The organism is Amycolatopsis sp. NPDC102522 (genome assembly GCF_055584485.1).
Map to the genome: position 1 here is coordinate 1 of NZ_JBVJLY010000011.1, position 54,291 is coordinate 54,291.

Below are 54,291 nucleotides of genomic sequence, written 5' to 3' on the forward strand. Positions count from 1 at the left end.
ACCACAAAACCACACTGTCCTGTCGTGACCGGACCGGTCACGACAGTCGGACAGGGGGGTGTGTGGAAATAGGGACGTTGAGCGTCCCTATTTCCACACACCCCTCACCCTGAGTGACAACACGCGCCCTCGTCGACCCGACACCCTTGCCTTACCCCTCAATAACCCCACTTGCCACTCACGACCACCCGGACCGACGCGTCACCGCCGCGCCTCCTTCACGTACCCAGGCAAGGGCGAAGGGGGCCTTCACACGCGGCCGCTGTGACTGCTGATGCGTCCGTGACGAACGTGCCGATCGCCGAGTCCGTGAAGGCCTTGGCGGCAAAAGGGCAATAAAAAGGCTCCGCGCCATCAGTCCCGATCTGATGGCACGGAGCCGGGGGATGTCCGATTTGGGCCGCCTGGGGGCGCGACCCACACCGGACATCGGCGTCCACGTCCGTCCGGGGGGCTCACCCCGAGCGAAGAACCCGTGCGGTCGTCGACAACACCTACGTGAGCGAGCCCACTGGCCCGCTCACGTGGCGACAACGTAACAGGGCGCACACCGACGGCTACGGGCGCCCCATCATGGCCTTCGCCACCTGCGGTTTCGTCAGCGCGTCAGCGGGCTCGAGTCACGGCCGGCGATGAACGTCGGGCGTCGTTCGATGGCCGCGAACGGCTCCCGCAGCGCGTTCTCGACGCTGTTGAACACGATGAAGATGTTCGACCGCGGGTACGGCGTGATGTTGTTCGACGAACCGTGCATCACGTTCGAATCGAACCAGAGCGCCGAACCGGCTTGTCCGGTGAATTGATCGATTCCGCATTCGGCGGCGAGTTTGGTGATGTCATCCTCATGCGGGACACCGACCCGCTGCTCTTTCAGTGAGCTCTTGTAGTTGCCCTCCGGGGTTTCCCCGGCGCATTGGACGAAGGTCCGCTGCGACCCCGGCATCACCATCAGCCCGCCGTTGAACGGGTAGTTGTCGGTGAGCGCGATGGAGCAGCTGACCGCGCGCGGCGCCGGCATGCCGTCCTCAGCGTGCCAGGTCTCGAAGTCCGAATGCCAGTAGAACCCGGTGCCCTTGAAGCCGGGCATGTAGTTCACCCGGCTCTGGTGGATGTAGACCTCGGAGCCGAGGATCTGCCGGGCCCGGTCGAGCACGCGCGGGTCGCGGACGAGCTCCGCGATCAGCTCGCTGGTCTCGTGGACGTCGAAGATGGAGCGGACCTCACCGGTCCGGGACTCGGTGATGACGCGCTCGTCGTCGCGATGGTCCCCCGACGACATGCGGACGAGTTCCTGCCAGTAAGCCTGGATCTCACCTGGCGACAACAACTGGTCGACGACGGTGTAACCACGGGTGTCGTGGTTGGCGAGCGTGGCCGCGTCAAGGGGACCGTCGGCCTCGTTGCCCCAGACGGTGGGGTGCGTCCGGGGCAGGTGTTCGGGCTTACCCGCGATACGTGTCGGGTAACAGTCGTCGACTCGGGTGTCGGTCAGCGTCAATGCAGTCGCCTCCTCGAGCGAAACTCAGGGTTCGGTTACGAGCGGGTACACGCCGTTTTCGTCGTGGACCTCGCGGCCGGTGATGGGCGGGTTGAACACGCAGACGCACTTGATCTCGGTCTTGGGCCGGACCTGGTGCTTGTCGTGGTCGTTGAGCAGGTACAACGTGCCCGGCTTCAGCTGGAAGACCTCGCCGGTCGCGGTGTTTTCGAGCTCTCCTTCACCGGAGGTGATGAAGACCGCTTCGATGTGGTTCGCGTACCAGAAGTCGTTGACCGTCCCGGCGTACAGCGTGGTCTCGTGCACCGAGAAGCCGACGCCTTCCTTGGCCAGCACGATGCGCTTGCTGCGCCAGTTCGGGGTCTTGATGTCGGCGTCGGTGTCGGTGACCTCGTCGAGTGTTCTGACAAGCAACGGAAAACTCCTTCTCGTTCTTGGTAGTGGCGGTCGGTTCGGGGTCAGTTGAGGACGGCGGCGACGGCCTCGTCGATGATCGACAGGCCCTTCGTGAGCTCGTCCTCGGACAGGGTGAGCGGCGGGAGCACCTTCATGACCTCACCGTCGGGGCCGGAGGTCTCCATCAGCAGCCCGCGCTCGAACGCGGCGGCGCAGACCTTGCCCGCGAGGTCGCCGTTGGGGAACTCGATGCCGCGCGCCAGGCCGCGGCCCTTCGCGAACAGGTTCGCGTCCGGGTACGCCTCGACGATGCCCTGGAAGGCGGCGGCGATGCGCTCGCCCTTGGCCTTGGTCGACTTCTCCAGCTCGTCGTCGCTCCAGTAGACGCGCAGCGCCTCGGTCGCGGTGACGAACGCCGGGCTGATGCCGCGGAAGGTGCCGTTGTGCTCGCCGGGCTCCCAGACGTCGAGTTCCGGGCGGATCAGCGTCAGCGCCATCGGGATGCCGTAGCCGCCGATGGACTTCGAGAGGCAGACGATGTCGGGCTTGATGCCCGCGTCCTCGAAGCTGAAGAACGAGCCGGTGCGGCCGCAGCCCATCTGGACGTCGTCGAGGATCAGCAGGATGCCGTGCTTCTTGCACAGGTCGTCCAGCGCCTTGAGCCACTCGATGCGCGCGGCGTTGATGCCGCCCTCGCCCTGCACGCCTTCGACGATCACGGCGGCGGGCTCGTTCAGGCCGCTGCCGGAGTCTTCGAGCAGCTTCTCGAAGTAGAGGAAGTCCGGGATGGAGCCGTCGAAGTAGTTGTCGTACGGCATCGGGGTGGCGTGCACCAGCGGGACACCGGCGCCGCCGCGCTTCATCGAGTTGCCGGTCACCGAGAGGGCGCCCAGCGTCATCCCGTGGAAGGCGTTGGTGAAGTTGATGACGGACTCCTTGCCCGTCACCTTGCGCGCGAGCTTCAGCGCGGCCTCGACCGCGTTCGCGCCACCGGGGCCGGGGAAGACGACCTTGTAGTCGAGATCGCGCGGCTGGAGGATCTTCTCCTTGAACGTCTCGAGGAAGTCCCGCTTGGCCACGGTGTACATGTCGAGCGCGTGGGTGACGCCGTCACGGGCGATGTAGTCGATCAGGGCCCGCTTGAGCGCCGGGTTGTTGTGCCCGTAGTTGAGCGCGCCGGCGCCGGCGAAGAAGTCGAGATAGGCCTTGCCGTCTTCGTCGTACAGGTAGCTTCCCTGGGCCCTGTCGAACACCACGGGCCAGCCACGGCTGTAACTGCGTACTTCGGATTCGAGTTCCTCGAAAATGCTCATCACGTTTTCTTTCTCCCTGTGATCCCCGGATTTACGTTCTAGTCAATGCTGAGCGGACCGATTCGGTACAGGTCCTCCTGCTCATGCGTTCCTTCCTCGGCCGGGAAATCCGTCGCGGAGAACAGATCCTGGCGTTCCAAGGTGGCGTCCCATCGCTTGGCGAACGAGGCGAACAACCGGATCGAAGCCTCGTTGTCCGGGGTGATCGTCGTTTCGAGGTACCGCACCCCCTGGGCGGTGAGCTGGCTGAACAGCTCGTCGAGCAGTGCCCCGGCCAGGCCTTTTCCGCGCTGGGACGCGTCGACCGCGACCTGCCAGACGAAGCCGACGTCCTGCTTCCGGTACCCGAGCACGAAGCCGACCGGCGTGCCGTCGACTTTCGCGACGACCGAGGTGTCGGCGAAATCGTGGCACCACAGCAAATAGGCATAAGGCGTGTTGAGATCGAGCTTCTTCGAATCGCGGGCGATTCTCCAGAGCGCGGCACCGTCTGCCTTGGTCGGGTTTTCGATCAAGTGCTTTCCGGACATGTCCAAGAAACGTACCGGAGGATTCGGGCGCGGTCAGATCAGCGCGGCGGCGGCAACGCGACTACCTGCAACAACCTCGAAACACACGTGACAAAGGTAACGGTAACGTTTGAAACGCAGCACTTGTGGGCAAGGCCGCTTCGTCGCGGTCTCACAGCATGTGACGATACCAACCGTCACCACGTCGTCGCACGGTCAGGACGCGATTCGGGGCCCCGATCCGCGAGGAGGGGCCTACTTGCGGTGGGCTCGCCTCCGGAAGACGGAACCCAGCGGCGTCCAGATGGCGGGCATCAGGAGCAGCAGGCAGACGGCCAGCCACCAGACCGGCGCCTCGCCGCGCCGCCAGCCCGCGACGACGCCGCCGAGCCAGCCGAACAGCGGTTCCCGGACCGGTGGCAGGAACGCGGCGAACAGCAGGCCCGCCCCCACCAGCACGACGAGCACCGTCAGCACCATCCGCCACGTCTTGCGCAACGTCATCAGGCTGACCACCAGGAACACGATGGCGCCCGCGGCGACCGGGACGCCGACCCACTGCAGGACGGGGCCGCCCTGCCCGCCGATGACGAAGCCGGCCAGCACGGTGATCAGCGCGACGAGCACGTTCCACGGGGACGGCAGGGCGGCCGCGCCACGCGTGATCCACCAGGCGCTGCGCCCGGCGGCCTGCGCGAAGGTCGCGGCGGGCTGGACCGACTTCGGCACCCTCGTCGCCCCCGCGGCCGCGTTGAGCCCGGCGGCACCGGCCTTGACCAGCGTCTTCGTCAGCAGCATCGTCCCGCGTTCGTGTTCGAACCGCTCGCCGGAGACCTGGCACGCCTGGAACGCGCGCTGGGTCTGCTCGTCGCTTTCCGGCTCGTTCGCGATCAGCTGCCGGAACCGTTCCGACGGTTTCCCGTTGCCCTTGGCCGTTTTCGCGTCGTGTCCGCAGTGGAGGCCGACGCAGGGCAGTTCCTCGCGCGCGATCTCCAGCTGCCGGACCCGCGCGAGCACCATCGCCGTCACCGGCATGCTGATCGGGAGGGCGGCTTCGCCTTCCTTGTCGGCGAGTTCGCCGTCGAGACCGAGGAAAGCCAGTTCCCCGGCCAGTTGCACGCACAGGGCGTCCGCTTCCTCTTGGGACAGCCCGTCTTCCGTCCCTGGCCGCCGCCAGCCGATCTTCTTGAACGTCTCCCGCACCTGCTTCCGGAACGCGTCCCGGCCGACGACGTCGCGCAGCAGCCGCAGGCGTTTCGGGTCGAGCAGGCACTGGAAAAGCCAGCCGGCGCCGTCGACCCGGCCCCACATCCAGTCGTTCGCGCGCCAGGACGCCTTGTAGAACGCGCCGAAGTAGTCGGCCTGCATCCCGGTGAGCTTGGCCCACGAACGCCGTCGCTTCATGTCCAGCAACGTCCGCGAATCGGCGCTCACCTGGACGAGATCGACGCGCTGGTCGACCGACGGCGGCTGTGCGAGCAGCCCCCGGGTCGCGATGTGCAGGCGCACCAGGCGCGAGGTGACGACCGCGTCCCCGGCGCTCTCGTCGTCGGAGGTGAGCCCGGTCCACGCCAGCAGCGTGCTGACCGTGTCGGCGGCCTCGGTCTCGGGTTTCCCTTGTGCCAGCGGCAAAAGGATCGGCGTCGCCTGCCGGAGCGCGGCGACCACGAGCGGCCACGCCTCCTTCAGCGTGTCCGACCGGCCGAGTCCGGCCCACTTCTTGGCGAGCCCCTCGATCCAGGCCGCCAGCGTGTCTTCGGACTTCGGCGGATCCTGTTCGGTGACCCAGCCCGCGATCCGGTAGCCCCGCGCGGCCTTGTGCCTTGCCTCGTGCAGCAGCACACGGCAACGGTTGAGCCGCGTCGCCTGTTCCGGCGACGGATCGAGCCGGAAGCCCGCGTTCACCAGCTGCAGCCCGGTGGCGACCGAATCGTCGAGCGCCGTGGTGCGGAAGGCGATCAGGTCGTCGAGTTCGCAAGTGTCCTTCGGCGGCTTGGCGGGCAGGCCGTCGCGCAGTCCCGCCGCCGCGGCCGCGCGCAGCTGGGCCGCCGTGCCGGACGCCCACTGGCGGCCCTGATCCTCCACATCGGACAGTGAAAGTCTGCGGGTCGCCTCGCGGACCAGCGCGGTGGCGTCCTCCTGGACCCGCCTGTCGCGGTAGTCGTTCATCAGCCGTTGGTCGACCAGCGTGTCCGGGCCGCCGCGAACCCCCATCGCCGCAAGGGAAACGCGAGTCCCCCTGGTCCGGACGACGGCGTCGTTGTGCCGGGTCAGGTCTTCGAGTTCGGCGCTGATCGTCTGGCTCAGCACGGTACCGACGACCTTGCTCATCGCGCTGCCCAGCAGCGGCGGCCGATCCGGATCGACCACGACCCGCTCGGCTTCGCGCTCCGCCGTCGGCACCACGTACAGCAGCAGCCGCCGGACGTCCGAATGCGACTGCCGTTCGAAGATCTCCCGCAGCGCCGGACGCAACGGCTTGTTCAGCAGCACACCACCGTCGGTGAGCCAATGCGACCGCGAGACGTCGGTGTAGCGGGTCATGTCCGGATGCAACGGCCCGGTCTTCTCGCCGATCGGCATCCGGGAAAGTTCGAACGCGCCGGGGAACGACGCGGTGGAGCGGGCCGCGAGCGCGAGCGGGCCCACCACGTCATCCGTCCACAGAGGACCATCGAACCGGAAGAGCAGGCGATGTTCGGTGTCGCGCACCAGGTTTCCGAGCGCGTCGTCGAATCTGGTCGTCTCGCCGTCGATCATCGTGCCGGTGAGGAGCACGGTGATGTCGGGGCAGTCGGGTTTCACCGTCGCCTTGTCGGTGATCCGGTGCAGCGCGTCCTTCAGGTCCGCCAGCAGCACCTTGTCGCCGTCGAGCAGCGAGCGCGGTTCCTTCTCACCGGGGTCGCGGATCAGGTTGTCGAGCGATCCCGTGCTGATCCACGTGTCGCGCAGCACCTGCGGGCTCGACCGGAACGCCTCCGCCAGCCCCAGGCACGCCGCGTTGATGCCGCCCGCGCTCGTGCCGGTGAGCACGTCGAGCGAAACGGTGGCGTTGAGCAGGTCGAGCAGGGCGCGGTACGGCCCTTCGGCTTCCGGTGTTCTCGACGCCTGGAGCAGATGCGAGGTCTCGGTGGCGACCCCGCCCATCCAGACCGCGAGGCTCGCCCCGCCCACCATGGTCATCGCCAGCCGGATCTCCTGCGGCCACGGACTCCCCGCGTCGGCCATGTGCGCCCTCCCCAAGGCTCAGTGCACGAGCACTGTAGACCGGACGGCCGAACCGGCGTACCGCCGATGGTGCCGAAATTCGTTCACCCGTAAGGGCAATTTCACGCCCTCGCAATCAGGTGCCCGGTCGCGGCGGCTGGATACGCCGACCCCGCGTTTCGTCCATCCGGCGAGTCACGTCTCCGATCACGCGAGTGACCGAGGACGTGACTCGCGTGATTGGGGACGTGACTCGCGTGATCAGGCGGCGAAGTGCTCAAGCAGCAGGACTTGCGCCTCACCGACGGCGAAGCCGAGGACGGCGCCGGTCGCGATCAGGATCCATTCGTCCTGCTGGAAAGCCGGCCGCAGCAGGCCCTCGAACTCGCGCGGCGACAGCTCCTTCATCTTGGTCACCAGCACGTTCCGGATGTCCATCGCGTCGTTCGCGTAGTCCTCGATGTAGCGCATGGTCTCCGGCAGCTTGTCCATGATCTTCTCGGCGATGTTCAGCTTCATGTCCTGATACCGCCTGCTGCCGACGGCGAACACCACCAGCGGTTTCCCGACCCCGACGCGTCGGCCGAGCTGCTCGTCGAGCTGACGCTGGATGAGCCCGAGCACCCTGTCCGAAAGCGGGCCGTGCAGGACAGCCTCGATCACGTTGTGCGGGGTGATGATCTCCTTCGCGATCAGCGCGCCGTACGCCTCCGCGACCTCGCCGCGCCGCTTCAGGAACAGGCCCTGCCAGCGCACGCCGAAGTACCGGCGCTCTTCGAGCGGGTAGAAGATCATGCGCAGCGCCAGCCAGTCGGTGAACCAGCCGGTGAAAAGCCCGAACAGCGGCATGATCAGCGGGAACTTGAACAGCATCCAGGCGATCATCTGGATGACGCCGATCAGCCCGCCGAACACGATACCGGAGCGGGCGATGAACTTGAACTCCTTGTCGCCCGCCTCCTGGAAGATCCGGTTCAGCAGCCGTTTGTCCTTGACCAGGGCGGTGACCACCATGCCCTTGAGGTCGAACACACTGTCCACATCGGACTTGATCAGTTCCAGTACGGCCGCGACCATCTTCGGCGTCTCGGCCTGGACGCGCTGGATCACCAGCCGCTGCATCCCCACCGGCAGCGATTCCCACAGCCCCGGCTGGTAGTGGCCCGCGACGTCGCGCACGATGTCCTCGACGGCGGCCTGGAGCGGCTTTTCGATCTCTCGCGCGATTCTCTGCGGATCGAGCCGGGCGACGACCTCCGCCGGTTTGATCAGTTGCTCGGTCATCGTGTCGCAGGCGATGCTCGCCATCCGCGCGGCGCGTTTGGGCACGATGCCCTGCCAGCCGAGGAAGGGTTTGATGCCGACGAACTCGACCGGCTGGAACATCATCCGGATCGCGACGAGTTTGGTGGTGTAGCCGATCAGGGCGGCGACGATCGGGATGGAGACGTAGATCGGCCAGTGCCTGCCGAAATCGGCGAGGATCCCGTCGAGGAACGCACCCATGCCGGGGTCAGCCGGCGCTCGGGTCGCAGGCCTGCCAGAAGTGGGCGCCGAGCCGGGAAATGTGGACCGTGCGCTTGACGAATTTGGCCCGCTTGACCGACTTCTCCGCCTCGCGGACGGTCTCGTCGGTCAGCAGGATCTCGTACTGCGTCTCCAGCGACGGCACCTCTTCGTCCAGCTCGACCAGGCCGAGCCCGATCAGCCGGGTGAGGTAGCCGGGCACCTGGTCGGGCAGCGAAACCCCGGCGGCCTTGCCGACGGTGGAGGCGTTGCGCAGCACGAACCGCCCGGCACCGCCGAGGTTGGTCCGCTCGGCGACGTCGACGGCGGGGAACGGCGAGCCGTCGGAAAGCGCGGAAAGGATGCGGGCCTCGTCCGGCGTCAGCTGCCGCAGGATGATCGCGTAGAGGTACTCGCGCGCCCGCTCGCGGCCGAAGCCGATCGAGTGGTTGAGCAGTTCGGCCATCGCCGCGCGGAGCGGTTCGAGCCGGTCGCGCGTGTGCACGAGGGTGATGGTGGCCTCGACCGGGCGCGAGCCGTTGCTGTCGGGCCGGTTCATCGCGGACGCGGCGGTGAGCGCGGCGTGGTACGGGTCGTCGACCTCGTCGAGACGGCGGCGCAGCTCCGAAAGCAGCTGCCGCTCGCCCTGTTTGATGACCTGTTCCGCGATTTCGACACCGGGGAGCTTGCGGGTGAACTCGAAGCCCGTGCGGGCGGCCCAGCCCGCGAGCTGCCCCGCGCGTTTGGCGAAAGCGGCCAGGTCGTCACCGGCGGGTCGATCGTTGCTCACGGGCACTCCCCTCACGTTCGCGCTGATGCTACCTGCGAGTAGGCCGAATGGCCGAAATTGTGATCGACGAGGGTGTTTGGATGAATACATGAGCTTCACGCGCTGGGGTCCGCCGATCGACGTCCTCCCGCTGTTCGCGCGGGAGGAGCAGGCCCTGCTGGACGTCCTCACCGGATTGGACGCGGAACAATGGGCCGCGCCGACGGTCTGCCCGGGCTGGACGGTGCACGATCTCGCCGCCCACATCCTGGGCGACAAACTCGGCAGGCTGTCGCGCGATCGCGACGACTACCGGACGACGGCGCCGCGCGAAGGCGAGCGGTTCGGCGCTTTCCTCGACCGGATCAACGACGAATGGGTGGTCGCGTGCCGTCGGCTCTCGCCCGAAGTGCTGTTCGCGATGCTGGTGGACAGCACCTCGCAGATCGCCGAGATGTTCGGCCGCGCCGACCTCGAAGCCCTGGGAGATCCGGTGGGCTGGGCCGGTGACGAACCGGCGCCGGTCTGGCTCGACGTCGCCCGCGAGTACACCGAGTTCTGGGTGCACCAGCAGCAGATCCGCGAGGCAGTCTGTGTACATGGGCCGCTCGACGATTCAGAGTTCCGAGGACCGGTGATCGACACGTTCATGCGGGCGCTGCCACATACGCTGCGTGACGTCGAAGCGCGGACAGGCAGGCAGGTCGCCTACACCGTCACCGGCCAGGGCGGCGGGAAGTGGACGGCGCAGCGGGCCGCGGACGGCTGGTCGATCGACAGCGTCGCGCCGACGTCACGCGCGCCGCTGGCCTCGGTGACGACCGACGCGGACACCTTCTGGCGGCTGTGCACCCGGAACCCGGCGGACCGGGACCGGGTCACCGCCAAAGGCGACGAAAACGTTTGCGCGGCGCTGCTCGGGATGACGTCGATCATCACATCGAGTAGCGGCTGACCTTCTCCGGGCGGAGGACGAGCCGGACGAGGTCCAGGGTCTGGATCCCGGCGAGTTCGCCCGCGAGGGCCGGGTCTTCGAGGTCCCAATAACGCTCGGCGAGGCGGGCGGCCAGTTCGTGCGCCCCGGCGGGCTCCACCGTGGCGCGGCCGGCGACCGCTACCCAGCGTTCGCGTTCGCCCACCGGCGCGGCGACAACGATCGACGCGCGGGGGTCGCCGCTCAGCTTCCGCACCTTGGGCGAGTCCCGGGGCGTGAACAGCTGGATCGTGCCGTCGTCGGCGGCTTCGAACCACACCGGCCGGACCGGCCCGTCGGCGACGGTCAGGAACCCGTGCAGGGGACGGCGGAGGAATTCGAGGTCTTCGGCGGTCAGCATGAGCTCGATTCAACACGGCGGTCTTGGACGTGCCCATAGGCGAAAAGCCGGACCGCCTGTCTATTCGTCTACCCTCGGCCGCGTGGACGTGTTCAGTGACCTGATCCGCGGGGTGCGGTCCCACGGTTCGTTGTTCGGCAGCTCGACGCTGTCCCCGCCCTGGTCGCTGCATTTCGTCGACGGGGCGCCGCTGACCCTGTGCGCCGTGCTCACCGGGGCGGGCTGGATCGTGCCGGAGGACGGCCGGCCCGAGCCGGTTCGCGCGGGCGAGACGATCATCGTGCGCGGTCCCGCGACGTTCACCTTCGTCGACGAAGTCGGCACCACGGCCGAGCCGATCGCGTGCGGCGAGCACTGCGCGACACCCGAACAGGGCGGGACAAGGCACCGCCTCGGCTGGGTCGACGACCCCGGCGGCGAAACGACCTTGATCGTCGGCGCGTATCCGGTGCGCGGCGAGATCGGCCGCCCGCTGCTGGACGCGCTGCCCGTCGTGCTGCGGGTGGACGCCGGGGGCGCGGGCGACCCGGTGCTGGACCACCTCGCCGCCGAGGTCGCCATCGACGCGCCGGGGCAGCAGGTGGTCCTCGACAGGTTGCTGGACTGGATGCTGGTCTGCTCGCTGCGCGAATGGTTCGACCGCCCTGGCGGCGAACCCCCGGCGTGGTGGGCGGCCCAGCGGGACCCGGTGGTCGGCGACGCGCTGCGCCTGCTGCACGCGGAACCGGCGGCACCGTGGACCGTCGGTTCGCTGGCCGGGCGGGCCGGGGTCTCGCGGTCGACGCTGGCCAAGCGGTTCGCCGAGCTGGTCGGGGAACCGCCGCTGACCTATCTCACCCGCTGGCGCATGACCCTCGCGGCCGATCTCCTGACCGGCCAGGAGTCAGCGACCATTTCGGACATCGCCCGCACCGTGGGCTACTCGGACCCCTTCGGGTTCAGCGCGGCGTTCAAACGCGTGCGCGGCGTCAACCCGAGCGAGTTCCGGCGCGGAGCCCCTCAACGCAGCTGATGCCGGGACTTCTTGGCCTGCTTGCGCAACTGCAGGATCCGGGCGCCGCCGACGAGCGCGACCAGCGCGCCGCCGGCGATCACGGAGAACAGCATCGCGACGGCCAGCGGCATGCTGCCGGACATGCCCAGGAAGTGGACGTTGGCCGTGTCCAGGTTCTGCAGGATGAACACGAGCAGGAACACCAGCACGATCAGCGCCACGATGACGGCGATCCACGTACCGCTCACCCGCGTGCGTTTGAGCTTCGGACCGGCGTCGAATTTCCCGCTGTGGCGCGCGCCTCCGGCGGTCTCGGGCGGCGAAGCGGGCGCGACCGGAACCTCGGCGGCACCCTCCTGCGGCTGCGTCATGCAGGACAGTGTCCGCCGAAGTGGGCGTGATCGCGCTCTCAAGCGTCCGAACGGGTGACCTCGTCCGCCGCGCGCAGCACGCGCAAGGTGTTCTTCCCGGCCAGCTTCGCGCAGTCCTCTTCGCTCCAGCCGCGTTCCAGCAGCGCGGCGAACAGCACCGGGTACTTCGAAACGTCTTCGAGGCCTTCGGGCAGCGTCGCGACTCCGTCGTAGTCGCCGCCGAGGCCGATGTGGTCGACACCGGCCACTTCGCGCGCGTGCTCGATGTGCGCGACGACGTCGCCGATGCTCGCCTTCGGCTTCTCCGGGCCGCCTCGCTCGGCGGTGAACTTCGTGCGCTGGTCGAGGTTCCGGTAGTCCTTGCCCGCGGCGTCCATGTCCTGGCGCAGCCGGTCGTCCCACTCGGAGACCTTCGGCGAGATGAAGCCCGGCACGAACGTCACCATCGCGACGCCGTCCTTGGCGGCGAGGGTTTCGAGGACGTCGTCGGGGATGTTGCGGGCGTGGTCGTTGACGGCGACGCACGAGGAGTGGCTGAAGATCACCGGCGCGGAACTGACCGCCAGCGCGTCGCGCATCGTGCTCGGCGCGACATGCGAAAGGTCGACCAGCATGCCGATCTTGTTCATCTCGGCCACGACGTCGCGGCCGAAGTCGGTGAGCCCGTTGTGCGTGGGTTCGTCGGTGCCGGAGTCGGCCCAGGTGGTGTTGTAGTTGTGCGTCAACGTCATGTAGCGGACGCCGAGGCGGCGCAGGATCCTCAGCACACCAAGGGATTCGGCGATGCTGTGGCCACCTTCGGCGCCAAGCAGCGACGCGATCTTGCCGTCGCGGAAGGCGGCTTCGGCCTCGTCCGCGGTGTCCACGAGGGCCAGGCGATCGGGGTACCGCTCGATCATCTGGTGCACGATCTCGATCTGTTCGAGCACCGCCGTCACCGCGCTGTGCCCCTCGAACTGGCAGGGCACGTAGACGGACCAGAACTGCATCCCGAGCCTGCCTTCGGCGAGCTTCGGGAAGTCGGTGTGCAGATGCGGCTGGCGGACCGTGAGATCCGTACCGGCCACGGCCTGGACCGGATCGGGCCCGGTCGTGACCCGCAGCTCCCATGGCAGATCGTTGTGCCCGTCCGCGAGGAGCACCGTTTCGAGCAGGGCCTGGGCTCGGACGAGGTCACCGTTAGTCATCCGACGATGTTACGTTCGGCTACTTTGCTCTCCCCGCTACGGGTTCAGCCATCCCGCGGCCGCTACCAAACCGTTGCCCGTCACCTGGTGCCCGCCGGGATGCCGGTGGGCGACGACGTCCGCGTCGCGTTCGCGCAGGTCACGGACGAGCGTCTCCGCCGACGTCAGCGGCGCCATCGGATCGTGTTCGCCGTTCGACAGGAAGACCCGCGTGCCGGACAGATCGATCCGCGGCGGCTCGGGAAGGGGCGACATCGCCGCGAACAGCACGGCCTCCCGGACGACGTCCGGGCGGAGCAGGGTCACCGCGGCGGCGATGTTCGCGCCGTTGGAGAACCCGATGGCGACCAGGCGCCGGTCCCCGAGGCCGTATTCCTCGCGCGAGGAGATCACGAAGTCGGCCAGCTGGTTCGCGCGGACGACGACGTCCTCGTGATCGAAGACGCCTTCCGCCAGCCTTCGGAACCAGCGCGCCGCACCGTGTTCCGACACCGGCCCGGCCGGCGCGAGCAGCGCCGAGGCCGGGCTCAGCTGACGGGCGAGCGGCACGAGATCGTCCGGGCCGCCGCCGGTGCCGTGCAGGAGCAGCAGCACCGGTTCGTCCGGCGACCCTTCGACGTACTTGTGCTCCAAGGTGCTCATCGCGGGTTGTTCTCGCTCGGGAGGTCCAGCTTCGGCAGCATCGCCTCGATGTCTTCGCGCTTGGGCTCCAGCCACGGCGGCAGCTTCAGCGCGCGGCCGAGTTCGAGCAGCGGCTCGTCGATCGCGAACCCGGGTTCGTCGGTCGCGACCTCGAGCAGGGTGCCACCCGGCTCGCGGAAGTAGATCGAGCGGAAGTACTGACGGTCCAAAATGGACGTCACGTTCACGCCGTCGTCGATCAGCTCGTCACGCCACGCGGCCTGGGTCGCCTCGTCCGGCGCGCGCCAGGCGACGTGGTGCACGGTGCCCGCCGCCACCAGTCCGCGCGGGGCGTCGGGCGTCACGAGGACGTCGACGAGCGCGCCGGGACCGCCCTCACCTGCGGAGAACCGCAGGCGGCTGCCCTCCTGGTGTTCGAAGGTCAGGCCGAGGCCGTCGGTCAGCATCCCGGCAGTCGCGTCCTCTTTGGACACCGAAAGCGTGACGGAGTGCAGGCCGCGGATCGCGTGTTCGGCGGGGACGAGCTTCGTGTCCCACGGGTCACGCGGGTCGCCCTGCGGATGCGCGACGAGCGCGAGCTTGAGGCCGTCCGGGTCGGCGCAGGTGAGCGTCTCCTCGCCGTCGGAGTTGCGGATCTGGCTCGACTCGACGCCGCTCTCGGCGAGGTGTCCCTTCCACCAGCCGAGCGAGGTTTCCGGCACGGAGAACGACGTCGTGGTCGCCTGGCCGGTGCCGTGACGGCCCTTCGGCGCGTCCTTCCACGGGAAGAACGTCATCAGCGAGCCGGGCTTGCCGGACCCGTCGCCGTAGTACAGGTGGAAGGTGCCGGGGTCATCGAAGTTCACTGTGGTCTTCACCAGCCGGAGGCCGAGGGCCCGGGTGTAGAAGTCCGCGTTGCGCTGGGGATCGCCACCGATGGCGGTGACGTGGTGCAGGCCCGAAGTCTTGATCGACATGGTGGCCCCTTCCTCCGGTAGCCGGTGAAATCAAGCTAACCCGATAACCTCTCGCGCGCAAGATATATTCCAGGAAGAGTTCTTGGTGTACCCTCGCTCGCGTGACAGAGGTGAAACCGGAGGAACCGAACGACGACGAAGTGGTCACATGGTGGGGCCTGGTGATCGAGGGCTACCTGGCCACCCAGAACAAGCTGATGGGCGAGATCGCCGAACGGTTCGGCCTGGCGCCGGCGTCGTTCGACATCCTCATCCGGCTCGTGCGCTCACCCGAGCACCGGATGCCGATGACGCGGCTGGCCGTCGAGGCGGCGCTGTCCAGCGGCGGGTTCACCAAGGTCGCGGACAGGCTGGTGGCCGCGGACCTGATCTGCCGCGTGCCCAGCCCGGACGACCGGCGCGTCACGTTCGCGGCGCTCACCGAGCATGGCCTCGACGTCGCGGAGCAGGCACGGGAGGCGTGTGCGGAGATCCTGCGGCGCATCGTTTTGGCCCCGCTCGGGGCCGACGCGCACGGCTTGGCCGAGGCGATGCGGACCCTGCGCACCGTCAACGGCTCCTGATCCGCCTTCAATCACGTGAGTTCCGCCCTCAATCACGCGTGTTCGCCGTTCAATCACGCGTGTCGTCCGTCTGATCACGCGAGTCGGTCATTCAGTCACGTCGGCTCGGTGTGCGGCATCGGCGAACTCGCGTGATTGGAGGCGGGACTCGCGTGATTGAGGGCGGGACTCACGTGATTGGAGGCGGAACTCGCGTGCTCAGATGGACGTCAGCCGGGCAGGGGTGAAGCGGGATCGGGTTGGTAGGCCCGGACCTCGTACATGTCCCGCACCAGTTCCCGGATGACGTTGCGCCGGATCTTCCCGGTCGCCGTCTTCGGCAGTTCGCCCAGTTCGACGATGCCCCGCGGCCGTTTGAACGACGCCAGCCCGGCCCGGCAGAACTCGATCAGCTCGTCCGCGTCCAGCCGACGGCCGGGCACGCCGACCACGCACGCGACCGGTTTCTCGATGCCGTCGGCGTCGAAGGCGGCCACGACCGCGACCTCGGCGACCGCCGGATGCTGCAGCAGCCTGTCCTCGACCTCGGCGGGCGACACCCAGATCCCGCCCGGTTTCAGCAGGTCGTTGAACCGCCCGAGACAGGTGTAGCTGCCGTCGGCGTCGCGCACGAAGCTGTCGCCCGTCCGCAGCCATTCGCCCTGGAAGACCCGCTTCGTCGTCTCGTACCGCGCCCAGTACCCGGTCGCGATCGACGGTCCGGCGACGAACAGCTCACCGGGCTGCCCGTCCGGCACGGAGTCGCCGTGCTCGTCGCGCAGCGCGACCTCGTAGCCGGGCACCGGGATCCCGGTGCTGCCGGGGCGCACCTGGTGCGGCCGGTTGGACAGGAAGACGTGCAACGCCTCCGTCGAGCCGATCCCGTCGAGGATCTCGACGCCGAACCGGTCGCGAAACCGTTCGTACAGCACGGCGGGAAGCGGCTCCCCCGCCGAAACCGCCTGGCGTACCGAGGCGAACGTGTCGTCGGGGATGTCGCTGGCGAGCAGCGCCGCGTAGAAGGTGGGGACGGCGAAAAACAGCGTGGGCCGCTCCACGCGGGCCCTGGCGGCGATCAGTCCCGGGGTCGGCCTCGCCGGTTCGAGCAGCGCCGTCCCGCCTGCCGCGAGCGGGAAGAACGCCGAATTCCCCAAGCCGTAGGCGAAGAACAGCTTCGGAACGGAGAGAAACCTGTCGTTCGGCCCGATGTCCAGCACGCCGCGCGCGTACGTCTCGCAGACCGCGCGGATGCCCGCGTGCCTGTGCATCGCGCCCTTCGGCTTGCCCGTCGTCCCCGAGGTGTACAGCCAGAGCGCGGGCGAGTCCTCCCAGGTCGGCGCCGGTTCGAAACCAGAGTCGTCCACTGTGGACAGATCGTTCCATTGGTGCGTCCGGACCCCGGACGGCAGCTCGGCCGCCTTGGCCCTGTCCAGCACGACGTCGGTGACCTCCGGCGCCAGCCCCAGCGCGATCGACGCCTGCGCGGCGAACTCGCCGGAAACACACAGCACCCTGGCCCGTGAATCGGCGAGCACCTTGCCGAGGTCCATCCCGGTGACCATGGTGGACACCGGCACCGCGACCGCTCCGGCCAGCATCGCGCCGAGGATCCCGGTGAGCAGCTCGACGTCGTCGACCATGCAGAACAGGACCCGCTCCTCCGGGCGGACGCCGATCGCCTTCAGCCCGGCCGCGATCCGGCGGGTTTCGGCCGCGAGCCCCGCGTACGTGAGACTTCGCCGCGGGGAGACGACCGCGTCCTTCGCCCCGCGCCCTTCCGCCAGATGCCGGTCGAGCAGGTAGCTCGCCGCGTTGAACCCGGTAGCAGCAGCGGTCACGGGCACACCTTCTATCGGCTCAGCTCAGGTAAACGTATTCGTAGTCGAACGGTTTCCCATTGATGCCCTGGCGTGGCGGCGCCACCCAGCTCGCGATCTTTCCTCGCTCGTACACCGGGTGCATCAGCGATCGGACGAAGGTCAGGTCTTCGGGAGTGGGCAGCCACTTGCGTTTGCCGGCCAGCCACGTCGGCTCGTCGACAACCGTGCCGTCGGGCGTCACATGGTGGCCGGAGTTTATGCCGACTTCGCGGTTGAATCCAGGGTGCGGGAGGACGAATCGGAAGTCGATACCGGCCTCGTCCAGGATCTTGTTCCAGCGGTTGACCCCGGTCTGGCAGTCGGCGCGGTATTCCTCCCGCAGGTCGAGGTTCAGCAGCAGGATGGCCTGCAGTTCCTCGGTCTCCCAGGTGCCGTCGGCCCGCGGGCGGGACAGCGATCCGGCGGCGTCGGTGAGCTTGTGGTCGTCCTTGCGGCGGGTCTCCTGCCAGCGACCTTTCAGCCCGGCGGTGTAGTAGTTGGCCGCGTTGGTCGAAGTCTCGCTGCCGAACAGGTCGAGTGAGACGGTGTAGTGGAAGTTGAGGTAACGCTGGATGAGATCGAGCGGGATCCCGCCGTGCCCGGCGATGTCGAAGGTGTCGTGCTCGCGGACCAGTTCGGCACTGCGGGTGACCACCCGGTCGACCCCGGTGGTGCCGACGAACATGTGGTGCGCCTCTTCCTTGAGCATGAATTCACAGGTGCGGGAAAGCGGGTCGAAGCCGCTTTCCTTGAGGGTGCCGAGCTGATACTTGCCATCGCGATCGGTGAAATAGGTGAACATGTAGAAGGCGAGCCAATCCGCGGTCTCCTCATTGAAGGCGCCGAGGATACGCGGGGCATCCGGACTTCCGGAATTCCGGAGCAACAGGCTTTCCGCCTCGTCGCGGCCTTCCCTGCCGAAGTAGGCGTGCAGCAGATACACCATCGCCCACAGATGACGGCCTTCTTCGACGTTGACCTGGAAAAGGTTCCGCAGGTCGTAAAGGCTCGGCGCGGTGAGCCCCAGCAGTTTCTGCTGCTCGACCGACGCGGGTTCGGTGTCACCCTGGATGACGATGAGCCGTTGCAGGTCGGCGCGGTACTCGCCGGGCACCTGCTGCCAGGCCGGTTCGCCCCGATGCTCGCCGAAGGTGATCACGCGGTCCGGATCCGGCTCGGCGAGGAAGATCCCCCACCGGTAGTCGGGCACGTTGACGTGGTCGAAATGCGCCCAGCCGTCCCGGCCGACGCTGATCGCGGTGCGCAGATAGACACCCTGGGTCCGCAAGGTGGGGCCCATTTCGCCCCACCAGTCCAGGAACTTCGGCTGCCAGCCCTCCAGCGCCCGCTGGAGCCGCCGATCCCCGGAGAGATCGACGTTGTTGGGAATCCTGGCGTCGTAATCGATCTTGGTGGGCATGGGTTTCAGACCCGCTTCCTGTCGAAGACGGCCTTCTGACCAGTACCGTAGCGACGCAGCGCGCCCTCGGGACCGGATGCGTTCGGACGAGTGAAGATCCAGTTCTGCCAGGCGGCGAGCCTGCCGAAGATCTTGCTTTCGCAGGTTTCGGGGCCGACGAACCGGTGGTTCGCCTCCATTCCGGTCAAGGCGTCCGGGCTGAGCGAAGCCCGTCCTTCCAGCGCGATCCGGATCTCGTCCTCCCAATCGAGGTCGTCCGGGGCGTCGGTGACCAGACCGAGTTCGTTCACTTCCGCCGGGCTCAACGATTTGCCGCGCTCCTCAGCCAGCCTCGCGACGTGGTCCGGGTCGCCGAAGAACCGGGATTCGAGGCGGGTCAGGCCGTTGCCCATCGGGAAGCGGCCGAAGTTGGCTTCGGACAACGAGATCGACGCACGTTCTTCACTGTCTTCGTCGTCGATCGGCGGACCGTTCAAGATGTACTGCCGATCCGCGGCGAGGGCGAGTTCCAGCAGGAGCCCGGCGAAGCAGCTTCCGGGCTCGATGAGCGCGATCAGGCTGCGGCTGGTGACGTCCAGGCGCTTCAGCGTTCGCTTCCAGTAATGGACGATTTCGTTGCTCAGACAGTCTTCCGCGTCGAAAACGGCGTTTTCGTGCTCGATGACCTTCGCGGGATCGCCTTCGGTGCGGAGTACCCACGTGCCGAGTCCGGGTTCGTTGGTGCGCAGGCGAAGGATCGCGTCGTCGAGTTCGCGGGTGACGTCGAGTAGCCAGCCGTCGTCGTCTTCGGGGCCCTTGACGGTGATGGTCGCTTCGGTCTCGCCTTGGACGATGTCGATATAACGATGCTTCAGTGGCGTGAGCTGGATACCTTCGCCGTCGAGCCGCTGGCTCGTCCGCGCGAGTTCCCGCGCCCTGGCCAGCACGGCTTCGCGGAACCCCTGACGCGGGACGAGTTCGTCGACGAGCCGCCAGTCGACGGCGGTCTTTCCCTTCACTCCGTCAGGACGGGTGGCGAAGACGTCGGCGAGGTCGCGCCGCACGCCCCGTTTGTCGACCACTCTGGTGAGCCCGCCTGTCCCGGGGAGGACACCGAGGAGCGGGACCTCCGGCAGTGCGACGGTCGAGGAGTTGTCGTCGACCAGCAGGATCTTTTCGCAGGCCAGCGCGATCTCGTAGCCACCGCCGGCGCACACGCCGTTGACCGCGGCGACGTAGAGCTGTCCCGAGTGCGCGGTGGCGTCCTCCATGGCGTTGCGGGTCTCATTGGTGAATTTGCAGAAGTTCACCTTCCACTCGTGCGACGACGACGCCAGCATGCGGATGTTCGCGCCGGCGCAGAAGACGTTGTCCTTCGCGCTGGTCACGATGACCACGCGGACCTCGGGATGTTCGAACCGCAGCCGCTGCGTCGCGTCGTACAACTCGATGTCGACGCCGAGGTCGTACGAGTTGAGTTTGAGCTCGTAACCCGGGACGAGCCCGCCGTCGACGTCGACGTCGAGTTCGAGCCACGCGACGTCGCCGTCGGTGGACAGCTTCCAGTGCCGGTAGCCGCTGGGATGACGTTCGAACGTCACCGATGTGGTCCGCGTCACCCTTCCGATTGTCTACATTGCACTGACTACCGTCAATGTTGTGTAGAAAGTTGGTCAGGCACAGTCACCCGGTTGAGCTTCGCCGCTGCCCAGGTCACGAAGCCCCAGAGCAGCAGCGCCGACGCGGCGTCGGTGAAGATCGTGACGAACCAGAACGCCGGGATCTGCGGCACGCCGGTCAGGAAGTGCCCGAGGCTCGCCAGCCCCGACAGCGAGAAGACCATCAGGAACGCGAGCGCCCGCCAGTGGCGTCCGCGCAGGTAGTCGCGGTAGCCGAGCAGGCCGATCGCGGTCAGGACGAAGTACACGACGGCGACCAGGGTGGCGGCGACGGCGACCGGGATCCCCTCGATCTGCGGGTAGTCCGCCGCCCTGATCACGTTGTGCGCGTAGTGCAGCGTGGTGGACAAAAGCGTGAAGGCCAGGATCAGCCGCAGTGCGGTGAGTCCCCGGCCCTGAAGAGCTTCCATGTTCGCCCCCTTGCGATTTGATAGATCGCTCTAGCGAGAGCGTAGCGCATGGTGGGCGGGGGCTGAAGGGGACTTTCACGGCGTGACATGCGGGGAAGGCGTCCTTCAGCTCTCGAGGGCATGGGGCGGCGGTTCCGCCGGCCACGCGCGCGATGGCGTGACTCGCGTGATCAGGAACGTCACTCGCGTGATTGGGGACGGAACTCGCGTGATTGGGGACGGAACTCGCGTGATTGAGGGCGGAACTCACGTGAGTGCGGTGCCGTGGCGCCACGGAGACCCGATCGAACCCTTCGGCTCTCGGAAATGTCGGTGGGGGCGCGTAGAGAAGGAGGGGTGCCCGAAGCGCCCGTGCCCCTGATCGGGGTCGAGAACCTGAAGATGCCCGAATGGGCCGCGGTCGACGAGACCGTGGCCGAGGCGGGGATGGCCAAGGCCATCCGCGCGCTCCCGTCGGCCGTGGCCATCGTGCTGCGGCTGGCCTGGCGGACGTCGCCGCGGCTGACCCTGCTCGCCGGCGTCGTCCACGTCCTTTCCGGCTGTGTCACCGCGTTCGGCCTGCTGGCCACGGCGAACGTGTTCATCGCGCTATTGGAGAGCGGGCCGACGCCGGACAGGGTGCTGGAATCGCTGCCCGCGCTGCTGATCGTCGTCGGCACGTACGCCCTGCGCGCGCTGCTCGACACGGCGGTGGCCGCGGTCGAAGGCGCGCTCCGGCCGCGGATCGTCACTTCGGCGGGCGACGAGGTCACCGCCGCGATGGTCCGGGTCCGGCTGCTGGCCTTCGAGGACGCCGATTTCCGGGAACTGGCCAGGCAGGGCGCGCGCTACGGGGTCCGCTCGATCGAGATGAGCCTGCGCTGGCTCGCGGATCTGATGTCGGCGCTGATCTCGCTGCTCGCCGCGCTGGTCGCGGCGGGTCTGCTCAACCCGTGGCTCGCGCCGGTGCTGCTGCTCGCCGCGCTGGCCGACGGCTGGGCGGCGGCCAAGGTCGCGCGGTTGAACTACCGGCACTACCTCGACACCGTCGGCCGGAACATCCGGAAGGGGATCGTCGAGGAGGTGGCCACGTGGCGCACTTTCGCCCTCGAAAGACACGCCCTCACCCTGCAGGAGCCGTTGCTCCAGGAGTACCGGCGGATCACCGAAAGCCTGATGCAGGAGGAGGTCCGGCTCGCGCATCGCAGCAACCTGGTCCGGCTGACCGGCCGCGCGGCGGCCGGCGTGGGCACCGCGATCGCATACCTGGTGCTCGGCTTCCTGCTCTACAGCGGGCAGATGGAACTCGCCCTCGCCGGGACGGCCGCGCTCGCCATGCGGACGGCGTCGAACTCCCTCTCCATCACGATGCACGCGGTGAACTCCCTGTACGAGGAGTCGTTCTACATCGCTTTCTTCCACCGCCTGCTCGTGGAATCCGAAAAACGCGGCCCGCTGAAGGACGGGGTCACCGCCCCGCCGGATCCGGCGGAGATCCGGCTGGAGAACGTCGGTTTCACCTATCCCGGCCAGGAAGCCCCAGCACTGCGCGAGATTTCGCTGACCATCCGGCGCGGCGAGGTGGTCGCCCTCGTCGGCGAGAACGGTTCCGGCAAGACCACGCTGGGCAAACTGCTCACCGGGCTGTATCCGCCTTCGGAAGGGAAGGTGTACTGGGACGGCGTCGATCTCGCGGGCGCCGATCACGAGTCGGTCCACGCGAACATCGCCGTGATCGCCCAGGATCCCGCCGAATGGCCGATGACCGCGGAACACAACGTGACCGTCGGCAGGCTCGGCCGGGAAGACCCGGAGCGCGCCGCCTGGCTCGATGCGATCACCTCTTCCGGCGCCGACGAGGTGATCGAATCCCTGCCTGCCAAAGAGAAAACGGTGCTGTCCAAGAAGTTCAACGACGGGCAGGACCTCTCGGGCGGGCAGTGGCAGCGGATGGGCATCGCCCGCGGGATCTACCGCGACGCCGCCGTCCTGGTCGCCGACGAGCCGACGGCCGCGCTCGACGCGAAGGCCGAGGCCCGGGTCTTCGCGGGGCTGCGGCACGCGAGCGTTTCCGGGGCCGGCAGGCGCACGACGATCCTGGTGACCCACCGGCTGGCCAACATCCGCTCCGCCGACCGGATCCTGGTGCTGGAGAAAGGACGGCTGATCGAGCAGGGCACGCACGCCGAACTCATCGAGGAAGGAGGGCTCTACCACGAACTCTACGAAATCCAGGCTCGCGCGTATCGCGGTGAGTAGTCACACTGTGCTGATGCCGGAGACGATCGCCGCGGTGAACGGCGTCGAGTTGTGCCACGAGACGTTCGGTCCGCCGGACGGCAGGCCGCTGCTGATGATCATGGGCCTGGCCTCGCAGATGATCTGGTGGGACGACGAACTCTGCGAGAACCTCGCCGCCGAGGGGTTCTTCGTCATCCGCTACGACAACCGTGACGCCGGCCGGTCCAGCCGGATGACCGGGCGGGTGAACCTGCCGCTGGCGTACACCCTGCGCACGGCGCCGTACTCTCTGGCGGACATGGCGGGCGACGCCGCCGGACTGCTGACCGAGCTCGGCGTCGCGAGCGCGCACGTCGTGGGCGCGTCGATGGGCGGGATGGTCGCGCAGACGCTGGCCATCGAGTATCCGTCACGGGTGCGGTCGCTGACGTCGATCATGTCGACCACAGGCAGCCGGTTCGTCGGGCGGCCGAGCGCCAAGGCGATGGCGATGTTGCTTTCGGCGCCCCCGCGCGGCCGCGAGGAGTACGTCGATTCCCTGGTGCGCACGTTCCGCGTCATCGGCTCGCCGGGATATCCCTTCGACGAGGCCCGGATGCGCGAGCGCGCGGAACGGTCCTTCGAACGCGGCGTCAATCCCGGCGGGGCCGCCCGGCAGCTGGCGGCGATCATGTCGGGCCGGGATCGCTTCCGCGCGTTGCGGAAGCTCCAGGTGCCCGCCCTCGTCGTGCACGGATCGAAGGATCCGCTCGTGCACGTTTCCGGCGGCCGGGCGACGGCCCGCGCGCTGCGGGAGTCCGAATTGGACGTCGTACCCGGGATGGGGCACGACCTCCCGCGCGCGATCTGGCCGAGGCTGACCCGCGGTCTGGTCCGGACGGCCGACCGGGCCGAAGACGTCAAGAACCGGCGAGCGTGATCGAGCCCAGATGCGAGAAGTGCGCCGCCACCCGTGAACCAGGGCGCACGTCGACGGCGTCGGTCATCCCGCCGGTGAGCACGATCCAGCCCGGCTCAAGCGCGAGCCCTCGGGCACCCAAGGCGTTGGCCGCCAGCGCCAGCGCTTCCGCCGGATGTCCCTGCACCGCCGCCCCGGTGGCCGTGTCGACGATGGCGCCGTCGACCTCCAGCAGCGCCGCCTCCAGCGAAAGATCCACTGTGGACGGATCGATTCCGACGGGGCCCAGGGTGAAGTACGCGGAGAAACCGTTGTCCGCCACGGCGTCCGGCATCTTGCACCGGTAGTCGCGATACCGGCTGTCGACGATCTCGACGCCGCCGTGGACCCGGTCCACCGCCGCCATCGCGGTCGCCGCTGTCACGCCGGGGCCCGCGAGCCGTTTCCCCAGCACGAAAACCAGTTCGGGTTCCGCGCGGGGATGGATCGAGGGCGGCACCGGGACACCGGCGGGCAGGACCATCGCGTCGGTGAGCCACGCGAGCAACGGCGAGTCGATCCCCATGCTCCGCTGCATCGCCCGCGAGGTCAGGCCCAGCTTGACGCCGATCAGCGTCTCGCCGCGCTCCTGCCGGATCCGGAGCGCTTCGTCCTGGATCGCGTACGCGGTTTCGACGTCCAAAGCGGGCCACGTATCGGTCAGCGGCTCGCGTTCTTCCCCGGACAGCAGCGCTTCCGCCGCCTCCCGCACATCGAGGCTCACGGTCGCTCCTCCCCGGAGAACTTCGCGGTGACACTGCCGAGCCCCGCCATGGTCGCGACGACGGTGTCGCCCGGGCTCACCGGGATCGCGCGCGTCATCGAACCCGGCAGCACGACATGCCCCGGTTCGAGCGCGACCCCGAGCGGCCCGACCGTGTTCGCGAGCCACACCAGCGCGTTCACCGGCGAACCGAGCACCGCGCCGCCGGCACCGGTGGCCGCGATCTCGCCGTTCTGGTGCAGGACACAGCCCACCAGCCGCAGATCGATGTCACCGATCGCGGTCGGTTTGCTGCCGAGGACGACCCCGCCCGAGGACGCGTTGTCCGCGATAGTGTCGACGATGCTGATCTTCCAGTCCTGGATGCGGGAGTCGACGATCTCCAGCGCCGGGACGACGAAGTCCACCGCCCGCAGCGCGTCCGCCACCGTGACCCCGGGGCCGCGCAGCCGCGAGCCGAGCACGAACGCGATCTCCGGTTCGATCTTCGGCTGCAGGAAGTCGCCGATCGGGATCGGCTGGTGTTCGAGGTGGAACATCGAACCGGTCAGATGGCCGTAGTCCGGCTGGTCGACGCCCATCTGCCGCTGCATGGCGGCGGACGCGAGGCCGACCTTGTGCCCGCGCACGTCGTCGCCGCGTTCGGCCCAATGGCGGACGAGCCGCTGCTGGATGCGGTACGCGTCCTCCAGCGTCGCGGCGGGATAGGTCTCGATCAGGGGCGCGATCGGCTTACCGGTCTCGTACGCGCTGAGCAGCGCGGCCGCGGCCTCCTGCAGCGTGCTGGCGTCCATGGGCTCCTTCCGACCAACCGAACTCTGCCCCGTCACCCAGACCCGCACAAGACGCCCGTTCCACTGGCCGGTACGGACAGATTAGGCCGAAAGGGTCTCCCACGGCCCCGATCTTCACCTAGCCTGCTTCCCATGTCCGATTGGACGCTCTCACGGGCGAAGACCAGGATCGACCGCCGCGAGGAGCTCGACGAGCTCACCGCGCGTATCCGGTACGAGGTCCGGGTGCACCTCAACGAGCCCGCGGCGCACAACGCCTACGACGAGCTGACCGACATCTTCGCCATCGGGCACGCGGAGTGTTCGGCGCTGCTCAAGCACCGCCGGGTCCTGCCGTTGTGGGAGCGGCTGCTGCTCGCGCGCTACAGCCGCCGCCTCTACGGCAAGGCGGTCTCGGCGACCGTCGGTGACCTCCCCGCCGACGCGGGACCGGCGCCCGCGGCCGCGTTCGGCCCGGAGATCTCCTCCCTGACCCCGGATTCCGGTGACACCGGCGCGAAGTACGACATGCAGGGCCGCGGCCTGGTCAACGTCTTCCGGATCGCCGCCGGGCGGCACGGCGAGAGCTGGCCGGACCGCCACGACGTCGCGACGACGTCCGCGCGCAGCGTCCTGACCTGTTCCGCGGTCTTCCTGCGGCGCCGCGCCTGGCACGTCGTCTGGCCGGTGTACCGGGTGCGCGGCCTGCGGCTGTGGAAGCTCTAGGAATTCCCCGGCGCCCGGCGCGGTTGAATCCGGTATGACCGATCGCGCCACCGAGATCCTCGCCGGATCGAAGACGATCGCCGTCGTGGGGTTGAGCCGCGATCCGGCCAAGTCCTCGCACGGGGTCGCCGCCGTACTGCAGGAACACGGCTTCCGGATCATCCCCGTCCATCCTTCGGCCGACGTGCTGCTGGGCGAGAAGGTCTACCGCTCGCTCACCGACATCCCGGAGCCCGTCGACCTGGTCGACGTCTTCCGTCCGGCCGAGGACACTCCGCCGATCGCCGAACAGGCCGTCGCGATCGGTGCGAAGGCGCTCTGGCTGCAGCAGGGCATCGTCTCCGCCGAGTCCCGCCGGATCGCCGAAGAAGGCGGTTTGGACTACGTCGAGAACCGCTGCACGGCGGTCGTCCGAGCGATCGGAAACCTCTCGGTCCGTTAGAAACGCACTTCGAGCCGAACCCTCGCCGCGATTTTCCGGCGGGGGTTCTTTCATATCCGTGAACAGAAAAATGACCCCTGAAGTCATAGCCCGAATCGGAACCTCCGAAAGGACTGGTCCAAACCGGTGATCTTGAGCGGAAGGCTCCGAGCTGGGAAAACTTGTCCGGTCGCCAGTTTGTTAAGAAACCTTCCCAAGGGTCTGCGGAGCTGTTAACGTCCGAATCCGCTTAGCGGAAACAGGTGCCGGTCATCGGCACCCCGGTCCAACGGAGGGCGAAGTGGGCACACCACGCGGCCTGGATTCCAGTGGCACACTCGAGCGCGGACTAGCGGTTCTCGAGCACGTCGGCCAGAACCAGGAGATTTCCACCAACGCGATCGCCAGGCAACTGGGCCTCTCCCGGAGCGCCGCCTACCGCATCGTCGGCACCCTCAAGAACCTCGAATACCTCGAAGCCGATCGCGCCACCGGCCGCGTGCGGCTCGGCACCCGGCTGGTCGAACTCGGCGCCCGCGCGATGGCGGCGACCGACCTCCATCGCTGCGCGCCGCGCTATCTCGCGTCGCTCGCCGAGCGGAGCGGCGAGACGACGTATCTCGCCGTGCCGGACAACGACACGATGGTCTACGTCGCCACCGAACGCAGCGCCAACGCCGTCACCCTGGCCTGCCGTCTCGGCACCCGGCGTCCCCAGCACGCGACGTCGCTGGGCAAGGCGTGGCTGGCGGCGCTGCCCGAACAGGACCGCGTCGAGCGGATCCGCCGGATGAAACTCGACAGCCTCACGCTGAAGACGATCAACGACCCGGCCCGGCTGCTCGACGACCTGGCCAGGACGAGCCGCCGCGGCTGGGCCGTGGACGACGTCGAAAACGAACCGGACGTGGGCTGTGTGGCCGCCGCCGTCCGCGACCACACCGGACGGCCGATCGCCGCGATCAGCATCGCGGGCCCCGCCGGACGCGTGCTCCGCCGCACCGACGAACTGGGCGCGACGGTGGCCGGGACCGCCGCCGCGCTGTCACTCCGGCTGGGTTACGTCCGCGCGCAAAGGGGCTGAAGTGGGCTGGATCCAGGACTACCAGCCGGCGGGCGGGCTGTGGCTTTCCGCGGCGCTCGCCGCACTCCCGATCATCGTGCTGCTGGTGGCACTGGGGGTCCTGCGCCGGTCCGCGCATCTCTCGGCGGCGCTGGCGCTGGTCACCGCACTGCTGGTCGCGGTCCTGCTGTACCGCATGCCCGCCGGGCTCGCCTTCGACTCCGCGGCCATGGGGCTGGTGTTCGGGGTGTGGTCGGTGGCCTGGATCGCGTTCCACGCCGTGTACTTCCACAACGTCACCGTCGCGACCGGACGGTTCGACAACATCAAGGCGGTCCTCGCCGGGTTCAGCGAGGACCGCCGCCTCCAGGCGCTGCTGATCGCGTTCGGGTTCGGCGCGCTGCTGGAAGGGATCGCGGGTGGTGGCTCGCCGATCGCGATCACCGCGGCGATGATGGCGGCGCTCGGTTTCCCGCCGGTGAAGGCGGTCGTGCTGGCGCTGCTGGCGAACACCGCGCCGGTCGCGTTCGGCGGCCTCGGCAACCCGCTGATCGTGCTGGGCAGGCTGACCGCGCCGATCCTCGGACTGAAACAGGAACAGGCGACGGATCTGTTCTCGTCGATGGTCGGGCGCCAGCTCCCGTTGCTGGCCCTGATCGTCCCCGGTTTCCTGGTCGTGGTCCTCGCGGGCTGGAAGCGGATGGTCGAGGTCTGGCCCGCGGTGCTGACGGCCGGCCTGTCGTTCGCGGTCATGCAGTTCGTCACCTCGAACTTCATCAGCCCGAGCCTCGTCGACGTCGTCGCCGCGCTCGCCGCGATGGCCTCGCTGTGGATCCTGACGCGGTTCTGGCAGCCGTCGGCGGTTTGGCGTTTCGACGGCGAAGAACCGGCGACGGCCGGAGCGAGCCTCGGCGCGGCGAAAGCCGAGCGCGGCGCCTTGTACGCGTGGGCGCCGTACATCGTCCTGATCGCGGCGATCTTCCTTTCCCGCATCGGCACGATCTTCAAGAACCTGCCCGAATGGCTCGACCTGACGAAGCTGCTGCACAAGGCCGACTGGGTGTTCGCGTGGCCGGGACTGCACAAGGAGGTCGTCCAGCACGCGCCGATCACGCCCAAGGACACGCCGTACGCGGCGACGCTCACCGTCGATTTCCTTTACTCGCCGGGAACCGTGGCGCTGTTCGCGGCGATCGTGGCGGGTTTCGCGATGGGCGCGAAACCCCGGCTGCTGGCCACCTACCGGCGGACCCTGCACCAGATGCGCTGGGCGCTGGCGACGATCTTCATGATCCTCGCGATCGCGTTCGTCATGAACTACTCGGGTGCCACACAGACACTCGGCCTCGCGCTGGCGACCACCGGCGTGCTGTTCCCGTTGTTCTCCGCCTACATCGGCTGGCTGGGCGTCTTCCTCACCGGCTCGGACGCGTCGACGAACAGTCTCTTCGGGCCGATGCAGGTGATCTCGGCACAGCAACTGCACGTCGACCCGATCCTCGCCGGTGCCACGAACACCTCCGGCGGTGTGATGGGCAAGATGATCTCGCCGCAGAACCTGTCCATCGGCGCCACCGCGATCGGGCAGTCCGGGAAGGAAGGCGCGCTGCTGCGGCAGACGTTCCTGTGGTCGGTCGTGCTGACCGCCGTGGTCGGGGTGATCTCGCTGCTTCAGGCGACAGTGCTGAGCTTCATGATCCCGAGCCCGTGAGCCGGATCAGGCCCGCCTCGGTCTGCCGGAAACCGCAGGCACCGAAGTAGAACGAACGCAGTTCCGGCACGAAGTCGACGTGCAGCCATTCGCAGCCCGCCGCTCGCGCGTGGGTCACGGCCAGCCGGACGACGGCCGTGCCGATACCCCGTCGCTGGTAGTTCCCGCGGGTCTTCGTGTCGAGCAGGAAGGCGTGGTCACCGCCGTCCCAGGCGACGTTCACGAAGCCGGCCAGCGTTCCGGCGTTGTCGCGGGCGGTGACCCAGCCGAGGCTGTGCCGCCGGATGCCGTTCCACCACCCGGGCACGGGCTCTCCGCCGTGCGAACGGACGAGATCGGACATCTCGTCGTCGGTGACCGGGTCACGCCAGCGATAGGAGAAGTCGGTCATCCGGCCAGCATCCCCGAAGTGATCATTCCGCGCCAATCATTAGAAGATCTCCGAGAATGTCCACATTGGTCATCCGATCTTTACCGACGACTGCTCTGGATGGATGAACGCATGGTTCGTTCACCGGAATGAGAACTACCGTTGTCCTCATGCCCATGACGCTGATCAAAGGAACTTTCCAGCTTGTCGGAGCTTCACCGGACGGCGATTCGGTTCGGTTCTATCCCGAAGATCCCCAGGCGACCAAGAAGGCGGGCCTGAAGGTCCGGCTCAATTCGCGGGGCGGGATGCAGTTGCGACTCGACGCGATCGACGCGCTCGAAACGCACTACCAGGCCAGGGGAACCGGCGGGATGTGGCACCAGCCCGCGGAATTCGCCGACGCCGCCGCGGCGAACCTGCTGAAGGTCCTCGGGTTCAAGACAGTCGAACGGGACGACCGGGGAACGGTCACCTCGTCGACCCCGATCAAGGTACCGGGTCACATACTGACGCGATTCGCCGACAAATACGGACGAGCGGTGGCGTTCGCCTTTCCCGGACAACGGCCGGGCAGGTCGGCGGATCTTTCCAAGGTCCATCTCGACGTCAAAACGCTGAAGAACTCCGCGAACTACCGGCAGGTCGCGGACGGACTCGTCTACCCGACGTTCTATTCACTGCTTTACCCCGATCTCCGTGACGCCTTGGCCGACGCCGCCGTCCAAGCGCGTCAGGACGGGCTCGGGCTGTGGCCGCACGACGTCACGAACTCGGGATTCAAGCTCTCGTCGCGGCGGCAACTGGCCGACGAACTGGTGATCCTGCCGAAACTGTTCCGCAGGCTCGTCGACTACCTCGCGCTCGACGAAACCGGTGGGGTCTCGCTGACCGGCTTCTCCGACTTCCTCGATTCCCGCAACGACCGCCTGTTCACCGTCCCGGACGGGCACGCCACGGAATTCGAAACCCTGGTGAGCGTGAAGCGACAGACCGTGAGCCTGACCATCGAACCGGAGCGGATCGTCTTCATCGAGACCTGATCCGGGCCCGATGTGGGCAAAAAGACCGTACCTCCCTCCCCCTCGGCCGTGCTCATCTGAAAGGTGGGAGAGGGAGCCGATGCAAGGACACGGTTCACGGCGGTCGGAGGAGACCGGCGGGCGGATGGAGACAGGTTCGAAGATCGTCGACGCCGTCCGCGTCTTGGTCGTGCGCTATTGCCGGGCACGGATCGGACGTCGTTCGGGTACCTACGACACCGCCGACGTGATAGCGAAGAACAGCTGCCTCGAGATCCTCGCCGGGGCGGCCAGTGCGCCCGCGCTCCTCAAGTTCGCCTACGACGTCACACACGGCCTGGTCGACGACTTCCACCGGACCGCCGCCGAACTGCCGAACCCGCTTTCGGGGCTGCCGGGGCAGCAGCGCGAAATCATGGTGCTGCGGTCGCTCGTCGGGCTTTCCGCCGACGACACCGCGCTGGCTCTCGGCTGCTCCGTGCAGACCGTCCGGCTGGGCCAGCACCGCGCCCTGACCACGCTGCGCCCCGCCCCCGCCTGACGCTCCCACTTCGCGTTTCGGGTCAGGGGGTGCATTCCTTGGCGCGGCCGAGCAGCAGCGTGCGTTCCCGATCGTTCCCGGTCATCTCCGCCGCGCGCTCGAACTCGGCGCGGGCTTCGTCGAGGCGGCCGAGCTTCGCCAGGAAGTCGCCGCGCACGCTCGGCAGCAGGTGATACGCCTTCAACGCGGGCTCCGACGTCAGCTTGTCGACGATCTCGAGCCCCGCCTCCGGCCCGACGGCCATCGACAGCGCCACCGCGCGATTCAGTTCGATCACCGGCGACGGGTTCAGCTTCCCGAGCCCTTCGTAGAGCACGGCGATGCGTCCCCAGTCGGTCTCCTCGCCCGTCCGCGCCCGCGCGTGGCAGGCGGCGATGGCGGCTTGCGCCGCGTAGACGCCGAAAGCGCCGCCGGTGAGCGACTCGGCGAGTTCCAGGGCGGCGAGCCCGCGGCCGATCAGGAGCCGGTCCCATCTGGCCCTGTCCTGGTCCAGCAGCAGCACGGGTTCACCGCTCGGCCCTACCCGTGCGGCGGACCGTGACGCCTGGATCTCCATCAGCGAGACGAGCCCGTGCACCTCGGGTTCCTTCGGCATGAGCCCGGCGAGGATCCGGCCGAGCCGCAGCGCCTCCTCGCACAGCCCCGGGCGCATCCAGTCCTCGCCCGCCGTCGCCGAGTACCCCTCGTTGAAGATCAGGTAGATGACTTCGAGTACCGAAGAGAGGCGCGCGACCCTGTCCGCCCCCTCGGGCACCTCGAACGGCACCTTGGCGTCGCCGAGCGTCTTCTTCGCCCGGACGATCCGCTGCGCGACGGCGGTCTCCTTGGCGAGGAAGGCTCGCGCGATCTCGTGCGTCTGCAGTCCGCCGATCATTTTCAGCGTCAGCGCCACCCTGGCCTCGGTCGGCAGCACCGGGTGGCAGGCGGTGAACACCAGCCGCAGGAGGTCGTCCTCGATGTGGTCGTCGAGGCCCGCGGTGAAGTCGGGTTCCTCTTCGGTCTCCTGCTCACGGCCGATCTCGCCGAGCTTCTTCTCGTACCGCTCGTTGCGCCGGAAGGTGTCGACCGCCCGGCGTTTGGCCGTGGTCATGAGCCAGGCGCCCGGATTCCTCGGGACGCCCGACTCAGGCCACTGTTCGAGCGCGGCGACCAGCGCGTCCTGCGCCAGTTCCTCCGCGAGGCCGACGTCGCGCGTCATCCGCGCGAGACCGGCGATGAGGCGTGCCGATTCGATCCGCCACACCGCGTCGATCGCCGACCGGGGGTCTGCAGTTGCCGTCACGCCGACCAATCAACCTCGTCGGCGCGGCGATCGCAACCATCAGGCTCCCCGGACGCGGCCTAGTTGGCCTCGGCCTGCTCCCGCAGCTTCTTCTCGTGCTCGACGATCTCGGGGGTGGCGTTGGAGAATTCTTCGAGCTCGAACACGCGGCGGATCTCGATCTCGCCCTCGCGGAACGGCGCCCGCTTCATCCATTCGATGACCTCGGCCCTGTCCTTGACCTGCAGGATCCAGTAACCCGCGATGAGCTCCTTGCTCTCGGCGAAAGGCCCGTCGACGATCCTGGCCTCGGTGTCGCCGGAGTACTGGATGCGGAAACCCTCGGAGCTGGGGTGCAGTCCTTCACCCGCGAGCATGACGCCGGCCTTCACCAGTTCCTCGTTGAACTTCCCCATCTCCTGCAGGTCCTCGGCACTCGGCTGTGTACCGGCGGCGTCGGTCTTCTCGTCGCTCTTGACAATCACCATGAACCGCATCTCGCGTCTCCGTTCCCGGCGGGGCTCGTCCCTGCCACATCTACGCGTCGAACGGGCACCCCAGGTTTCGACACGGTCCCCGAACTTTTTTCCGCGAGTATTCGAGCAGCCGGAAAACCCCAGGTCAAGCACCCATGAGAGAATCCGTCACCGTGTCCGCACTTCCCGAAACCCTCCGCTCCGCCCTCGACGAGGAGCTGGGCAAGTACCCGCAGCACAGGCTGACGCAGTCCGTCGAGCGGCTCAGCACGCGCTACCGCGAGAACGCCCCGGCGAGCGCGCCTATCCTCTCTTCCGAAGCCGACATCGCGGCGTACGCGGGCTACCGGATGCCAGCCACCTACGCGGCCGTACACGCCGTCCTCGCCGAAGCCGCTCTCCGCGCCCCCGGGTTCGCTCCGCGCACTCAGATCGACGTCGGCGGCGGGACCGGTGCCGCGATCTGGGCGGCGGCCGACGTGTGGCCGTCGCTGGAGGAGAGCACCGTCGTCGAGCAGGTCCCGGGCGCGATCGCGCTGGGGCGGCGGCTCGCGGGCAACGCGGGCGGCAAGGCCGTCCGCGGCTCGACCTGGCAGCGCGGTCTGATCGACCCGTCGGCGCCCGCCCCGGATGCCGACCTGGTGACCCTCTCCTACGTCCTCGGTGAGCTCCCCGAAGCACGCCGGGCCGAAGTCGTCCGCTGGCTGTCGGCGAAGACCTCCATGCTGGTGCTGATCGAACCCGGCACCCCCGGCGGTTACGAACGGATCGTCGAAGCACGGGATCAGCTCGTCGGACTCGGCCTCTCCCTGGTCGCGCCCTGCCCACACGAGGGCGACTGCCCGATCCCGCGCGGCAAGGACTGGTGCCATTTCTCCGCCCGCCTCCCGCGCTCCGGCCTGCACCGCCAGCTCAAGGCGGGGACGCTCGGCTTCGAGGACGAGAAGTTCTCCTACGTCGTCGCCTCGCGCACGACGCCGGAGAGGGCCGAGGGCCGGATCCTGCGGCATCCGGCCAAGCGCAAGGGCATGGTCAGCCTGTCCCTCTGCGCCGAAGCCGGGCTCACCGAAACGATCGTCACCAAACGGCACGGCGCGGCCTACCGCGCGGCCCGCGACGCCGAATGGGGCGACGCCTGGCCCTAGTCCACGCACTAGTCCATAGTGGACTGACGAGCACGCCGCGCGATATTGCCGATGACGGTGAGCAACGCGCCGAGCGCCGGATTGTCGTTGCCCCGCCGCCACATCAGTTCGATTTCCACAGGACGGCCCTCGATCCCGTCCACCGGACGGAGTACGACACCCTCGAACCGCAGCGCGGCGGCCGCGGCGGGCACCAGCGCGATCCCGAGGTCCGCCTTGACCAGCGCGAGCACGGTATGCGCCTGACCGGCGTACTGCGTGTAGTCCGGCAGCACCCGCGCCGCGCGGAACACCGACACGAGCATGTCGTGGAAATACCGGCACTCCGACGGCGAATACATGATGAACGGCTCGCGGTCGAAGTCACGGACGTCGGGATTCTTCTTGCGCCGCGCAAAAGGATGCGCCGAAGGCAACGCCGCCAGCAGCGGTTCCCGCCACAGCGGCAGGGTCACGATGTCGCCGCCGACGACCGGCGGGCGGACCATGCCGAGATCGACCCCGCCCGCCAGCAACTCCTCCACCTGCGCCGCCGTCACCATTTCCCGCAGCACCAGATCGACTCCGGGCACTTCGGCGTTCGCCGCGGCGAGGACGCGTTCGAGACACGAATACGCCGCGGTGGCGGTGAATCCGAGCGTGACGGCCCCGACCTCGCCCTTCCTCGCCCGGCGGACGTACAGCGCCGCCTCCTGCGACGAACGCAGTATTTTCCTTGCTTCGGCGAGGAAAACGCGTCCGGCCGGCGTCAGCCGGACGGTGCGGTGCGTCCGGTCGAAAAGCTCGACCCCCAGTTCGCGCTCCAGCAACTGGATCCGCCTGCTCAACGGCGGCTGGGTCATCGAGAGCCGCTCCGCCGCCCGGCCGTAGTGCAGTTCCTCGGCCACCGCGACGAAACTCACCAGCTGCTCCAGGGAAAACACCCGTCAAGTTTAGGTATCGCCCAGTGGCGGACAAGCGCCGAATCGGTATCGTTCAGCGCTTTATTTCCACTGTGCGGTCGATGATTCCGTTCGCCACGGCGAGAATCTTGAGATTGTTGCTCCGCGCGTGTGTGCGCACTACGCCGAACGCGTCGTCCACCGAGATCCGCAGGCGTTCGGCGAGGATCCCTTTCGCCTGCTCGATGATCACCCTGCTGTTCAACGCGGTCTGCAGTTGCACGGTGATGATTTCCTGCCGCCGCACCAGCCGGTGGTGCAGGATGCCGATCGTGGCGATGTCCGCAAGCGCCTGCCCCAGCCGCAGCCCGTCGTCGTCGTCGAGCAGAACGGGGCGAGTGCCGAACAGGTTCAGCGCACCGACCACCTCGTCCCGCAACCGCATCGGCAAGGCGTACACAGAAAGGAATCCCGAGTCCTCCGCTTCCCGGGCGAACTTCGGCCATCTTCCGCGCGCACGCGCCAGATCCGCGCAGACCACCGGCTCGGCGTGCCGATAGCAGTCCAGGCACGGCCCCTCGGAGTTCTGCAACTGGAACAGTTCGAGCAGCCGGGTCTGCTCGTCCGACGCCGCCACCATGGTGAGTGTGCCGCGCGGATCGGCGAGCAGCAGCCCGGCGGTGCAGACCCCGAGCGGTTCCACGCATCTGAGCGCGAGCAGATCGAGGAATCTCCTTAGCCACACGACCCATCAGGACTCGGTCCGGAACGTGATACGACGCCACACCACGTCATCGGCGACCTCGCTGAGCTTGCGGCCGTGGAGATAGGCGTGGGCACGTAAGCGGGCGAGTGCGTCCGCGAGCCCGATGTCGAACTGGACCGACACCATGCCCATGGCCTGATGCACTTGAGCACGGTGTTCGGTGAATTCGAGGTCGATCACTTCGGCCGGCCCGGGCCTGCCGGCATCGGCATCGGCGACGGCGAGGGTGATCGCCGCTTCGGCACAGACAAGAGCTTCCGCTTGCCCCTCCATCGAAGGAAGCCCGGCGAGGTCGCGATAGCAGTCGACGACGCCCATTTGTCTCGCACCTGCCCGGATCGGCACCGCGATGATCGATTTGATACCTCTGTCTATGGCCTCGGGAGCGAAGATCGGCCATCGGCTCGCCGCCTCCGGACCGGTCACGTCGGTCACGACGACGAGCATGCCGTCGTGCGACACGTCAAGCGCCGGTCCTTCGCCCAAGGTGAACTGCAGATCTTCCAATTCGCGGCTGCGTTCGTCGGTGGCGAAGACCGGTTCGGCGGAACCTCCTTGGATGGCGAGCCTGAGCCCGACGCCCGCGGCTTCGAGGACGTCTCCTCAGATGACACAGGCGTGGTGCACTGTCACCACCGAGTCGGTTTCCGAAGCGATGTCCTGTATCGGACGAGCCCGCTGGGGACAGGGGCGAACCGCGGGGACATCTCGTCCGCGCTAACCCATTGTCGCACGTTTTCGCCTCTTCTCCGTGCCCGCGATGACTTCTTTGGCACCAAAGCGGTAGTCCGAAGAGCGGAACCATGATCGTCGGAACGGCCCAGGCGGCCGCCAATCGTCCGTTCAGCCGGTTCCGGCCTCGCGGTCCGCGCCTAGGGTGGACTCCGCGACCGGTTGTCCTGGCCCTCGGCGACGGCGCTCGTCAGCGAGCTCTGGAGGGGCCATGTGCGTTCGCATTCTCGAGACCCGGGCCAAGCGGGAGAATCCCCTTCTCCGGCTGCTGGTCCGTCTCAGCTCAAGGCGTCCTGGCGCTGAGCACAGGCGCGCAGCCTGCTGATCGCCCGATGTTTGGTCACCCGCACGCGCGACGAAGTCGTCCCGAGCGCCGCCGCGGTCTCGTTCGACGTCAGCTCGCCGACCACCCGCATTCCCAGCACTTCCCGGTGTGAGACCGGCAGCATCCGCATCAGCCTGCCGAGCCGGACCCCGAGATCGGTCCGCAGGGCCCGCTGCTCCGGCTCGTCCGCGGCCCCCGCCGGGCGCTCGGGGAGTTCACCGGTCAGCACCTGCCTGCTCCGCGCCGCCTTCCGGAAGACGTCGGCGACCTTGTTCGCCGCGATGGCCCGCATGAGGAACAGGAAAGAGCCGCCGCGCAGACCGTAACCGGGAACCGCGACGAAGACCGCGAGACAGATCTCCTGCGCGACGTCCGCGGGTTCGAGGTAGGTCAGATCGCGACCGCCGAGGCGGGTTTCGGTGTACTGCCGGGCCCACGGCAAGAGGGCGGCCATGAGGTCGTCCATACCGCGCGGCTCTCCGCACGCCGCTGTCTTGGCGAGGTCGTCCCAGACGGCGGGGGAAATCCACGTCTCGCCGTCACCGGTTCTCCGCCCCGGAAAAACGTCACCGCCCATGTCCCGCTCCCCACGGATGAGAAAACCCGGCCGCCGCGGTCCAGGACGGAACCCGGACAACGGTAGTCGAGAGATCCGGCCATCTCAAACGACGAAGGTCCGCGACAAAGTGTCCATACGGGCAAGAAACCGGACAGATTTTCACCAGTGGTCTGGACATATCGACTTCCGCGAGGTTACTTTCCGTGCCGAGACCCCTCGCCAAGGTCACACCCAGGCCGGGAACGCGCCCCCGGCCGACATCCGCAAGCACCGCCGCGGCGCGTTCGCGTTCCGCGGCGGGATTCCGCCGAGGAGTGAATCGTGCGCATACGCAAGAAGATCCGGCGTGTTTTGACCGCGTTGGCGGTCACGCTCCCGCTCGTCACCGCGGTTTCGGCGCTTTCCGCGCCCACCGCGGTCGCCGCCGGTCCCGATCCGCTGCCGCTGACCGTCACCAACAATTCGAACCGCTCCGACGCGGTCCACCTCTACGTGCTCGGCACGAACCTCAACACCGGCAAGCTCGGTTACGTCGACTCCGGCGGCGCCTTCACCCCGTGGCCGGCGGGCGCGAACCCGCCGAGCCCCGCGCCGGACGTCGCGATCGCGGGCCCCGGCAACGGCGGCTCGACCACGCTCCGGATCCCGCGGATGCTCTCGGGCCGCGTCTACATGTCGTTCGGGCAGAAGATCAAGTTCTTCCTGACTCCGGACGGGCTGGTGCAGCCGGCACCGTGGGCCGACGGTGACCCGAACCGCGACATCCTGTTCGACTGGAGCGAATTCACCTACGACAACGGCGGGCTGTTCATCAACAGCTCGCAGGTGGACATGTTCAGCGTGCCGCACGCCGTCGGGCTGACCAACGGCGCAGGTGCGAACAAGGAGGCCGGGCGCCTCAAGCCGGGCGGCCGCGCGAACATCTTCAACGGTGTCAAGGGACAGTCCGGTTTCCCGAACCTGGTGTACAACGACCTACGGGTCCTCGCGCCGGGCAAGGGGCTCGACACCGGCAAGTTCAGCGGGAACTACCTCGACGGCTACGTCACGAGCGCCTGGAACACCTACAAGTCGACTCCGTTGACCGTGGTCCCGTTCGAGGCCGAACCCGGCAAGAAGTTCACCGGCAAGACCGGCGGTGACGACGTCATGCGGTTCACGAACACCTCGGGTGCCGAGGTGGCGTCGTTCAGCAAGCCGAGCACCCGTGACGTCTTCAACTGCGACGGGCGGCTGCAGGCGCCGAACGACCAGGTCGTCGGCCCGATCGCGCGGACGCTCTGCGCGGCGCTGCACCGCTCCACGCTCGGCACCCTGCACACGCAGCCGACCTATGACGCGGGCCCGTTCTACAAGCAGTCCGTGACCGACCACTACTCACGGATCGTGCACGAACAGATGGCCGACGGGAAGGCGTACGGATTCGCCTTCGACGACGTCGGGCACTTCGAGTCGCTGGTGCACGACGGGGACCCGAAGACCGCGAAGATCACCCTGACGGCTTTCTAGGACCAAGGTGCTCAGCGCGCCCCGCTCCCGATCCGCCACGCCGACATCCCGAGCCCGCTCGGCTCGAGGGAGAACGCCGTCGGTTCGGGAGTGCGGGCGCGTTCCAGTTCCTCCGGCGTGTACCGCGTGCAGTTCCGGTGCCATTCCAGGATTCCGGCCATCCAGTCCTTCAGGTTGTCCGCGTACCTCGTCACCGCCGCGCGGACCTCGTCGTCGAGCCCGAGGTCGTCGCACATCCGCGGCAGGTCCTCGTCGGCGAGCTGCCGGAACTGGTCCAGGCGCGCGTTCATCAGCCGGACGGTGATGTCGCGAGCCTCCTCCCGGTCCACGGCGAGGAAGCGCTCGACGACGTAGACGAGGTTGTGCACCTCGCCCTCGTACTCGATCTCCTTCTGGTACGAGAACAGGTCGTTGCAGAAGGCCGCGTAGTCCTGCGCCGCGGTGTCGAGCTCGAACAGCACGCGGTTCTGGTGCAGCTCCGGCGGCACGACGTCGCCGAGTTCGAGCAGGGCGAGGCTCTTCGTCAGGTCGGACCCGAACGTCCGCCGTCGCATCTCCACGTAGTCGACCGGGTCGGGGACGCGGTTCTGCGCCTGGTTCGCCACCTCCCAGACCCAGCTCGCGGTCATGCTCTCGACCGCCAGCCGGAACTCCGCCCGCGCGTGCGGGGTCAACGGTCCGGCGGTGCGGTTCCACAGATCCACGAGCCCCTTCTCGATCGAGCTCGACGGCTTCGGCACCGGCTCACCGTCGAGCGGCATGAACAGGGAAAGCCTGTCGCTGCACAGCTTCGCGGCCAGCGGGTCACGCCTCAGCCCGAACATCAGCGGGAAGTAGTCGTCGGCGTACGTGCCCCAGGTGAGCCAGTCGGTCGACAGTTTCAGCCGGGCGAGGTCCGCGTCCGCGTCGATCATCGCGGCGCAGTGCGCCAGATCGATGCCGAGGCACCGGCGCTCGTCCCAGATCCCCTCCTCGAACATGCCCATCTCCCGCGCCCAGCCCGGCGAGTACTCGCGGGCGGCGGCGAGGTGGGGGCTGGTGCGGACGGGGTAGGGCAGGCGGAGTTCCGGCAGCGGCAGATGTCCCACCTTCGCGAACGGCGCGGGCGCCTGCTGACGGGTCCGCTGGACCAGGCCCAGCCTGTTCGGCGAAAGCCGCAGCGACCTCGTGCCGAGCCCCGTCGGGCCGTTCACGCCGTTCGCGCCGGAGACCGGCCCTTCGTTCATGTACCGGCTCGACCGCGCGTGCCATTCGTGGCCGCCGGACTGCCAGTCCTGCAGGCCCTTGACGTACAGGCCGACCCCGATCTGTTCGGACAGCGAGACGTCGTGTTCGGCCAGCAGCGCGGGCACCTCGACGAGCGCGGTGTTCTCGAACTGCTGCAGCCGCGAGGTCAGCAGGTCGTTGGTGAGTTCGGCGGCCTCCTGCGTCGAGCGGTCCAGGAACTTCTCGAAGACGAGGACGGCGTTGGAGTTCTCGCCTTCTTCGCGCACTTCACGTTGGTAGGAAAAGAGATCGTTACGGAGGTGGACGGCGTCGGCGAAGGTGTCGCGCAGGACCTCCATCGGCCTGGTCGCCGCGATCTTGTCCGGCACTTCGGCACCGACGGCGTACTCGATCAGGTTCGCCGACCACGGCGCCCCGCCGACGCGACGGCGCATCTGGATGTACTCGATGGGGTTCGCGATCCGGCCGCGGTCGATGTTGTCCAGTTCCCAGAGCGATTCGACCATCAGGTTGTGCGTACTGGTGACGAATCGGCGCCGCCACGCTTCCGACATCGAGGGAATGGTGCGCGCCCAAAGATCCTTGAGCCCGGCTTCCGCCGGATTCCCCGGTTCCGGCGAGGTTTCCCCCGGCCCCGTCATGAACAGTTCCAGCCGGTCCAAATAAGCCTTCGCGCCCTCGATGTCCCGGGTGTACTTGAATTGCGCGAGGAAATCGTCGTCGAAGAAGAACACCCACACGTACCAGTCCGTGACCAGATCGAGGGACGGGCCGTCACAGTCCGGATGGGTGTGCGCGCAGAGCAGCGCGTAGTCCATTTTCGCGAGCGCCTGCTCGGTCCAGACGACGTCGCCGGACGGGGCGGGCGAATCGAGCATGCCCATCTTCCCCGCCCAGGCCATACTGTGCGCCCGCGCCGCTTCGAGGTGCGGATTCATCCTGGCCGGATGCGGCAAGTAGAACTCGGGCAAGGTGAAAGCCTGCATCTGCGACTGCCTCCCGGGCCGGTGTCGAATACGTCTCGACGTTTCCAGCCGACCGCCACGGCGGGCAACGGCCACCCGAGCGATTCAGTGCGCTAAGGAGTGAATCAGTTCCAGAGCGACGCCAAGTCGACATACGGCGCGAGCAATGCGGTCAATACCGCGTCCCCGTTCCCGTTCAGTTCGTCCTCGGCGATCCGCCGGGCGACACCGACCAGGAAATCGGCGACCTGCACCCGCGGATCCGCCCGCGAATCCACGAACTTCAGCCCGGCCAGCCCCGGACTCGATTCGATCCGGGCGAGCCGTTCGCCCTTGAGCGACGGCTGTTCGTCGTGGACGAGGAAGACCTGCTCCCCGCCCGCGCTCCAGTATTCGACGGCGCGGAGGATCGCGGGCACCAGCGGATCGAGGACCTTGGCCTCGCGCACCTCGGCGACCTTCGCCCGCAGTTCTCCGGTGTCGCCGGCCATCGCGAAGAACGACCCCGCCGCCGGATCCCGGCGATTACGGGTCCGCAGCACGTCGTTGAACGCGGCCAGGACTTCGTCGTCCGGCGGGACTTCCGGGCCCGCGACCGCGCGGAGTTCGTTCGCCAGCAGCAGTTTCTTGTCCACGAGGTACACGTGCGCACGCCCGTGGACCGGGCCGCGCGGGCCGAGGAACCATTCGAGGACCCGCCGATGCTTCGTGCGGAGCAGATGGTTGGCCTTGTACTCGACCGCCGGCGAGCGGATCCTGCGCCGGAGTTCGACCAGGCAGGCCTCCGCCTCTTCGAGGCTCAGCCGGACCCCCGCGTGCGCGAACACGTCGGTCTGCCCGCCGATCAGTTTCTCGCCCTCGGACCCGGACTCGTCGCAAGCGATCTCCAGGGGCACGGTGCAGATCGTGCCCGATCACGGCGGCGCAGTCGACCTGGTTACGCGGGTTCGGGCAGGGGCTCACCGGTCTCGAGCAGCGTCTTGAGGCTCGACAGGATCGACGGCCAGCCGCCCTTGACCATCTCCAGCGCGGTGCTGCCCTCGTCGAAACCGTCGTGCACCACGGTCAGCTTCACCGTGTCGCCGACGGGTTCGAGGTCGAACGTCACCTTCGACCGCGACTCGGCCTGGAGCTTCGCCGACACGTCGTCGTCGAGCCCCACCGACTTGCCGAACTCCGGGGTGAAGGTGTGCCACGTGTAGGACAGCCGCCGGTACGGGTCGGATTCCAGCACGACCTGCCCGTCATCCTCCAGCTTCACGCCGAGCTGCTCCCAGGCCATCGTGGACCCGGGCTTCCAGTCCGAAGTGAACTCGCAGCCCCAGTACTGCTTGGTGAAGACCGGATCGGTCAACGCCTTCCAGAGCCGCTCCGGGGTCGTCCTGATGTAGCTGGTGTAGACGAATTCGTCGGTACCCATGGGTTCCTGCTCCAATGCCTTCTTGAGGTCGGAAAGCGCGTCGACCCGGCCCTGGTGGTACCGGTCGATCCAGCGCTCGGCGATCGCGTTGATCGGCTCCGCGTTCACGTAGTGCAACTTCTCGCGGCCACGCCACACCGTGGTCACCAGGTTGGCCGCCTCCAGCACGGCCAGATGCTTGCTGACCGACTGCCGCGCCATGTCCAGCCCCGCGCACAGCTCGCGCAGGGTCTGCCCGTTGCGGGCGTTCAGGTCGTCGAGCAACCTGCGGCGGCTGGTGTCGGCCAGCGCCTTGAACACCTCGTCCATGTCGCTCTCCCCGATATGCAGCCTCGCAGCTGCCTTTACAGGTTAGGCAGCCACTTGGCTGCATGTCAAGGGCTGGGTGTTCACCCGCCCGCGATACCCGGTTGCGGTGGCCTGCTCGCGTGGCGCTACAGCTTCGACGTGGCAGCGACGCAGGAACAGGCGTCGTACTTCGCGATCTTCGAAGCCGAGTTCGCCGACGCGGCGGCGATGACCGCGTCGAGGTCGTCTCCGCAAGGCCAACGGGTGGCCGCCGACGTCGCCAACTACGCCACCGGTGGCGCGGTCGTCATCCACTATCCGGTGCAGGACGGCATCGTCTGATCCACGGAGCGCCACGCCGGCCGCACCTTTCGCAAGATCGGTGACAGCTATCGATGCGATGAATTTCGAAATTCTCCCCTAGGGGAACCCCGCGCGACACTTCGGGAAATTCCCCCGATTTCTGTCCGGGTTCATTCGGGCACGCTTTTTCCATGAGGAAGAATTCCCGGACCAAATACGCCAGACAGGTGCTGGTGTGCCTGCACGTGCTGACTTCCGTGGCGTGGTGCACGATGCAGTTGGCGCAGCTGGCGTTGCTGCTGCACGGCTGGACATCAGATCCCTCCACCCGGCTGGCGACATTCGAGCTGGCCGAGTTCCTCGAAAACACGGTCCTCGATCCGGCTGCCATCATTTCCGCCTACACGGGAATGATGCTGTCCGCGCTGACGTCGTGGGGATTCTTCAAACATCGTTGGGTGATGGTCAAGTTCGTTCTCACGGTAGCCGCGCTGATTATCGCGAGCACCGTGGTGAGCGGACTGTTGCCGGCGGTCAACGAGGCACTGCGGGCGGGTGTCGAAGAGCCGCGGATCCCGATCCTCGTCGGCACGTCCGCGATGGCGTGCGCCACCGTTTTCATGCTCTGGGTCTCGGTGGCCAAACCGTGGGGCAAGACCGCCCGCCACGCGGCCGAACTGAAGGCCAAGAAGGCAGGCTCCCGCAAGGACCCGGAACCTTCTTTGCCGGTGTACGTGGCGGTGCTGCTCGTTCCGGCCGTGGAGTTCGGCCTCGCGTTGGACTACCCGATCCTCACCTTCGGGACCGTGATCGCTTACAGCATTTACAAATCCCGTGAACGGGCTTCGACGCGAGTCCGCTCCCTCTAACCCACCGGGTCGGGGCCGAGGACCGCGTCCAGCAGCTTGCCCAAATGGCCGACCTGCTCGCCGAACGCACTCACTCCCGCGTGCTGCTGCCCACCCACCCAGGCTTCGGCGGCACGCCGAAAGCCACTGAACTCACCGACGTCCGGGACGCCGCGATGCTGGACCAACTCGACGTCCCGGACGTCACCGTGCTCGGCAACTCCTTCGGCGGCTGGCTCGCCGCCGAGATCGCGCTGCTGGGAAGTCCGCGCGTCAGCGGCGCGGTGATCGTGAACGGAATCGGCGTCGTCGTGCCGGACCACCCGTTGACCGACGTCAGCGGCCTCTCCCGACATTGTCACGTTTCCGGCGGCTACTTCGTCGAAGTGGTGACATACCACCGAAGGAGTTCCACATGCCGCTCCCTTTGCGCGTCGCGATCGCCGTGCAGACCCTCGCCGTCTTCCTCACCCCGATCACCGCCGGTCTCCTGCTGACCGTGCCGAGCGGCCAGGCACTGCACAGCGCCACGGCCTACACGCTGTTCATCGTGGCGATGCTGCACGTGATCACCGCGATCCTCGTGTGGCGACCGGGCGGCGGCTCCCCCAAGCCGATCCTGCCCGCGGCCGTGTTCCTCGGACTCACGCTGGCACAGGTGTTCCTCGGGATCGCGCACGTGACGGCTGTCCACGTTCCGCTCGGCGTACTGCTGTTCGGCTTCAGCCTCCTGCAGCTGAGCCGGATCCGCCCGGCTCGGGCAGTGGCTGACACCGCAGCGGCCTGACCTTGAGATCTGGAGCCGACTGCTCAGCTCGTGCGATCAGTGGGGGACTTCGCCCACTTTGGACAGGGTTGCGCTGCGCGCGGTCCCGGTGCTTGAACGGGTCCTCGGCGAGTTCGACGACACGCACGCTCGGGACAAGTCGCTGCACCTGACCTGGCTGGCCACGTCCTACGTCCAGGCCCGCGAGGTCGAGCAGGCCGCAGCGACGCCGAGTCACGCGGCAGACCTCGCAGCCGGTGTTACCTCGGTCCGTCCAGCACGCCGGATCGAGACGGTGGCGCGCCGTCTTGCCCGCCACCGTTCGACTCCGGCCGTCGCAGATTTGCCGGCCCGTCTGGTGGTTTAGAGGGGCCGAGTCGACTCCTCGGCCCACGCCAGGTAGTCCGCCGATCCGCGGGCCAGCTCGGCGTACCGAGCATCGGTCGTCTTGAACGTCACGTTGAACTCCTCGCCCATGCCGCTTTCGCCGAGGTGCCAGAAGAAGCTGATGACCGGGCCGACGACCTGCGCGGTACCGGCGAGGCGTGCGGCGACTGCCGATCCTGCTAGCTTCTCGCCGGATTCCCGATCGGGGGTTGCCGTGGTCACGACAAGATGAACAGTCATGCCGACAGGTTAGGACCCACGATCAACTCCAAGGCCGTGTCAGCGGGGCCCGACGAGCCGAGTCCAGTCGGTCGGCCGTGCACGCGATAGGCCGCCGGCGACAGCCGAAGATGGAAACACCGAATAGCCGGGTGTTTTCGGTGGGAAGTGAAGTGAGCCGCGTCGGCCAGGACCGGTGCCTTCTCGGACTGCCGGCGGAGCGGTCAGTGCCGGCTGTCGCTGAGATAGACCAGGACGGCGATGACGCGCCGGTTGGCCGTGCCGTCGTCGTGGATGCCGAGTTTGTCGAAGGTGGTGGTCGTGTATTTGCTGATCGCGCTCTCGCTGAGGAACAGACGGCCGGCGATCGCGGTGTTGGAGAGCCCTTCGGCCATGAGCGCGAGCACGGACCGTTCCCGTTCGGTGAGCCTGGCCAACCGTGAGGCCGCGGCCGGTCGGCCGAACAGCTTGGACACCACTGCGGGATCGAGCGCGGTACCCCCGGCGGCGACCCGATCCAGTGCGTCGAGGAACTGCTCGGCCTCGAACACGCTGTCCTTCAGCAGATACCCGACCCCACCGGCCTGGTCGGCGAGGAGTTCGCGGGCGTAGAGCTGCTCCACGTGCTGGGAGAGGATGAGCACCGGGAGTCCCGGGATCTGCTCACGCGCGGTGAGCGCGGCAGTGAGGCCCTCGTCGGTGTTCGTCGGTGGCATCCGGACGTCGACGATCGCGATGTCCGGCCGCTGGGTGAGCAGGGCGTGCAGCGTTTCGGGGCCGGTAGTGGCCGTGGCCACGATCTTGTGACCGTAGGCCTCCAGCAGCCGGACGATGCCGTCGCGGAGCAGGTAGAGGTCCTCGGCTACGACGACGCGCATGGCACCACCATTCTCATCTGGGTCGGGCCGCCCGCCGGGCTGACCACAGTGAGCGTGCCGTCGAAGGCGGCCAGGCGCCTGCGGACACCGTCGAGCCCGCCGCCGGGCACCACCTCGGCGCCACCGGGTCCATCGTCCTCGACGTCTACTTCAACGGCATTGCCACGAGTGCGGATCCGCACGTGCACCTGTGCGGCGGGCGTATGTTTGGCCGCGTTGGCCAGCAGTTCGGCCACGGCGAAGTAGAGCGCGGTCTCGATCGGGACCTCCAACCGCATCCGTCCGGGCGCATCGACCCGCACGTTGACCAGGCTGTCGAGGGCGAGCGCGCGGATGGCCTCGGCCACGCCCCGCTCGACGAGCACGGGCGGGCTGACGCCGCGCACGAGCTCGCGCAGCTCGGCCAGCGAGGCCGAGGTGCCCTTGCGCGCTTCGCGCAGGAGCGCCCTGGCCCGTTCCGGTTCCTCGTCCATCAGCCGCTCCGCAGTGGCCAGGGACAGTCCCACCGCGACCAGCCGAGCCTGCGCGCCGTCGTGCAGGTCGCGCTCGATGCGGCGGATCTCCGCGGCCTGCGCCGTGGTCAGGTCCGCGCGCTGCAGCTCCAACTCCCGCACCCGCTCGCCGGTCACGGCGCCGTCGGGCGGTCCTAGCCACCGTTGCCCGAGCGGGCCGAGGATTCGCCAGGCAAACGGCGCGGCGGCCACAGCCACCACGACGAGCAGAAGCCCGACCTGAACGGAGGTCAGCGATGCGTGAGTGAAGGCGATCACCGCGCCGGTCAGCGCGATCGCCGGCACCGCGCACACCGGCCCGACGGTGACGGCCGCGAGCAGCACCCATCGCATGTCCCGCCGGTAGGCCGGATCGCTTATCCGCCGTCGCCACCGCTGATCAAGCTCGGCGTCGCGGCGATCGCGCTCGTAGGAGTGGCCGTTCCACCAGTACCCGGTGGACAGCCGCACCGGTTCTGGCGCGGTCTCGGGCAGCCGGTAGCCGTTCTGGAGCTCAAGACCGCACCACCGGCCCGCGAGGCGGCGAAACAGCGTGCCGAGCCATCGCGCGCACACCAGGGTGAGTGGGAGAAAGAACAACAACAGCCCCACCCACGACCACGGGTTGGTCCACGACCAGGCGGAACCCGACAGCGCGGAGACCACAGCGGGCACCAACGACAGGGCGGGCAGGAGCAGGGCCGCGGCGGTGAGCAGCACCGACTTGACGAATCCGCCGCCCACCGCGCTCAGCGACGCACCCAGCCGTCGCATTCGCCGTCCTCCTCGCCGTCCATGATCGATTCTCACCGGGCAGCCCGCACGACGCGACGCCGGGTGATCACGGCGACGGCGATCAGCGGCACCGCCGATACAGCCTGCATCACCGTGTACCACGGGGGGCAGACCCCCGGGATCAGGTCCACCCCGACGATCGCGATCGGCAGGATCGTGGTCACCACGCGCAGGCGCTCCAGACTTTTGCGCTCCTCCTGCGCCGCCTGCACGGCCAACCGGTGCAGCAGCGGAGCGGCAAGCAGCAGGATGACGGCCCGGACCCACATGAATGTGTTCGCCGAGCCCCCTGTCAGCGAAACCGCGGCCACGGTCGCCAGGACGATCGCACTGACCACACCGAAGAGCAGGACACACTTGCGCACCTGATCGAAGGACTGCCCGACGCCACCATCGGCCGCCACTTCCTGATTCCTTGAATTCGTCATGGCCATGACGCTACGAAGACCAAGATCCACCCGGTATGGGTCTGGACCCACCAGCCGGTGGGTCCAGACCCACAGCGAAGCGTCGATTTTCCGATCCCGGCAGCCACAGTCTGGTCCACCGACCGCTCGGCCCTGACGATCTTCTCGTCCTCTACACCGACGACACCGTCGTGATCGCCATCCGGGCCGACCGGTAGCTCCGAAAGGGCCGGAACAAACGTTTGCCTTTGCTCTCACTGGGGATCAAAGGCTGTGTTGAGGGGAGCCGCCAAGGGGTTCGAACCCCTGACCTTCTGTTTACGAGTCCCCTCAGGCAGCCGTTCCACCGAATCGCGTACAGCTACTCCACGTCACCACCGACTACGAGCCAGAGCCGCTCGTCGTTTGACAGACCCGGTGATTTTGTGGCGGAGTGCTCGCCGGCGGCCGATGAGGAGCGCGAAGGCGCGTTCCCCCAGGCACGCATCCCGCGGAGCAGAGCTCCAAGTAGCGCGGCCGACAAGCTCCCGATCCGTTACGTCGGCGACCCTGTCAACGAATAGCCGCAGGCATCATGCGGTCGGGGAAGGTCATGGAGAGCTGCCCGATTGCCTACTGCTGCACATGAACACGACCGCGCCGCCCGCAAATCAACTGAAGACGATCGTGACCACAGAAGGCAAATCACGCCACTTACCGCTGAGGTTCAGCGCGTGTGAATGTCGAAGTCGCGTGCACGAGTGAGCAGGGCGTTCGTTCTCCTGGATCAATGCCCTGTCTTCGGTGCAGCCGAGTTCATACCCTGTGCCACCGTGCTCCCGGTTTGAACATTCGCCCAGAAGGCGCAGTTGTGCTCGGCGGCCAGGTCCACCGTCCGCGGTGCACCCGGGACGAGCGACAAAGTGGTGCCACCGCCGAAGCGCGGCCACGCCGGGGTGCCCGGCCCGTTCGGGTTGCCGGTGCGGGCGAAGGTCGTCCAGTAGCGGATCATCCGGTCGGACAAGGCCTGCTGCTCGGCGTTCAGCTGCGTGGGCACGCCGTTGAGGTCGAACAGGTACTGCATCTCCGCACCGTGGTAGGCGCCGGACGGGAGGCCCGCCGGGAACGGGAACTGCGCGGGCGCGGTCCGGTCGGCGAACTCATAGCTGTACGTAGGCGCGGAGCCGGCGAGGGTGCGCTGGTCGGTCACCTGTGTGCAGGACCAGACGCGGTCGGTCGCCACCGTGGCCCACGCGACGGCCGGGGACTCGTACGCGCTCGACGGGTACTTCGCCGCGACCTCGGGCGCCTTGGTGCCGAACGCGTCGATGAGCAGCTGCTGGTAGCCGCCCTCGGTGAAGGCCTGGGGCAGGAACGCTGTCGCGAGGCGCTGTTCGTCGAGGTTGGTCCCGGAGATCACCGGGATCTTGGCGTAGTGCCCCTCGGCCAACGCCCGGTCGGGGCGCCGCGGTAGCACGCGGTTGCCGTACGCCACCGTCGGCAGCGCGGCGCTTTGCGTCGCGGTCAGCAGCCGCGGCACCGGGATCCCGCGTAGACAGTCCACTTGGGACGGTCCGGCCGGGCAGCCGAGCGACGCCGCCAGCGTGGCACCCTGTGCGTCCGCCGAAGCCTGCGGCCGCCACGGCGAGCCGGCCGGGATGCCCGGGTTGACGCCGTTCTGCGGCCAGGTCATCGAGCACGACCCGCTCTCCATGATCGCCCGATGGAACAGCCCGCGCGCCGACGGCGAGGTGAGCTGCCCGCAGATGTCGTACGAGCCGCCGGACTGGCCGAACAGCGTGACGTTGCCCGGGTTCCCGCCGAACGCCACCGCGTTGCGCTGCACCCAGCGCAGCGCCGCCTGCTGGTCCTGCAGCCCGAAGGTGCCGCCGCCGTCGAGCTGGGGCAGGCCGAGGAAACCGAAGACGCCGAGCCGGTAGTTCAGCGTGACCACGACGACGTCGCCGCCGGCGGCCAAACGCCGCGCGTCGTAGTCGCCGCCCGCACCGAAGGCGTTGCCGCCGCCGTGCAGCCACACCATGATCGGCTTGAGCCCGGCCGTCCTCGGTGTGGTGACGTTGACGTACAGGCAGTCCTCAGTGTCGCTGGCCGGGCCGATGCTCTGGGGCTGGGCGCACGGCGACGCCGGCCTCGTCGCGTCTCTCAGCGCGATCCAGCGTGGCGCCGGCCGGGGTGGTTGCCAGCGCAGGTTGCCGACGGGCGGGGCCGCGTAGGGCACGCCCTGGAACGTCCTGCTGTCCGGCGCGACCGTGCCCCGCACCGGACCGGCGTCGGTCCGCACCACCGCGGCGTCCTGGCCGAACGGCTGTGCCTGTGCGGTGGCGACACCCCCGGTCCCCAGCAAAGCCGCGATCACCACTGCCGCAATCCGCCTGCCCATGTCGTCCTCCGCTAGCTCGTCGTTGCTGACGAGCAGAGCCTCACACCGACAAGAAAATTTGTCAAGGAAGATTCAGTTTTCCGGGCGCGGCGATCTCCGGGGTGACGCGCTTTCCGTCGAGGCCGGCGGCATCGGCGCGAACCTTCTTGGACGTCGCGAAGTACGAGCGGGCGTCGCCCTCGAACAGGGCAACGATCTTGCCAACGTTGAGCGCCATGTGGTCAGCGTCGAGGGCTGGTGTCACATGCCGCGGGCATGACGATGCGGCGCCGGGTGTTCGATGACGGTTGAACAACCTGTTCCGGGCTCTCCCCGGACTCCATTCCCGACGCCGCGCCGCAAAGGATGCAGACACCGTGTCACGGCACCGCCGAGGTCGGCGCCTGCTGTTCGGCTGACAGACGGCGTGCCGCGTGACCAGCCGAAAGACACGAAGTGATCGCGTTGTGAGCGCAAACGTAACGAGGAAAGCGGGCGCCGCGAGTAGGTCAGAGACCTGTCGGCCCGACCGCGGAGACTTGAATGCGACGCCTCGCCCCGCTCTTGGTGCCTCTCGCGGTGCTATCCGCGTGCTCGACTGCCCCCGACCAGCGAACGGCGTCACCGGCGACCGTGGTCATCACGACCACGGTCGCGCCGCCGCCCACTACCGTCACGGTCGGCGCCTCGCCGACGTCGTCGGCCGCCGCGCAGGGCGAGTATCCGAAGTTCGTTCCGAAGCCGAGCGTGGACAAGCGCTACTTCTCGAACTACTCAGGCGACAAGGTCGTCATGCTCGCGCCCGGCGTCTACGCCGAGGCGCCCCCGGATGGGCAACTCGGCACGCTCGACGACTACACCGCCTACCGCGGAAACTGCTCAGCGATCAAGCGATATTCCGAGACACGTCCCGGCGGGAGTACCTGTTGGGGCTGACCCGACCAGTTCTCAACGGTCACGCCAGGCCAGCGGGGATAGGGTGACCGCGGCCTCCGCGATACGTCGAGCGGTCTCGGTCGCAAGTCCCTTGCGGGCCGAGTCGATCCAGCCGGCGACGCGTTCGACTCCGATGTCTCGATACTCGACGGCTTGGAACAGCATTTCGAGCTTGTCGGCGTCCTTCGCACACTTCGCTTCGATGGTCTCTCGGGTCTCGAACTCGTCGACTGCGGACCGGACAAGGTCACGGGATGCCGACGGTAACGCGGCCGTCTGGTCGGCGGTGATCTCGCGGGGCTCCGGCTTGTTCATGTACTTGGTGGCGGTGTGCGGGATGTCCCCGGTCCGGGTTTCCTGTGTGTCGTGCCAGAGCGCGAGGAACGCGGCCCGCTCCGGGTTCGCGCCTTCCTCCGCGGCGAGAAGCGCCGCTATCTGCGCCGTGCGCAAACTGTGCTCTGCGATCGACTCCGGGTCGCGAACGCCAGCGTGCCACCACCCCGTTCGACGGATGCGCTTCAACAGGCCCAGTTCGTAGGTGAACGCAGCGAGTCCGGCGGGCTCGTCTGGCATGGGGTGCTCTCCTATCGGTCGGCGAGACGCAAAGCGTAGTGAAGCCCGGCGACCTGGTCACGGCCGTCACGAGTCAGGACATCGGCAGAGGACACCACGTCCAGTGCCTCGGCCACCCTCGGGGCGAAATGGACCAAGGCGCGCATTTTCGCATTAGAAGCCGAGGGGGATTCCGCCCGAGAATCCGTGACGCTAAATGAACTAATGGAACTATCGATCGTTTTCCGCATACCACTGGATAAGCTTATCGACGGACCTGGCGAAATTCGACTGTCGAACAGAATTTCGACCAGTCGACACGAATTGGCCGAGTCAATTCGGCAAGTTCGACCCCGAGCCATACAGCCGACCACCCAGCCATCACTGATCCGGCGGGCGCAGAAATTGCCGAGCGCTTGAGCGCGTCCGAGACAGACGTACTTGCAGCAGCGCAGCGACTATACGGCCGGACGGCGACAGAGGAGCGCGCTCAACGCGTCGGCACCGGAGACGATGCAGCGAGCGCATATCGTCAACGCAATTTTACTCAGCAAATTGAAGCCGAGATCAGAGAGGAAATCAATGTCAAATGAGGGCCCAGAGGGCAGAACGTACAGACGGTGCGCATGCCGAGGCGCCGACGGAAAGCAACTCGGCAAGGCGTGCCCGAAGCTCGCGACCGACTCGAAACACGGCACGTGGTACTACGCGATCGACGTGCCGAATTTGCAGGGCAAGCGGAAAACCCAACGGCGCGGCGGTTTCCCGACACAGAAGGCGGCGCGATCCGCGCTCAAAGCTGTGAGGGAGAAACACGCCGTCGGGGTGAAGGTCGACGACAAGCAGTCGACGGCCGTCTAATTGGCGCTCTGGCTCAAGGAAATGGACCGCATTCTCAAGCGGACCACGATGAAGAACTACCGTCGGTATGTCGAGCTGGACATCATTCCCGCGCTCGGCGTGATCCCGCTCGAACGGCTGCACCACGACCACATTTCGCGGTTCGTCTCCGATCTTGAAGACGACGGCCGCGGGGCCGTGACCGTGAAGCGGATCCTTGCCTGCCTGTCGAGCGCGCTCTCGGATGCGGTCGAACAGCGACGGCTGACTCACAACGCGGCCGAGCACGTCAAGGTGGCGCCGGTCAGCTCGGCGAAGCCGAACCCGTGGACGGCCGCCGAACTGGCGACGTTCTTCGAGTCCTCGGCCGCCGACCCGCTCGCGCAGCTCTACGAGGTGATCGCATCGTGCGCGCTGCGCCGCGGTGAGGCGTTGGCGCTGCGGTGGTCAGACGTCGACCTCGACGGCCGCGTGATCTACATCCGGCAAACGCTGTCCGACGTCGCCGGACACCTCGTGTTCACGAGCACCAAGACCGAGGACAGCACGGCGTGGGTAGGTCTCTCCCGGCGTGCCGTCGCCGCGCTCAAGATCCAGCAGGCGCGGCAGGCGATCGAGCGCGCCGAGTGGGGCGACGACTACGAGGACAACGACCTCGTGTTCGCGCGCGAGAACGGGCAGCCCGTCCGGCCCGAGAGGGCGCTCAGGCGCTTTCAGAGCCTGTCGAAGGCGGCCGGCCTCCGGCAGATCCGCGTGCACGATCTGCGGCACGGAGCGGCCACGCTGCCGCTCGGCGAGCGCGTGCCGCTCGCGATCGTGTCGAAGATGCTGCGGCACTCGAAGGTCGGGATCACGTCCGACCTGTACGGGCACCTGGTCCACGACGTGGCGATCGAGGCGAGCGACACGATGGACGCGGCGATCGAGGCCGCGGCCGCCGAGCTCCGCAACGAACGGGCCGTCCGGGATGCTGCGACCACTTCGCGACCACCTGAGCCGATGCGGGCTCACGCCGAGCGCGTCGAGAGGCAGGCGATAGGGCCGGGAAAAGCGAAACCCCCTGCTCAGACAGGGGGTTCGGAGAAGCCGCGTAACGGAGCCGCCAAGGGGGCTCGAACCCCTGACCTTCTGTTTACAAGACAGATGCTCTACCAGCTGAGCTATAGCGGCCTTGCCCAGGGCAGCCCGGGCGAACCCAGTATATCGGCGTCCCCTCAACCCTCCGCAGGCCGCACCCAGGGCTCCCCTGCCACCGTCCGGAAGGCGTGCGCGAACGTCACGGCGGCCGCCGGGTCGCGGCGGTCGGCGACGTAGTGCCAGTTCATCCGGACGGCGTCCGGCGTCACTTCGAGAACACACGGGCCGTGCGAGTCGAGTTCCACGAAGCGCACGTGCGGGTTCAGCGCACGGATCGCGGCCTCGACTTTGAGTGAGCCCGTCCGCGGCGGGACGCCGAGTTGCTCGTCGATGTTGTCCGAGGTGACGGACGGGCAGACGAACTCCACCGCGACGCTCGTCCCGTCCCGCGGCACGTCGTTCACAGGAACACCGTGTTGCCCCGGCCCTGCGCGGCGATGGTGTCCAGCACGCGGCGGCGGTCGGCGGTGGAGCCGTCCCATTGGTCGGTGTTCACCGTGGTCGGCTGGCCGTCGAGCAGGCCGTCCAGCGCGAGTTTCTCGCGGCTGGGCAGCGCTGGAACCTTGATCGGCGTGACCATCACCGAATTCCCGATCAGGTTCCACGACGCCGTCCCGCGCGCGAGGCCCTCCAGGAACCATTGCCGCTGCTCGGCGCCCAGGATCGTGCCGTCCGCCGCTTCCGAGGGGCCTGGCTGCTGGGTCCGGTAGGTCCGCAGGTCCAGCATGGTGAGGTCCGCC

The 54,291-nt window shown here is 67.9% G+C and carries 58 protein-coding genes, 1 tRNA gene and 1 pseudogene (1 of these 60 only partly in view); 21 read left to right on the forward strand and 39 right to left on the reverse strand.

Annotation, left to right across the window (positions count from 1 at the left end):
- Positions 1–598: 598 nt before the first annotated feature.
- The 7 genes from thpD to ACZ6YV_RS24625 form a co-directional block, all read right to left on the reverse strand.
- Entirely contained in the window at positions 599–1,498 is a 900-nt protein-coding gene (thpD, locus tag ACZ6YV_RS24595; protein WP_465511856.1) for an ectoine hydroxylase, read from the reverse strand.
- A 24-nt stretch (positions 1,499–1,522) separates the two neighbouring features.
- On the reverse strand, positions 1,523–1,912 hold the full coding sequence (locus ACZ6YV_RS24600) for an ectoine synthase (RefSeq protein ID WP_007033454.1): 390 nt from the start codon (positions 1,910–1,912) through the stop codon (positions 1,523–1,525).
- Positions 1,913–1,956: 44 nt separating this feature from the next.
- Complete coding sequence (gene ectB / locus ACZ6YV_RS24605; RefSeq protein WP_465511857.1) at positions 1,957–3,207, reverse strand: diaminobutyrate--2-oxoglutarate transaminase; 1,251 nt, start codon at positions 3,205–3,207, stop codon at positions 1,957–1,959.
- A gap of 38 nt (positions 3,208–3,245) precedes the next feature.
- Entirely contained in the window at positions 3,246–3,737 is a 492-nt protein-coding gene (gene ectA / locus ACZ6YV_RS24610; RefSeq protein WP_465511858.1) for a diaminobutyrate acetyltransferase, read from the reverse strand.
- Between the two features lie 234 nt (positions 3,738–3,971).
- Positions 3,972–6,944 (reverse strand): patatin-like protein, encoded by a 2,973-nt coding sequence (locus ACZ6YV_RS24615; protein WP_465511859.1) that lies wholly within the window; start codon positions 6,942–6,944, stop codon positions 3,972–3,974.
- Positions 6,945–7,184: 240 nt separating this feature from the next.
- Positions 7,185–8,429, reverse strand: coding sequence for a DUF445 domain-containing protein (locus tag ACZ6YV_RS24620; RefSeq protein ID WP_465511860.1), 1,245 nt, complete (start codon positions 8,427–8,429; stop codon positions 7,185–7,187).
- 7 nt (positions 8,430–8,436) lie between these two features.
- Complete coding sequence (locus ACZ6YV_RS24625) at positions 8,437–9,219, reverse strand: Abi-alpha family protein (protein ID WP_465511861.1); 783 nt, start codon at positions 9,217–9,219, stop codon at positions 8,437–8,439.
- An 88-nt stretch (positions 9,220–9,307) separates the two neighbouring features.
- Here ACZ6YV_RS24625 and ACZ6YV_RS24630 point away from each other — a divergent pair, with 88 nt between their 5' ends.
- A complete protein-coding gene (locus ACZ6YV_RS24630; RefSeq protein ID WP_465511862.1) occupies positions 9,308–10,153 on the forward strand; it encodes a maleylpyruvate isomerase family mycothiol-dependent enzyme in 846 nt (281 codons plus the stop codon).
- Here ACZ6YV_RS24630 and ACZ6YV_RS24635 read toward each other — a convergent pair.
- Positions 10,134–10,532 (reverse strand): pyridoxamine 5'-phosphate oxidase family protein, encoded by a 399-nt coding sequence (locus ACZ6YV_RS24635; protein ID WP_465511863.1) that lies wholly within the window; start codon positions 10,530–10,532, stop codon positions 10,134–10,136. The two genes, ACZ6YV_RS24630 and ACZ6YV_RS24635, sit on opposite strands and share 20 nt — an antisense overlap.
- An 82-nt stretch (positions 10,533–10,614) precedes the next feature.
- Between ACZ6YV_RS24635 and ACZ6YV_RS24640 the strand changes: the two genes are divergently transcribed.
- Positions 10,615–11,544: an AraC family transcriptional regulator gene (locus ACZ6YV_RS24640; RefSeq protein WP_465511864.1), complete on the forward strand. Its 930-nt coding sequence runs from the start codon at positions 10,615–10,617 to the stop codon at positions 11,542–11,544.
- Here the strand turns inward: ACZ6YV_RS24640 and ACZ6YV_RS24645 are convergent.
- Genes ACZ6YV_RS24645 through ACZ6YV_RS24660 form a run of 4 tightly spaced genes read right to left on the reverse strand, consistent with a single transcriptional unit; the run spans position 11,532 to position 14,682 of the window.
- Positions 11,532–11,897 carry a LapA family protein gene (locus ACZ6YV_RS24645; protein ID WP_465511865.1) on the reverse strand — a complete coding sequence of 122 codons (366 nt, stop codon included), beginning with the start codon at positions 11,895–11,897 and terminating at the stop codon, positions 11,532–11,534. The two genes, ACZ6YV_RS24640 and ACZ6YV_RS24645, sit on opposite strands and share 13 nt — an antisense overlap.
- A gap of 38 nt (positions 11,898–11,935) precedes the next feature.
- Entirely contained in the window at positions 11,936–13,084 is a 1,149-nt protein-coding gene (locus ACZ6YV_RS24650; RefSeq protein WP_465511866.1) for a dipeptidase, read from the reverse strand.
- A 36-nt stretch (positions 13,085–13,120) separates the two neighbouring features.
- On the reverse strand, positions 13,121–13,726 hold the full coding sequence (locus ACZ6YV_RS24655; protein ID WP_465511867.1) for an alpha/beta hydrolase: 606 nt from the start codon (positions 13,724–13,726) through the stop codon (positions 13,121–13,123).
- Positions 13,723–14,682, reverse strand: coding sequence for a ring-cleaving dioxygenase (locus tag ACZ6YV_RS24660; protein ID WP_465511868.1), 960 nt, complete (start codon positions 14,680–14,682; stop codon positions 13,723–13,725). Before ACZ6YV_RS24660 ends, ACZ6YV_RS24655 begins: the two co-directional genes overlap by 4 nt.
- 101 nt (positions 14,683–14,783) lie before the next feature.
- Between ACZ6YV_RS24660 and ACZ6YV_RS24665 the strand changes: the two genes are divergently transcribed.
- Positions 14,784–15,245: a MarR family winged helix-turn-helix transcriptional regulator gene (locus tag ACZ6YV_RS24665; protein ID WP_465511869.1), complete on the forward strand. Its 462-nt coding sequence runs from the start codon at positions 14,784–14,786 to the stop codon at positions 15,243–15,245.
- Positions 15,246–15,454: 209 nt separating this feature from the next.
- On the opposite strand, the gene ACZ6YV_RS24670 is transcribed toward ACZ6YV_RS24665, so the two are convergent.
- Genes ACZ6YV_RS24670 through ACZ6YV_RS24685 form a run of 4 tightly spaced genes read right to left on the reverse strand, consistent with a single transcriptional unit; the run spans position 15,455 to position 20,571 of the window.
- Positions 15,455–17,062, reverse strand: coding sequence for a benzoate-CoA ligase family protein (locus tag ACZ6YV_RS24670; protein WP_465511870.1), 1,608 nt, complete (start codon positions 17,060–17,062; stop codon positions 15,455–15,457).
- A 19-nt stretch (positions 17,063–17,081) separates the two neighbouring features.
- Positions 17,082–18,503, reverse strand: a complete 1,422-nt coding sequence (boxB, locus tag ACZ6YV_RS24675) for a benzoyl-CoA 2,3-epoxidase subunit BoxB (protein WP_465511871.1) — start codon at positions 18,501–18,503, stop codon at positions 17,082–17,084.
- Between the two features lie 5 nt (positions 18,504–18,508).
- Entirely contained in the window at positions 18,509–20,101 is a 1,593-nt protein-coding gene (boxC, locus tag ACZ6YV_RS24680) for a 2,3-epoxybenzoyl-CoA dihydrolase (protein ID WP_465511872.1), read from the reverse strand.
- A gap of 32 nt (positions 20,102–20,133) precedes the next feature.
- Positions 20,134–20,571: a hypothetical protein gene (locus ACZ6YV_RS24685; RefSeq protein ID WP_465511873.1), complete on the reverse strand. Its 438-nt coding sequence runs from the start codon at positions 20,569–20,571 to the stop codon at positions 20,134–20,136.
- A gap of 336 nt (positions 20,572–20,907) precedes the next feature.
- Between ACZ6YV_RS24685 and ACZ6YV_RS24690 the strand changes: the two genes are divergently transcribed.
- Together ACZ6YV_RS24690 and ACZ6YV_RS24695 are read left to right on the forward strand one after the other, a co-directional pair.
- Entirely contained in the window at positions 20,908–22,809 is a 1,902-nt protein-coding gene (locus ACZ6YV_RS24690) for an ABC transporter ATP-binding protein (RefSeq protein ID WP_465511874.1), read from the forward strand.
- Between the two features lie 13 nt (positions 22,810–22,822).
- Positions 22,823–23,710, forward strand: coding sequence for an alpha/beta fold hydrolase (locus ACZ6YV_RS24695; protein WP_465511875.1), 888 nt, complete (start codon positions 22,823–22,825; stop codon positions 23,708–23,710).
- On the opposite strand, the gene ACZ6YV_RS24700 is transcribed toward ACZ6YV_RS24695, so the two are convergent.
- Positions 23,691–24,452, reverse strand: coding sequence for a 2-keto-4-pentenoate hydratase (locus ACZ6YV_RS24700; protein WP_465511876.1), 762 nt, complete (start codon positions 24,450–24,452; stop codon positions 23,691–23,693). The two genes, ACZ6YV_RS24695 and ACZ6YV_RS24700, sit on opposite strands and share 20 nt — an antisense overlap.
- Entirely contained in the window at positions 24,449–25,246 is a 798-nt protein-coding gene (locus ACZ6YV_RS24705; RefSeq protein ID WP_465511877.1) for a 2-keto-4-pentenoate hydratase, read from the reverse strand. Before ACZ6YV_RS24705 ends, ACZ6YV_RS24700 begins: the two co-directional genes overlap by 4 nt.
- Before the next feature lie 132 nt (positions 25,247–25,378).
- On the opposite strand from ACZ6YV_RS24705, the gene ACZ6YV_RS24710 reads away from it, so the two are divergent.
- The 4 genes from ACZ6YV_RS24710 to ACZ6YV_RS24725 all read left to right on the forward strand — a co-directional run bounded on the left by ACZ6YV_RS24710 (position 25,379) and on the right by ACZ6YV_RS24725 (position 29,146).
- Complete coding sequence (locus tag ACZ6YV_RS24710; protein WP_465511878.1) at positions 25,379–25,951, forward strand: hypothetical protein; 573 nt, start codon at positions 25,379–25,381, stop codon at positions 25,949–25,951.
- Positions 25,952–25,985: 34 nt separating this feature from the next.
- Positions 25,986–26,393 carry a CoA-binding protein gene (locus ACZ6YV_RS24715; RefSeq protein WP_465511879.1) on the forward strand — a complete coding sequence of 136 codons (408 nt, stop codon included), beginning with the start codon at positions 25,986–25,988 and terminating at the stop codon, positions 26,391–26,393.
- Positions 26,394–26,673: 280 nt separating this feature from the next.
- Positions 26,674–27,456 (forward strand): IclR family transcriptional regulator, encoded by a 783-nt coding sequence (locus ACZ6YV_RS24720; protein WP_005165190.1) that lies wholly within the window; start codon positions 26,674–26,676, stop codon positions 27,454–27,456.
- A gap of 1 nt (position 27,457) precedes the next feature.
- Positions 27,458–29,146 carry an L-lactate permease gene (locus ACZ6YV_RS24725; RefSeq protein WP_465511880.1) on the forward strand — a complete coding sequence of 563 codons (1,689 nt, stop codon included), beginning with the start codon at positions 27,458–27,460 and terminating at the stop codon, positions 29,144–29,146.
- On the opposite strand, the gene ACZ6YV_RS24730 is transcribed toward ACZ6YV_RS24725, so the two are convergent.
- Positions 29,127–29,537: a GNAT family N-acetyltransferase gene (locus tag ACZ6YV_RS24730; protein ID WP_465511881.1), complete on the reverse strand. Its 411-nt coding sequence runs from the start codon at positions 29,535–29,537 to the stop codon at positions 29,127–29,129. The genes ACZ6YV_RS24725 and ACZ6YV_RS24730 overlap by 20 nt on opposite strands.
- A 149-nt stretch (positions 29,538–29,686) precedes the next feature.
- Between ACZ6YV_RS24730 and ACZ6YV_RS24735 the strand changes: the two genes are divergently transcribed.
- Together ACZ6YV_RS24735 and ACZ6YV_RS24740 are read left to right on the forward strand one after the other, a co-directional pair.
- The gene (locus ACZ6YV_RS24735; protein WP_465511882.1) at positions 29,687–30,559 is read left to right on the forward strand and encodes a nuclease; all 873 of its coding nucleotides are present in this window, start codon (positions 29,687–29,689) and stop codon (positions 30,557–30,559) included.
- Between the two features lie 124 nt (positions 30,560–30,683).
- On the forward strand, positions 30,684–31,079 hold the full coding sequence (locus ACZ6YV_RS24740) for a sigma factor-like helix-turn-helix DNA-binding protein (protein WP_465511883.1): 396 nt from the start codon (positions 30,684–30,686) through the stop codon (positions 31,077–31,079).
- A 22-nt stretch (positions 31,080–31,101) separates the two neighbouring features.
- Here the strand turns inward: ACZ6YV_RS24740 and ACZ6YV_RS24745 are convergent, their stop codons facing one another.
- Both ACZ6YV_RS24745 and ACZ6YV_RS24750 read right to left on the reverse strand, forming a co-directional pair.
- A complete protein-coding gene (locus ACZ6YV_RS24745) occupies positions 31,102–32,370 on the reverse strand; it encodes an RNA polymerase sigma factor (RefSeq protein ID WP_465511884.1) in 1,269 nt (422 codons plus the stop codon).
- 50 nt (positions 32,371–32,420) lie between these two features.
- Positions 32,421–32,837: a YciI family protein gene (locus tag ACZ6YV_RS24750; RefSeq protein ID WP_465511885.1), complete on the reverse strand. Its 417-nt coding sequence runs from the start codon at positions 32,835–32,837 to the stop codon at positions 32,421–32,423.
- Between the two features lie 134 nt (positions 32,838–32,971).
- Here ACZ6YV_RS24750 and ACZ6YV_RS24755 point away from each other — a divergent pair, with 134 nt between their 5' ends.
- On the forward strand, positions 32,972–33,961 hold the full coding sequence (locus tag ACZ6YV_RS24755) for a small ribosomal subunit Rsm22 family protein (RefSeq protein WP_465511886.1): 990 nt from the start codon (positions 32,972–32,974) through the stop codon (positions 33,959–33,961).
- 8 nt (positions 33,962–33,969) lie between these two features.
- Here the strand turns inward: ACZ6YV_RS24755 and ACZ6YV_RS24760 are convergent, their stop codons facing one another.
- From ACZ6YV_RS24760 to ACZ6YV_RS24775, 4 genes are all read right to left on the reverse strand, one after another.
- Entirely contained in the window at positions 33,970–34,884 is a 915-nt protein-coding gene (locus ACZ6YV_RS24760) for a LysR substrate-binding domain-containing protein (protein WP_465511887.1), read from the reverse strand.
- A 52-nt stretch (positions 34,885–34,936) separates the two neighbouring features.
- Positions 34,937–35,587, reverse strand: coding sequence for a GAF and ANTAR domain-containing protein (locus ACZ6YV_RS24765; protein WP_465511888.1), 651 nt, complete (start codon positions 35,585–35,587; stop codon positions 34,937–34,939).
- 6 nt (positions 35,588–35,593) lie between these two features.
- Positions 35,594–36,043 (reverse strand): ANTAR domain-containing protein, encoded by a 450-nt coding sequence (locus tag ACZ6YV_RS24770; protein WP_465511889.1) that lies wholly within the window; start codon positions 36,041–36,043, stop codon positions 35,594–35,596.
- Between the two features lie 575 nt (positions 36,044–36,618).
- The gene (locus tag ACZ6YV_RS24775) at positions 36,619–37,242 is read right to left on the reverse strand and encodes a sigma-70 family RNA polymerase sigma factor (protein ID WP_465511890.1); all 624 of its coding nucleotides are present in this window, start codon (positions 37,240–37,242) and stop codon (positions 36,619–36,621) included.
- Positions 37,243–37,545: 303 nt separating this feature from the next.
- On the opposite strand from ACZ6YV_RS24775, the gene ACZ6YV_RS24780 reads away from it, so the two are divergent.
- Complete coding sequence (locus ACZ6YV_RS24780) at positions 37,546–38,733, forward strand: beta-1,3-glucanase family protein (RefSeq protein ID WP_465511891.1); 1,188 nt, start codon at positions 37,546–37,548, stop codon at positions 38,731–38,733.
- Between the two features lie 11 nt (positions 38,734–38,744).
- Here the strand turns inward: ACZ6YV_RS24780 and ACZ6YV_RS24785 are convergent, their stop codons facing one another.
- The 3 genes from ACZ6YV_RS24785 to ACZ6YV_RS24795 form a co-directional block, all read right to left on the reverse strand.
- The gene (locus ACZ6YV_RS24785; protein ID WP_465511892.1) at positions 38,745–40,946 is read right to left on the reverse strand and encodes a terpene synthase family protein; all 2,202 of its coding nucleotides are present in this window, start codon (positions 40,944–40,946) and stop codon (positions 38,745–38,747) included.
- Between the two features lie 104 nt (positions 40,947–41,050).
- A complete protein-coding gene (locus tag ACZ6YV_RS24790; RefSeq protein WP_465511893.1) occupies positions 41,051–41,821 on the reverse strand; it encodes a DUF3800 domain-containing protein in 771 nt (256 codons plus the stop codon).
- Between the two features lie 41 nt (positions 41,822–41,862).
- Entirely contained in the window at positions 41,863–42,654 is a 792-nt protein-coding gene (locus ACZ6YV_RS24795) for an ArsR/SmtB family transcription factor (RefSeq protein ID WP_465511894.1), read from the reverse strand.
- A gap of 138 nt (positions 42,655–42,792) precedes the next feature.
- Here ACZ6YV_RS24795 and ACZ6YV_RS24800 point away from each other — a divergent pair, with 138 nt between their 5' ends.
- From ACZ6YV_RS24800 to ACZ6YV_RS24820, 5 genes are all read left to right on the forward strand, one after another.
- Positions 42,793–42,975, forward strand: coding sequence for a hypothetical protein (locus ACZ6YV_RS24800; RefSeq protein ID WP_465511895.1), 183 nt, complete (start codon positions 42,793–42,795; stop codon positions 42,973–42,975).
- A 152-nt stretch (positions 42,976–43,127) separates the two neighbouring features.
- Entirely contained in the window at positions 43,128–43,805 is a 678-nt protein-coding gene (locus tag ACZ6YV_RS24805) for a hypothetical protein (RefSeq protein WP_465511896.1), read from the forward strand.
- A gap of 44 nt (positions 43,806–43,849) precedes the next feature.
- A complete protein-coding gene (locus ACZ6YV_RS24810) occupies positions 43,850–44,281 on the forward strand; it encodes an alpha/beta fold hydrolase (RefSeq protein ID WP_465511897.1) in 432 nt (143 codons plus the stop codon).
- Positions 44,200–44,571 (forward strand): hypothetical protein, encoded by a 372-nt coding sequence (locus tag ACZ6YV_RS24815; RefSeq protein WP_465511898.1) that lies wholly within the window; start codon positions 44,200–44,202, stop codon positions 44,569–44,571. The genes ACZ6YV_RS24810 and ACZ6YV_RS24815 overlap by 82 nt, the downstream gene beginning before the upstream one ends.
- A gap of 58 nt (positions 44,572–44,629) precedes the next feature.
- Positions 44,630–44,917, forward strand: a complete 288-nt coding sequence (locus ACZ6YV_RS24820) for a hypothetical protein (protein ID WP_465511899.1) — start codon at positions 44,630–44,632, stop codon at positions 44,915–44,917.
- On the opposite strand, the gene cutA is transcribed toward ACZ6YV_RS24820, so the two are convergent.
- The 6 genes from cutA to ACZ6YV_RS24850 form a co-directional block, all read right to left on the reverse strand.
- The gene (gene cutA, locus ACZ6YV_RS24825) at positions 44,914–45,177 is read right to left on the reverse strand and encodes a divalent-cation tolerance protein CutA (protein ID WP_465511900.1); all 264 of its coding nucleotides are present in this window, start codon (positions 45,175–45,177) and stop codon (positions 44,914–44,916) included. The two genes, ACZ6YV_RS24820 and cutA, sit on opposite strands and share 4 nt — an antisense overlap.
- A 203-nt stretch (positions 45,178–45,380) precedes the next feature.
- Positions 45,381–46,034 carry a response regulator transcription factor gene (locus tag ACZ6YV_RS24830; protein WP_465511901.1) on the reverse strand — a complete coding sequence of 218 codons (654 nt, stop codon included), beginning with the start codon at positions 46,032–46,034 and terminating at the stop codon, positions 45,381–45,383.
- Positions 46,019–47,299: a sensor histidine kinase gene (locus ACZ6YV_RS24835; protein ID WP_465511902.1), complete on the reverse strand. Its 1,281-nt coding sequence runs from the start codon at positions 47,297–47,299 to the stop codon at positions 46,019–46,021. The genes ACZ6YV_RS24830 and ACZ6YV_RS24835 overlap by 16 nt, the downstream gene beginning before the upstream one ends.
- A 32-nt stretch (positions 47,300–47,331) precedes the next feature.
- The gene (locus ACZ6YV_RS24840; RefSeq protein WP_465511903.1) at positions 47,332–47,748 is read right to left on the reverse strand and encodes a hypothetical protein; all 417 of its coding nucleotides are present in this window, start codon (positions 47,746–47,748) and stop codon (positions 47,332–47,334) included.
- Positions 47,749–48,493: 745 nt separating this feature from the next.
- On the reverse strand, positions 48,494–50,107 hold the full coding sequence (locus ACZ6YV_RS24845) for a carboxylesterase/lipase family protein (protein ID WP_465511904.1): 1,614 nt from the start codon (positions 50,105–50,107) through the stop codon (positions 48,494–48,496).
- A gap of 61 nt (positions 50,108–50,168) precedes the next feature.
- The gene (locus tag ACZ6YV_RS24850) at positions 50,169–50,324 is read right to left on the reverse strand and encodes a hypothetical protein (RefSeq protein WP_465511905.1); all 156 of its coding nucleotides are present in this window, start codon (positions 50,322–50,324) and stop codon (positions 50,169–50,171) included.
- Positions 50,325–50,629: 305 nt separating this feature from the next.
- Between ACZ6YV_RS24850 and ACZ6YV_RS24855 the strand changes: the two genes are divergently transcribed.
- Positions 50,630–51,022, forward strand: a complete 393-nt coding sequence (locus ACZ6YV_RS24855; protein WP_465511906.1) for a hypothetical protein — start codon at positions 50,630–50,632, stop codon at positions 51,020–51,022.
- A 12-nt stretch (positions 51,023–51,034) separates the two neighbouring features.
- Here ACZ6YV_RS24855 and ACZ6YV_RS24860 read toward each other — a convergent pair whose 3' ends face one another.
- Positions 51,035–51,595: an HD domain-containing protein gene (locus ACZ6YV_RS24860; RefSeq protein WP_465511907.1), complete on the reverse strand. Its 561-nt coding sequence runs from the start codon at positions 51,593–51,595 to the stop codon at positions 51,035–51,037.
- An 11-nt stretch (positions 51,596–51,606) separates the two neighbouring features.
- Positions 51,607–51,741, reverse strand: a complete 135-nt coding sequence (locus ACZ6YV_RS24865) for a hypothetical protein (protein WP_465511908.1) — start codon at positions 51,739–51,741, stop codon at positions 51,607–51,609.
- Positions 51,742–52,156: 415 nt separating this feature from the next.
- Here ACZ6YV_RS24865 and ACZ6YV_RS24870 point away from each other — a divergent pair, with 415 nt between their 5' ends.
- Both ACZ6YV_RS24870 and ACZ6YV_RS24875 read left to right on the forward strand, forming a co-directional pair.
- A complete protein-coding gene (locus ACZ6YV_RS24870; RefSeq protein ID WP_465512097.1) occupies positions 52,157–52,435 on the forward strand; it encodes an Arm DNA-binding domain-containing protein in 279 nt (92 codons plus the stop codon).
- 48 nt (positions 52,436–52,483) lie between these two features.
- Positions 52,484–53,230: pseudogene (locus ACZ6YV_RS24875) on the forward strand (site-specific integrase); the annotation flags it as partial.
- Positions 53,231–53,511: 281 nt separating this feature from the next.
- Here ACZ6YV_RS24875 and ACZ6YV_RS24880 read toward each other — a convergent pair.
- The 3 genes from ACZ6YV_RS24880 to ACZ6YV_RS24890 all read right to left on the reverse strand — a co-directional run.
- Positions 53,512–53,584, reverse strand: a tRNA-Thr gene (locus ACZ6YV_RS24880).
- Between the two features lie 44 nt (positions 53,585–53,628).
- Complete coding sequence (locus tag ACZ6YV_RS24885) at positions 53,629–53,955, reverse strand: alkaline phosphatase D family protein (RefSeq protein ID WP_465511909.1); 327 nt, start codon at positions 53,953–53,955, stop codon at positions 53,629–53,631.
- A protein-coding gene (locus tag ACZ6YV_RS24890) for an alkaline phosphatase D family protein (protein WP_465511910.1) crosses the window boundary here: on the reverse strand, positions 53,952–54,291 show its final stretch. It continues 740 nt past the right edge of the window; only the last 340 of its 1,080 coding nucleotides appear in the window; its start codon lies off the right edge, out of view; it ends in the stop codon at positions 53,952–53,954. Before ACZ6YV_RS24890 ends, ACZ6YV_RS24885 begins: the two co-directional genes overlap by 4 nt.

What these genes read in the sequence shown, in the direction of transcription:
- ACZ6YV_RS24870 (WP_465512097.1), top strand. Translation starts at nt 52,157, where the DNA reads ATGTCAAATGAGGGCCCAGAGGGCAGAACGTACAGACGGTGCGCATGC.
- ACZ6YV_RS24845 (WP_465511904.1), bottom strand. Translation starts at nt 50,107, where the DNA reads ATGGGCAGGCGGATTGCGGCAGTGGTGATCGCGGCTTTGCTGGGGACC.
- boxB (WP_465511871.1), bottom strand. Translation starts at nt 18,503, where the DNA reads ATGCCCACCAAGATCGATTACGACGCCAGGATTCCCAACAACGTCGAT.
- ACZ6YV_RS24865 (WP_465511908.1), bottom strand. Translation starts at nt 51,741, where the DNA reads ATGCGCGCCTTGGTCCATTTCGCCCCGAGGGTGGCCGAGGCACTGGAC.
- ACZ6YV_RS24840 (WP_465511903.1), bottom strand. Translation starts at nt 47,748, where the DNA reads ATGACGAATTCAAGGAATCAGGAAGTGGCGGCCGATGGTGGCGTCGGG.
- cutA (WP_465511900.1), bottom strand. Translation starts at nt 45,177, where the DNA reads ATGACTGTTCATCTTGTCGTGACCACGGCAACCCCCGATCGGGAATCC.
- ACZ6YV_RS24715 (WP_465511879.1), top strand. Translation starts at nt 25,986, where the DNA reads ATGACCGATCGCGCCACCGAGATCCTCGCCGGATCGAAGACGATCGCC.
- ACZ6YV_RS24655 (WP_465511867.1), bottom strand. Translation starts at nt 13,726, where the DNA reads ATGAGCACCTTGGAGCACAAGTACGTCGAAGGGTCGCCGGACGAACCG.
- ACZ6YV_RS24815 (WP_465511898.1), top strand. Translation starts at nt 44,200, where the DNA reads ATGCCGCTCCCTTTGCGCGTCGCGATCGCCGTGCAGACCCTCGCCGTC.
- ectA (WP_465511858.1), bottom strand. Translation starts at nt 3,737, where the DNA reads ATGTCCGGAAAGCACTTGATCGAAAACCCGACCAAGGCAGACGGTGCC.
- ACZ6YV_RS24755 (WP_465511886.1), top strand. Translation starts at nt 32,972, where the DNA reads ATGAGAGAATCCGTCACCGTGTCCGCACTTCCCGAAACCCTCCGCTCC.
- ACZ6YV_RS24835 (WP_465511902.1), bottom strand. Translation starts at nt 47,299, where the DNA reads ATGCGACGGCTGGGTGCGTCGCTGAGCGCGGTGGGCGGCGGATTCGTC.
- ACZ6YV_RS24615 (WP_465511859.1), bottom strand. Translation starts at nt 6,944, where the DNA reads ATGGCCGACGCGGGGAGTCCGTGGCCGCAGGAGATCCGGCTGGCGATG.
- ACZ6YV_RS24635 (WP_465511863.1), bottom strand. Translation starts at nt 10,532, where the DNA reads ATGCTGACCGCCGAAGACCTCGAATTCCTCCGCCGTCCCCTGCACGGG.
- ACZ6YV_RS24740 (WP_465511883.1), top strand. Translation starts at nt 30,684, where the DNA reads ATGGAGACAGGTTCGAAGATCGTCGACGCCGTCCGCGTCTTGGTCGTG.
- ACZ6YV_RS24645 (WP_465511865.1), bottom strand. Translation starts at nt 11,897, where the DNA reads ATGACGCAGCCGCAGGAGGGTGCCGCCGAGGTTCCGGTCGCGCCCGCT.
- ACZ6YV_RS24630 (WP_465511862.1), top strand. Translation starts at nt 9,308, where the DNA reads ATGAGCTTCACGCGCTGGGGTCCGCCGATCGACGTCCTCCCGCTGTTC.
- ACZ6YV_RS24685 (WP_465511873.1), bottom strand. Translation starts at nt 20,571, where the DNA reads ATGGAAGCTCTTCAGGGCCGGGGACTCACCGCACTGCGGCTGATCCTG.
- ACZ6YV_RS24810 (WP_465511897.1), top strand. Translation starts at nt 43,850, where the DNA reads ATGGCCGACCTGCTCGCCGAACGCACTCACTCCCGCGTGCTGCTGCCC.
- ACZ6YV_RS24695 (WP_465511875.1), top strand. Translation starts at nt 22,823, where the DNA reads ATGCCGGAGACGATCGCCGCGGTGAACGGCGTCGAGTTGTGCCACGAG.
- ACZ6YV_RS24855 (WP_465511906.1), top strand. Translation starts at nt 50,630, where the DNA reads ATGCGACGCCTCGCCCCGCTCTTGGTGCCTCTCGCGGTGCTATCCGCG.
- ACZ6YV_RS24730 (WP_465511881.1), bottom strand. Translation starts at nt 29,537, where the DNA reads ATGACCGACTTCTCCTATCGCTGGCGTGACCCGGTCACCGACGACGAG.
- ACZ6YV_RS24860 (WP_465511907.1), bottom strand. Translation starts at nt 51,595, where the DNA reads ATGCCAGACGAGCCCGCCGGACTCGCTGCGTTCACCTACGAACTGGGC.
- ectB (WP_465511857.1), bottom strand. Translation starts at nt 3,207, where the DNA reads ATGAGCATTTTCGAGGAACTCGAATCCGAAGTACGCAGTTACAGCCGT.
- ACZ6YV_RS24620 (WP_465511860.1), bottom strand. Translation starts at nt 8,429, where the DNA reads ATGGGTGCGTTCCTCGACGGGATCCTCGCCGATTTCGGCAGGCACTGG.
- ACZ6YV_RS24830 (WP_465511901.1), bottom strand. Translation starts at nt 46,034, where the DNA reads ATGCGCGTCGTCGTAGCCGAGGACCTCTACCTGCTCCGCGACGGCATC.
- ACZ6YV_RS24785 (WP_465511892.1), bottom strand. Translation starts at nt 40,946, where the DNA reads ATGCAGGCTTTCACCTTGCCCGAGTTCTACTTGCCGCATCCGGCCAGG.
- ACZ6YV_RS24850 (WP_465511905.1), bottom strand. Translation starts at nt 50,324, where the DNA reads ATGGCGCTCAACGTTGGCAAGATCGTTGCCCTGTTCGAGGGCGACGCC.
- ACZ6YV_RS24735 (WP_465511882.1), top strand. Translation starts at nt 29,687, where the DNA reads ATGCCCATGACGCTGATCAAAGGAACTTTCCAGCTTGTCGGAGCTTCA.
- ACZ6YV_RS24710 (WP_465511878.1), top strand. Translation starts at nt 25,379, where the DNA reads ATGTCCGATTGGACGCTCTCACGGGCGAAGACCAGGATCGACCGCCGC.
- ACZ6YV_RS24650 (WP_465511866.1), bottom strand. Translation starts at nt 13,084, where the DNA reads ATGACTAACGGTGACCTCGTCCGAGCCCAGGCCCTGCTCGAAACGGTG.
- ACZ6YV_RS24805 (WP_465511896.1), top strand. Translation starts at nt 43,128, where the DNA reads ATGAGGAAGAATTCCCGGACCAAATACGCCAGACAGGTGCTGGTGTGC.
- ACZ6YV_RS24795 (WP_465511894.1), bottom strand. Translation starts at nt 42,654, where the DNA reads ATGGACGAGGTGTTCAAGGCGCTGGCCGACACCAGCCGCCGCAGGTTG.
- ACZ6YV_RS24775 (WP_465511890.1), bottom strand. Translation starts at nt 37,242, where the DNA reads ATGGGCGGTGACGTTTTTCCGGGGCGGAGAACCGGTGACGGCGAGACG.
- ACZ6YV_RS24660 (WP_465511868.1), bottom strand. Translation starts at nt 14,682, where the DNA reads ATGTCGATCAAGACTTCGGGCCTGCACCACGTCACCGCCATCGGTGGC.
- ACZ6YV_RS24750 (WP_465511885.1), bottom strand. Translation starts at nt 32,837, where the DNA reads ATGCGGTTCATGGTGATTGTCAAGAGCGACGAGAAGACCGACGCCGCC.
- ACZ6YV_RS24705 (WP_465511877.1), bottom strand. Translation starts at nt 25,246, where the DNA reads ATGGACGCCAGCACGCTGCAGGAGGCCGCGGCCGCGCTGCTCAGCGCG.